The 51,368-nt window shown below is 71.0% G+C and carries 40 protein-coding genes and 1 pseudogene; 24 read left to right on the forward strand and 17 right to left on the reverse strand.

The window, feature by feature from the left end; all coding sequences use genetic code 11:
* Positions 1-31: 31 nt before the first annotated feature.
* A complete protein-coding gene (locus tag ACFWBT_RS13455; protein WP_385699157.1) occupies positions 32-3,115 on the reverse strand; it encodes an alpha-mannosidase in 3,084 nt (1,027 codons plus the stop codon).
* A 215-nt stretch (positions 3,116-3,330) separates the two neighbouring features.
* On the opposite strand from ACFWBT_RS13455, the gene ACFWBT_RS13460 reads away from it, so the two are divergent.
* Positions 3,331-3,783 carry an ATP-binding protein gene (locus ACFWBT_RS13460; protein WP_385699160.1) on the forward strand — a complete coding sequence of 151 codons (453 nt, stop codon included), beginning with the start codon at positions 3,331-3,333 and terminating at the stop codon, positions 3,781-3,783.
* A gap of 78 nt (positions 3,784-3,861) precedes the next feature.
* Here ACFWBT_RS13460 and ACFWBT_RS13465 read toward each other — a convergent pair whose 3' ends face one another.
* Both ACFWBT_RS13465 and ACFWBT_RS13470 read right to left on the reverse strand, forming a co-directional pair.
* Positions 3,862-4,902: a DUF2637 domain-containing protein gene (locus tag ACFWBT_RS13465; RefSeq protein WP_385699162.1), complete on the reverse strand. Its 1,041-nt coding sequence runs from the start codon at positions 4,900-4,902 to the stop codon at positions 3,862-3,864.
* Between the two features lie 313 nt (positions 4,903-5,215).
* Positions 5,216-6,109, reverse strand: a complete 894-nt coding sequence (locus ACFWBT_RS13470) for a (2Fe-2S)-binding protein (protein ID WP_385699165.1) — start codon at positions 6,107-6,109, stop codon at positions 5,216-5,218.
* 331 nt (positions 6,110-6,440) lie between these two features.
* Between ACFWBT_RS13470 and ACFWBT_RS13475 the strand changes: the two genes are divergently transcribed.
* The 3 genes and pseudogenes from ACFWBT_RS13475 to ACFWBT_RS13485 all read left to right on the forward strand — a co-directional run bounded on the left by ACFWBT_RS13475 (position 6,441) and on the right by ACFWBT_RS13485 (position 8,317).
* A complete protein-coding gene (locus tag ACFWBT_RS13475; RefSeq protein WP_385699257.1) occupies positions 6,441-7,367 on the forward strand; it encodes a GntR family transcriptional regulator in 927 nt (308 codons plus the stop codon).
* A 219-nt stretch (positions 7,368-7,586) separates the two neighbouring features.
* Positions 7,587-7,673: pseudogene (locus ACFWBT_RS13480) on the forward strand (alpha/beta hydrolase); the annotation flags it as partial.
* A complete protein-coding gene (locus ACFWBT_RS13485; protein ID WP_385699168.1) occupies positions 7,649-8,317 on the forward strand; it encodes an alpha/beta fold hydrolase in 669 nt (222 codons plus the stop codon). The pseudogene ACFWBT_RS13480 and the gene ACFWBT_RS13485, both read left to right, overlap by 25 nt.
* Before the next feature lie 176 nt (positions 8,318-8,493).
* Here ACFWBT_RS13485 and ACFWBT_RS13490 read toward each other — a convergent pair whose 3' ends face one another.
* Positions 8,494-9,267: a hypothetical protein gene (locus ACFWBT_RS13490; protein ID WP_385699171.1), complete on the reverse strand. Its 774-nt coding sequence runs from the start codon at positions 9,265-9,267 to the stop codon at positions 8,494-8,496.
* Positions 9,268-9,402: 135 nt separating this feature from the next.
* Complete coding sequence (locus tag ACFWBT_RS13495; protein ID WP_385699174.1) at positions 9,403-11,076, reverse strand: PucR family transcriptional regulator; 1,674 nt, start codon at positions 11,074-11,076, stop codon at positions 9,403-9,405.
* Between the two features lie 476 nt (positions 11,077-11,552).
* On the opposite strand from ACFWBT_RS13495, the gene ACFWBT_RS13500 reads away from it, so the two are divergent.
* The 6 genes from ACFWBT_RS13500 (at position 11,553) to ACFWBT_RS13525 (ending at position 19,696) form a co-directional block, all read left to right on the forward strand.
* Positions 11,553-12,443 carry an FAD binding domain-containing protein gene (locus ACFWBT_RS13500; RefSeq protein WP_385699176.1) on the forward strand — a complete coding sequence of 297 codons (891 nt, stop codon included), beginning with the start codon at positions 11,553-11,555 and terminating at the stop codon, positions 12,441-12,443.
* Complete coding sequence (locus ACFWBT_RS13505; protein ID WP_385699179.1) at positions 12,443-13,045, forward strand: (2Fe-2S)-binding protein; 603 nt, start codon at positions 12,443-12,445, stop codon at positions 13,043-13,045. The genes ACFWBT_RS13500 and ACFWBT_RS13505 overlap by 1 nt, the downstream gene beginning before the upstream one ends.
* 2 nt (positions 13,046-13,047) lie before the next feature.
* The gene (locus tag ACFWBT_RS13510) at positions 13,048-15,435 is read left to right on the forward strand and encodes a xanthine dehydrogenase family protein molybdopterin-binding subunit (RefSeq protein WP_385699182.1); all 2,388 of its coding nucleotides are present in this window, start codon (positions 13,048-13,050) and stop codon (positions 15,433-15,435) included.
* 277 nt (positions 15,436-15,712) lie between these two features.
* Positions 15,713-17,170: an NCS2 family permease gene (locus ACFWBT_RS13515; protein WP_385699185.1), complete on the forward strand. Its 1,458-nt coding sequence runs from the start codon at positions 15,713-15,715 to the stop codon at positions 17,168-17,170.
* 44 nt (positions 17,171-17,214) lie between these two features.
* Positions 17,215-18,369, forward strand: coding sequence for an XdhC family protein (locus ACFWBT_RS13520; RefSeq protein ID WP_385699188.1), 1,155 nt, complete (start codon positions 17,215-17,217; stop codon positions 18,367-18,369).
* Positions 18,370-18,520: 151 nt separating this feature from the next.
* Complete coding sequence (locus ACFWBT_RS13525; protein WP_385699189.1) at positions 18,521-19,696, forward strand: glycoside hydrolase family 6 protein; 1,176 nt, start codon at positions 18,521-18,523, stop codon at positions 19,694-19,696.
* Between the two features lie 131 nt (positions 19,697-19,827).
* Here ACFWBT_RS13525 and ACFWBT_RS13530 read toward each other — a convergent pair whose 3' ends face one another.
* From ACFWBT_RS13530 to ACFWBT_RS13555, 6 genes are all read right to left on the reverse strand, one after another.
* Positions 19,828-20,286 (reverse strand): SRPBCC family protein, encoded by a 459-nt coding sequence (locus tag ACFWBT_RS13530; protein ID WP_385699192.1) that lies wholly within the window; start codon positions 20,284-20,286, stop codon positions 19,828-19,830.
* Positions 20,287-20,418: 132 nt separating this feature from the next.
* Positions 20,419-21,864 carry a family 43 glycosylhydrolase gene (locus ACFWBT_RS13535; RefSeq protein WP_385699195.1) on the reverse strand — a complete coding sequence of 482 codons (1,446 nt, stop codon included), beginning with the start codon at positions 21,862-21,864 and terminating at the stop codon, positions 20,419-20,421.
* Between the two features lie 19 nt (positions 21,865-21,883).
* A complete protein-coding gene (locus ACFWBT_RS13540) occupies positions 21,884-23,365 on the reverse strand; it encodes a family 43 glycosylhydrolase (RefSeq protein ID WP_385699197.1) in 1,482 nt (493 codons plus the stop codon).
* Between the two features lie 328 nt (positions 23,366-23,693).
* Entirely contained in the window at positions 23,694-24,416 is a 723-nt protein-coding gene (locus ACFWBT_RS13545) for an FAD:protein FMN transferase (RefSeq protein WP_385699199.1), read from the reverse strand.
* Positions 24,417-24,857: an FMN-binding protein gene (locus ACFWBT_RS13550; RefSeq protein ID WP_385699202.1), complete on the reverse strand. Its 441-nt coding sequence runs from the start codon at positions 24,855-24,857 to the stop codon at positions 24,417-24,419. It lies immediately after the preceding gene.
* A 10-nt stretch (positions 24,858-24,867) separates the two neighbouring features.
* Positions 24,868-26,205, reverse strand: coding sequence for a ferric reductase-like transmembrane domain-containing protein (locus ACFWBT_RS13555; RefSeq protein ID WP_385699205.1), 1,338 nt, complete (start codon positions 26,203-26,205; stop codon positions 24,868-24,870).
* A gap of 151 nt (positions 26,206-26,356) precedes the next feature.
* Between ACFWBT_RS13555 and ACFWBT_RS13560 the strand changes: the two genes are divergently transcribed.
* Both ACFWBT_RS13560 and ACFWBT_RS13565 read left to right on the forward strand, forming a co-directional pair.
* Positions 26,357-27,055: a response regulator transcription factor gene (locus ACFWBT_RS13560; RefSeq protein WP_385699208.1), complete on the forward strand. Its 699-nt coding sequence runs from the start codon at positions 26,357-26,359 to the stop codon at positions 27,053-27,055.
* Positions 27,052-28,557, forward strand: a complete 1,506-nt coding sequence (locus ACFWBT_RS13565; RefSeq protein ID WP_385699211.1) for an ATP-binding protein — start codon at positions 27,052-27,054, stop codon at positions 28,555-28,557. Before ACFWBT_RS13560 ends, ACFWBT_RS13565 begins: the two co-directional genes overlap by 4 nt.
* A gap of 24 nt (positions 28,558-28,581) precedes the next feature.
* On the opposite strand, the gene ACFWBT_RS13570 is transcribed toward ACFWBT_RS13565, so the two are convergent.
* Positions 28,582-29,958, reverse strand: a complete 1,377-nt coding sequence (locus tag ACFWBT_RS13570) for a diacylglycerol/lipid kinase family protein (protein WP_385699214.1) — start codon at positions 29,956-29,958, stop codon at positions 28,582-28,584.
* Between the two features lie 212 nt (positions 29,959-30,170).
* On the reverse strand, positions 30,171-30,650 hold the full coding sequence (locus ACFWBT_RS13575) for a helix-turn-helix domain-containing protein (RefSeq protein WP_356466458.1): 480 nt from the start codon (positions 30,648-30,650) through the stop codon (positions 30,171-30,173).
* A gap of 105 nt (positions 30,651-30,755) precedes the next feature.
* Here ACFWBT_RS13575 and ACFWBT_RS13580 point away from each other — a divergent pair, with 105 nt between their 5' ends.
* From ACFWBT_RS13580 to ACFWBT_RS13605, 6 genes are all read left to right on the forward strand, one after another.
* Positions 30,756-31,241 (forward strand): PaaI family thioesterase, encoded by a 486-nt coding sequence (locus ACFWBT_RS13580; protein ID WP_385699216.1) that lies wholly within the window; start codon positions 30,756-30,758, stop codon positions 31,239-31,241.
* Positions 31,242-31,326: 85 nt separating this feature from the next.
* Positions 31,327-31,959: a DUF1345 domain-containing protein gene (locus tag ACFWBT_RS13585; protein WP_385699219.1), complete on the forward strand. Its 633-nt coding sequence runs from the start codon at positions 31,327-31,329 to the stop codon at positions 31,957-31,959.
* A 119-nt stretch (positions 31,960-32,078) separates the two neighbouring features.
* Positions 32,079-33,134, forward strand: coding sequence for a Dyp-type peroxidase (locus ACFWBT_RS13590; protein ID WP_385699222.1), 1,056 nt, complete (start codon positions 32,079-32,081; stop codon positions 33,132-33,134).
* On the forward strand, positions 33,131-33,973 hold the full coding sequence (locus tag ACFWBT_RS13595; protein ID WP_385699224.1) for a family 1 encapsulin nanocompartment shell protein: 843 nt from the start codon (positions 33,131-33,133) through the stop codon (positions 33,971-33,973). The genes ACFWBT_RS13590 and ACFWBT_RS13595 overlap by 4 nt, the downstream gene beginning before the upstream one ends.
* A 236-nt stretch (positions 33,974-34,209) precedes the next feature.
* Positions 34,210-36,816, forward strand: coding sequence for an ATP-dependent Clp protease ATP-binding subunit (locus ACFWBT_RS13600; RefSeq protein WP_385699227.1), 2,607 nt, complete (start codon positions 34,210-34,212; stop codon positions 36,814-36,816).
* 30 nt (positions 36,817-36,846) lie between these two features.
* Positions 36,847-37,125, forward strand: coding sequence for a hypothetical protein (locus tag ACFWBT_RS13605; protein WP_351536529.1), 279 nt, complete (start codon positions 36,847-36,849; stop codon positions 37,123-37,125).
* Positions 37,126-37,173: 48 nt separating this feature from the next.
* Here ACFWBT_RS13605 and ACFWBT_RS13610 read toward each other — a convergent pair whose 3' ends face one another.
* On the reverse strand, positions 37,174-37,656 hold the full coding sequence (locus ACFWBT_RS13610; protein ID WP_385699229.1) for a GreA/GreB family elongation factor: 483 nt from the start codon (positions 37,654-37,656) through the stop codon (positions 37,174-37,176).
* A gap of 260 nt (positions 37,657-37,916) precedes the next feature.
* On the opposite strand from ACFWBT_RS13610, the gene ACFWBT_RS13615 reads away from it, so the two are divergent.
* The 5 genes from ACFWBT_RS13615 (at position 37,917) to ACFWBT_RS13635 (ending at position 46,463) form a co-directional block, all read left to right on the forward strand.
* On the forward strand, positions 37,917-40,229 hold the full coding sequence (locus tag ACFWBT_RS13615; protein WP_385699232.1) for an FdhF/YdeP family oxidoreductase: 2,313 nt from the start codon (positions 37,917-37,919) through the stop codon (positions 40,227-40,229).
* Between the two features lie 122 nt (positions 40,230-40,351).
* Positions 40,352-40,708, forward strand: a complete 357-nt coding sequence (locus ACFWBT_RS13620) for a CATRA system-associated protein (protein WP_385699235.1) — start codon at positions 40,352-40,354, stop codon at positions 40,706-40,708.
* Positions 40,692-42,266: a CATRA conflict system CASPASE/TPR repeat-associated protein gene (locus ACFWBT_RS13625; RefSeq protein WP_385699237.1), complete on the forward strand. Its 1,575-nt coding sequence runs from the start codon at positions 40,692-40,694 to the stop codon at positions 42,264-42,266. Before ACFWBT_RS13620 ends, ACFWBT_RS13625 begins: the two co-directional genes overlap by 17 nt.
* Positions 42,267-42,352: 86 nt before the next feature.
* Positions 42,353-45,805, forward strand: coding sequence for a CHAT domain-containing protein (locus ACFWBT_RS13630; protein ID WP_385699240.1), 3,453 nt, complete (start codon positions 42,353-42,355; stop codon positions 45,803-45,805).
* Positions 45,786-46,463, forward strand: coding sequence for an FAD-dependent monooxygenase (locus ACFWBT_RS13635; protein ID WP_385699243.1), 678 nt, complete (start codon positions 45,786-45,788; stop codon positions 46,461-46,463). The genes ACFWBT_RS13630 and ACFWBT_RS13635 overlap by 20 nt, the downstream gene beginning before the upstream one ends.
* A gap of 64 nt (positions 46,464-46,527) precedes the next feature.
* Here the strand turns inward: ACFWBT_RS13635 and ACFWBT_RS13640 are convergent, their stop codons facing one another.
* The 3 genes from ACFWBT_RS13640 to ACFWBT_RS13650 all read right to left on the reverse strand — a co-directional run bounded on the left by ACFWBT_RS13640 (position 46,528) and on the right by ACFWBT_RS13650 (position 49,918).
* Entirely contained in the window at positions 46,528-47,187 is a 660-nt protein-coding gene (locus ACFWBT_RS13640) for an MSMEG_1061 family FMN-dependent PPOX-type flavoprotein (protein WP_385699247.1), read from the reverse strand.
* A 277-nt stretch (positions 47,188-47,464) separates the two neighbouring features.
* Positions 47,465-48,358 carry a S8 family serine peptidase gene (locus ACFWBT_RS13645; protein WP_385699251.1) on the reverse strand — a complete coding sequence of 298 codons (894 nt, stop codon included), beginning with the start codon at positions 48,356-48,358 and terminating at the stop codon, positions 47,465-47,467.
* Between the two features lie 441 nt (positions 48,359-48,799).
* Complete coding sequence (locus ACFWBT_RS13650) at positions 48,800-49,918, reverse strand: magnesium and cobalt transport protein CorA (protein WP_385699262.1); 1,119 nt, start codon at positions 49,916-49,918, stop codon at positions 48,800-48,802.
* 261 nt (positions 49,919-50,179) lie between these two features.
* On the opposite strand from ACFWBT_RS13650, the gene ACFWBT_RS13655 reads away from it, so the two are divergent.
* The gene (locus ACFWBT_RS13655) at positions 50,180-51,286 is read left to right on the forward strand and encodes a winged helix DNA-binding domain-containing protein (RefSeq protein WP_385699254.1); all 1,107 of its coding nucleotides are present in this window, start codon (positions 50,180-50,182) and stop codon (positions 51,284-51,286) included.
* Positions 51,287-51,368: the final 82 nt, after the last annotated feature.

Genomic DNA, 51,368 nt, shown 5'->3' on the forward strand with positions numbered 1-51,368 from the left:
CCGCGGGCCCGGCCCCGGAGGCCCTCCTGTCCTAGCGGACCGGCCGCAGCCGCAGGGTGAGGATCTGGAACGGCCGCAGCTCGATCTCCGAAGGGGCATCGCGCAGCGGCCGTTCCAGCAGATCGGTCACCTCGGCCCGGGCCACCGGGAAGCCCGCGGTGACCCGTGCGCGGGCCCGCCCGCCCCGGGACTCGTACAGCCGCACCACCACATCGCCGCTGCGGTCCTCCGCGAGCTTGACCGACTCGACGGTGACGGCCGGGTCGTCGACGCTCACCAGCGGTTCGAGCGCCGGCACCGCGGCCTGCCGCAGCGGCAGATTGAGCGCGAGCCCCTCCGCCACGGCGTCCCCCACACCCGCCCCCGGAAGCAGCGCGTACGTGAACCGGTGCGTGCCGAGATCGGTCTCCGGGTCCGGGCTGTGCGGGGCGCGCAGCAGGGTCAGCCGAACGGTGGTGCCGAGGCCGTCGGCATGCGGGGTCCGGGTCACGTCGTGGCCGTACGTCGAGTCGTTGAGCACCGCGACGCCGTACGACTCCTCCGCGACCCGCAGCCAGCGGTGGGCGCAGATCTCGAAACGGGCCGCGTCCCAGCCGGTGTTGGCGTGGGTGGGTCGGTGGACGTGTCCGAACTGGATCTCGGCGGACGACCGTTCGGCCTGGACGTCGAGCGGGAAGGCGGCCTTGAGGACCTTCTCCGACTCCTGCCAGTCGACGTCGGTCACGATGTCCAGCCGGCGGCCCGCGGCCGTCAGGCTGATCTCCTGGGTGATCCGGGAGGAGCCGAAGGCCCGGGTGACCCGCACGGTCGCCCGCAGCGGCCCGCCCTCCACCAGGTCCACCGACTCCGCGGCCGTCAGGTCCGTGTGGGTGCGCCGGTAGTGCCGGTCGATGTCCCAGGCGTCCCAGGCGTTGGGATGGTCGGGGTGGAGCTGGAGCAGGTTGCCGGGACCGCACAGCACCTCCCGGCCGTGCGCGAGATCCCGTACGGAGGTGAGCAGCCCGTCGCGGTCGATCCGCACCCGGAGCCGGTCGTTCTCCAACACGATGACGTCGTCGGCCTGTTCGGCCCGAACCCCTGCTCCGCCGTCGGCCCGAACCCCTGCTCCGCCGTCGGCCCGAACCCCTGCTCCGCCGTCGGCCCGAACCCCTGCTCCGCCGTCGGCCCGTACAGCGGCGCCGCCCAGCCCCGGTACCGTCACCAGCACGTCCCCGACCACTTCGGTCCGCTCGTAGGGCGAGGCGTTCAGCACCGCCGGTGAGCCGGACCCGAGAGCCCGTACCGCTTCCTCGGTGATCTCCTCCAGCTCCGCCAGCACCCGCGCGTACGTCTCCCGGGCCTCCCGGTGCACCCAGGCGATCGAGGAGCCGGGCAGGATGTCGTGGAACTGGTGCAGCAGCACCGTCTTCCAGAGCCGGTCGAGGGCGTCGTGGGGGTAGGCGTACGACGGATCGCGCACGGCGGCGGTGGCACACCACAACTCGGCCTCGCGCAGCGCGTGTTCCGAGCGCCGATTGCCCTGCTTGGTCTTGGCCTGCGTGGTGTAGGTGGCCCGGTGCAGCTCCAGATACAGCTCTCCCGACCACACCGGTGCGTGGACCCCGTACTCCTCCTCGGCGGCGGCGAAGAACGCCGACGGCTTCTCGACCTCGACGCGCGGTGAGCCCTCCAGGGACCGCAACCGCCGTGCCCTCTCCAGCATCTCGCGGGTCGGGCCGCCCCCGCCGTCGCCCCAGCCGAAAGGGACGAGTGAGCGGGTGGCCCGGCCCTTCTCCGCGAAGTTGCGCTCCGCGTGCGCGAGTTCGCGGCCGTGGAACTGGGAGTTGTAGGTGTCGACGGGCGGGAAGTGGGTGAAGACCCGGGTGCCGTCGATGCCCTCCCACCAGAAGGTGTGGTGGGGCATCTTGTTGGACTGGTTCCAGCTCAGCTTCTGGGTGAGGAACCAGCGGACGCCGGCCAGCTTCGCCAGTTGGGGGAACGCGGCCGTGTAGCCGAAGGAGTCCGGCAGCCAGATCTCCTCGGTCTCGACGCCCAGCTTCTCCCGGAAGAACCGCTTGCCGTGCACGATCTGCCGGGCCAGTGCCTCACCGCCCGGCATGTTGGCGTCGGACTCCACCCACATCGAACCCACCGGCGCCCAGTTGCCGTCCTCCACGGCCTTCTTGATGCGCTCCCAGATGTGCGGCTGGTGCTCCTCGACCCAGGCGTACTGCTGGGCCTGCGAGCAGGCGAAGACCAGTTCCGGGTAGTCGGCGGCCAGCGCCGTGACGTTGGCGAAGGTCCGGGACGCCTTGCGGACCGTCTCGCGCAGCGGCCACAGCCACGCCGAGTCGATGTGCGCGTGCCCGGTCCCCGAGACACGGTGCGCGCTCGCCGACGCGGGCCGCGCCAGGACCTCCGCCAGCTCGGCCCGTGCCGCCGCCGCCGTGCCGGAGACATCGTGCAGATCGAGGGCGTCGAGCATGTTCTCCAGCGCGCGCAGGATCTCGTGCCGCCGCGGCCGCTGCGGATCCAGCTCGTACATCAGCTCGGAGAGCACCTCGACGTCGAGGAGCAGATGCCACACGTCCTCGTCGAGTACGGCGAGGTCGGCAGCCGCGAATCGGTAGATCGGTCGATCGCCCGCGGTCAGGACGTCTCCCAGACGCGTGGGCTCGAAGCCGTGCAGGACGGCGGGGTTGGCCGCCGCCTCCAGCAGCAGATGCACCGCCTCGCCTCCCCTCGCCGGTGACCCGACGGTGAGGTGGCGGTTGCGCGGGTGGATGCCCTTGAGAGGGATGCCGGCGGCGTCGTACAGCAGCCCCTCCGCCTGGAAACCGGGTCCGTCCCCCGTGAACCCCGGGTCGATCACCACCTCGACCGGGCGGCCCGCCCACTCCTCGGGCACCCGGCCCTCGATGCGGAACCAACTCGTCGACCAGGGCTTTCCCCAGACCGTGCCGGCCGTGAACGGCTCGTAGGAGGCCTGGAGCGCCTGGTCGACGGGCACCGGTTCGCCGGGCACATGCCACACGGACAGCGCCAGCGGCACCCGTTCCGCGTACTGCGCCGGGCGCAGGCACTGGCCCAGCGCGCGCTCCAGGCGTGCCTCCACCAGCGAACGGTCGTCGTGCACGGCGGCTCCTCGGTGCTCGGACGGCTCTGTCCCACCCTTCACTTCCCCGCGTGGGTGTCGCGCACCCGTGGCCGTACGGGGGGCGGTTGACGATTCGACATGACTGTCACGTTCCCGATGGGGCATGGATCCCGTGAACGTGTTCGAGCAGGAGGGGACCCGACATCGGCACGCAGGCGGGGGTCATGAAGAGGCAGGTACCAGGAGGTGGTCCCATGACCAGGGGGGCCTTCTCCACGGATCCAGTGGAGGAAGCGTCCGACGGGGCGACGGAACAGCCGGACGGCAGGCAGCTCCGGCGCCGGCTGGGGAAGGCGGATCTACGGGCGGTGCCCGAGGCGCGCAGGGCGCTGAGGGAGCTCTTACGGCAGTGGGGGCGGCCGGAAGGGTCCGAGGTGGCCGAGCTGCTGACCAGCGAGCTCGTCACCAACGCTCTGATCCACACCGACGACGACGCCGTCCTGACGGCGACCGTCGGACCGCGCGGACTGCGCGTGGAGGTCCGGGACTTCGTGACACGCAGGCCCCGACTGTGCGTACCGAACGCCGACGACGGTACGCACGGCAGAGGTCTCGTCCTCGTCCAGTCCCTGGCGGACGCGTGGGGCGTACGGGCACACGGCGTGGGCAAGGCGGTGTGGTTCGAACTGAACGGCGGCGCGGTGTAGGGACACCGCGCCGCCGTTGTCGTGTCCGGGCCCGTCCGGGCCATCCGAGCCGGGCTGTCGCCCGGCTCGGATCCGCGCCTAGCCGAACTGCTGCTCGAGGTCCTTGAGCTTGCGCTCCAGGGAGTCGAGCCGCGGCAGGGCCATCGTGTCGTCCTCGGTGGTGAGGTCGACGGTGATCGGCTCAGTGCTCTTGCGAACGGGCGTGAGGGAGGGCCGCGAGCGTACGGGCAGCTGCTCCGCGGTGGATATGGCAGGCTCCGCGGAGGCCCCGGAGGGCGCGCGCTCCACGGTCGCCGTCTCCAGCTCCCGGGCGCCACCGCGCCCGGGGAACCCACGGTGACCACGGCTGAGCGCCTTGAGGTGCGCTCGCTCGACCCGCTCCTCGTTCCGGCGGCGCAGTCGGTTCTGCTCCTTCTGGCGCCGGTCCTCGCGCACCTCGTCCACGGCCTCGTCCAGGGAGCGGACGTTCTCCAGAAGCATCAGCGACCAGGCGCTGTACGTCTCACGGGGTGCGCGCAGCCAGCGCACCATACGGATCTGCGGCAGCGGACGCGGCACCAGACCCTGCTCACGCAGGGCGGCACGACGGGTCTGCTTCAGCGCCCGGTCGAACAGCACCGCGGCCGACAGGGACATGCCCGCGAAGAACTGCGGAGCACCGGCGTGGGCCATGCCCCGGGGCGCGTGCACCCAGTTGAACCAGGCCGCCGCACCGGCGAAGGTCCACACGAGTATGCGGGAGCCGAGCGCCGCGTCACCGTGGCTGGCCTCGCGCACGGCGAGGACGGAGCAGAACATGGCCGCGCCGTCCAGGCCGAACGGGACGAGGTACTCCCAGCCGCCGGAGAGGCCGAGGTTCTGCTCGCCGAAGCCGACCAGTCCGTGGAAGGAGAGTGCCGCCGCGACCGCGGCACAGCAGAACAACAGCACATAGGAGGCCGTGCCGTAGATGGCCTCCTTACGCCTGCGGCGCTCCTCGGTGCGCTCCCACGAGTCGTCGCTGCTCGTGCTGTCCCCGGACCGCTTGCCGCGCGCGAGCACCGCCACCGCCGCCAGCAGGCCCAGGAGCAGAACGGCGCCCGGAAGCAGCCAGTTCAGCGATATGTCGGTAAGTCTCATCTGGGGTCCCTTGCATTGGGATAGGGCGTAACGCCCGCCATAGTGGCCCAATCACGTCGGCCCTCAGGGGATTTCGGGGCAAGAGGCCGCCAAGGGAGTGCCAGGGGATGCGCAGGGCGACATTTTGCTCGAACTGCCGCGCGAGGGACGGGAGTTGAGTACGAATAAGACTACCCATACGGATGGTTCCACGGAAAGTTCCCGCGACAAGTGAGGAAATTGTGAATCGCCTGTCATCCGGGAGCGCGCTCCGAGGGCGGTCTCGACCGGTGTGATCCCGGGGCGCGCCGGACCGGCGCTCGCCCGGGGTGACTCAACTCGCTTCGGCGGCCGTCAACTTGGTGATCCGGTCGGCGTCGCAGGTGCGCGGGCAGGTGGCGCAGGTCTCGGCGGGGCGCAGTGTGTAGAAGAGGCAGCAGCTCACCCGGTCGCGGGTGGGTAGCGGCTCCCCGTCCGGACCGGTCAGCTCGCGGAAGGCCGGCGAGCCGACGTACGGCCGGGCCGAGCCGGGCAGCAGCAGCTCCAGCTCACGCATCGCGCGCGGCTCCTCGCCGAGCAGGCCGGCGACGTACCAGAGGCCCTCGACCATCTCGTCGGTCGCCATGCCCCACAGTGCCCGGCCGCGCCGCCGCATCCGCGGACCGAATCCGCCGAGGACCGGCTCCAGGTGCTCGGCCACCGCGGCCCGCACCTCGGCCCGCAGCGCCTCCTCGTCCGGTACGACCCTGGCGCCCGGCAGGCCGGCGGCCGGGTCGTCCGGCAGGCAGGCGAACGTGGTGACCCGGACGGCCATCCGGCCGAGCTCGCGCTGATATGTGACGTGCTCCACAGGCAGCCGGGGCACCCGGCGCAGCAGGAACCACGGCACGGTGATCAGCAGGCAGGCCGGCCAGGCGTACCGGTGCAGTCCGAAGCCGGCCACGACATCGGGCCGAGCGCGCTGTCCGTAGTCCCGGATCACCTGGGCCTCGTCCCAGGCGAGGAACGCGTCGAGCTCGGGCCCGCCCTGGGCGAGCCCGGCGGCGGCGGCCCAGCCCACGCCCCGCGGAGCCCCTTCCCCGGCCGCCAGCTCGCGGACGCTCAGGTCCGGGAGGACCTCACTCAGCCGCGCGTACGCCTCCGCCACGGGTGACACGGCGGCGGGCGGCGTGCCGGGGCCGGCCGGGGCGGCCGTGGCGGTGCCGGCGGTCGGGGCGGGAGCGGACATGCGGAACCATCGCTTCACGATCGTTAGCAGGTAAGCCTTACCTTACCCTCAGTTTCGGGTGTTTGAACTAGGGCCGTGTGCGCCTATCGTGCTTGACGGACGAGTAACAACCGACGCCATGAACCGAAGTACCACCGAGCCGGAGGAGGACCCCGTGGAGCAGGCCGGTCCGCGCGGCGCGCACCCCTCCGTCGGGGTGTGGGGCCCGGAGATCCGCACGGGCGCCCATCGGGTTCCGCCCCAGCCGGGGCCCGCTGACGCGGGCCGGGCGAGGGGCGTCCCCGCGGGCGACGGCGCCGGGCCGGACGCCGGGCCGGGCGCCGGCCCCGCCATGGACTCGGCTCGCGGTGAGCACACGCACAGCGAGGTGCCGTTCCCGCGCCCTCGCACCGAGGACGACCGCGCCGCCGTACGCACGGACGATGCCCGCTCCGCGGCCCGCACCGAGAACACCCGCCCGGCACACGCCGAGAGCGCCCGCCCCACGCACGCCGTCGACAGCCGCCCGGCGCACGGCGAGAACGCCCGCCCGGCACACGCCGACGACGCCCATCCCGTGCAGGCCGAGAATGTCCGGCCCGCCGTACGCCCCGAGGGCGCCCGGCCCGCCGTACGTGCCGAGGTGCCCCGGCCCGTCGTGCAGCGTGCCTCCGTGCGCGGGCAGGTCCTCGACGCGCTGCGCACCGCGCTCGTCGCGGGTGAACTCGCGCCCGGCGAGGTGTACTCGGCCCCCGCGCTCGGCGAGCGCTTCGGGGTGTCCGCGACGCCCGTCCGGGAGGCGATGCAGCAGCTCGCGCTCGAAGGCGCCGTCGAGGTCGTCCCCAACCGGGGCTTCCGCGTCATCGAGCGCGGCACCCGGGAGCTGGCCGAACTCGCCGAGATCCGGGGCCTGATCGAGGTCCCGGTGATGCTCCGTCTCGCCCGCACCGTGCCCGCCGCCCGCTGGGCCGAGCTGCGTCCGCTGGCCGAGGCCACCGTGCGGGCCGCGTCCTCGGGCTGCCGCGCGACCTACGCGGAGTCCGACCGGTCCTTCCACCGCGCGGTCCTCGCCCTCGCGGGCAACGCGCAGTTGGTGCGCATCGCCGACGACCTGCACCGCCGCGCCCAGTGGCCGCTGGTCGGCGGTCCCGTCTCCCGCGGCCGCGCCGACCTGATCGCCGACGCGGCCGAACACGCCGCGCTGTTGGACGCGTTGATCGCCGAGGACCTGGCGGTCGTCCAGGCCCTGGTACGCGAGCACTTCACCGGCGCTTCCTGAATCGGCCGGTCCGCCGCGCCCGCCCGCCGCCCGCTCGCCTCTCCCGCTCACCGGGCCCGGCGGATCGACGGGAACCGTGTGCGGCAGGCCTCCGCGGCGCTGCCGCGACGCTCACGCGGAACCTGCCGACGCGGGTTCAGAGGCTCTAGACTCCCCTTGATCACGAGGAGGATCCCGCCGACGGAGTCGGCTCGAGGACCGTGTCACCCGGGGGTACTGATGACGGCGGCGGACGTGGTGCCCATCGTCTTCGTTCACGGAACGCGCTTCAGCGCCGGGCAGTGGAGTATGCAACTCACCGCGCTCCGGGACGAGTTCCCGGTGGCCGCCGTCGACCTGCCCGGCCACGGCGAGGCTCGGCACAGCCCTGGAGCCTGAGCGCCGCGACGGAGATCATCGCTTCGGCGGTGGACTCGCTCGGCCGCGGGCCCGCTCTGGTCGTCGGGCACTCGCTCGGCGGATACGCCTCGCTGGAGTTCGCGCGGCACCGGCCCGAGCACGTGCGCGGGTTGGTTCTCGCGGGAGCGAGCGCCGCCACCCGTGGTCCGCGGGCGGTGCCCTACCGGTGGGTGGCCCGGCTGGTTCCCCGTGTTCCGGCGGATCGCCTGACCCGGTGGAACGACCGGCTGCTCCGGCGGCTCTACCCGCCGGAGGTGGTGGAGGCGACCATCCGTTCCGGCTACGCCTTCCATACCCTGCCCGCGGCCTGGGGCGACGTGCTCGGACGCTACGACGCGGGTGCGATGCGCCATGTGAGGGCTCCGGTCCTCATCCTGAACGGCGAGAAGGACACGCTCTTCCGCGCCGGGGAGGCGGACTTCGCCCGCGCGCATCCCCAGGCCCGCGTCGAACTGATCCCGCGGGCACGGCATCTCGCGAACTTCGACGACCCGGACGCCTTCAGCGATGCCGTCCGCCGCTTCGCCCGCGGGCTCCCCGCCGTCGGCTGAGCGCGCCGCGGCCCGGCCGCCCGGCACCCCCACGTGACCGGGCCCCGCGGGTGCCGTGGCCCCGCGGATACCGGGCCCCGCGGATACCGGGCCCCGCGGATACCGGGCCCCGCGGATACCGGGCCCTGCGGATACCGGGGGACTGCCGTACGGGCGGAGTGTCCGCCCGTACGTGATCAGGCCGTCGCCGCGGGCGGAGCCAACTGGCCGGCCAGCCAGGTGGGTACGCCGCCGAGCAGCCGGAACAGTCGTCCCGCCTCCGCCCGCAGCCGCGACGCCTCCGGCTCGACCTCGGCGTCGGCCAGGGACGCCAACGCCGGTGCCGTACCGACGAGGTAGCCCAGTTCCTCCCGGATCCGGAGAGATTCGGCGAATCCGTGCCTGGCCTCCGCCAACTCCCCTTCGCGCAGGGCGAGTCCGGCGAGGTGCCGCCAGGTGCAGGAGAGCAGCAGCGGATCGTCCTGGGCGGTCGCGCCGGCGTGCGCCCGCCGGTACGCGGCACGGGCGGACTGCGGTGAGTGGGCGAGATTCTCGGCGAGCAGACCCCGGCGGAAGTCCAGCAGGGCCCGCCCGGGCGCGCCCGGCGCGAGCAGCGCCGCGGCCCGGCCCAGCGCCGCGCGTGCCTCGTCGGCCCGGTCGCGCACGTTCAGCAGCGTGGCGGCGTAGGCGAGTTGACCCCGCTCGCAGGCCGCCGCGCCCCGTTCGTCATCGCTCTGCGCGAGCGCCTCCGCGGTGCGCAGCGCGTCCTCCGCCTCGGCCCAGCCCTGCTCGGTGTAGAGACAGCGCTCGACGAGCAGGGACGCTCTCTGCAGCGCCGGCGCCGCCGTGCGCGGCTGGAGCAGCGCCGCCGCGTCGGCCCAGCAGGCGCGCGAGCGCAGCCGCCATACCGCGGTCTGGAGTGGATCGTCCCCTGCAGTCGTTCCGGTACCAGACATGGCGGTATGCGCCACGTTGCCCTCCCCGAGCACACCATTGAGCTGTTGAGTGGTGGCATCTCAGCACGGATCACCGGGCCCGGCCAAGAGGGTGGGTGAAGGATTTCACAAAGTCATCGGTCGCGGGCGGTTCGCGTGGGGCCGCTGGGGTCAGCTCATCCGCAGTGCCAGGAAGAAGTCCAACTTGTCCTCCAGGCGCGAAAGATCACGACTCGTCAACTGCTCGATGCGGCCGACGCGGTAGCGCAGCGTGTTGACATGGAGGTGCAGACGGGCCGCGCAGCGCGTCCAGGAGCCGTCGCAGTCCAGGAAGGCCTCCAGGGTCGGAATCAGCTCCGCGCGGTGGCGGCGGTCGTACTCGCGCAGCGGGTCGAGGAGGCGGGCGGTGAAGGCGCGGCGCACGTCGTCCGGGACGAAGGGCAGCAGCAGGACGTGCGAGGCCAGCTCCTGGTGTCCGGCCGCGCAGACCCGCCCGGGGCGCGCCGCGGCGACCCGGCGGGCGTGCCGGGCCTCCTCCAGGGCGCCGCGCAGCCCCTCGGCCGAGTGCACGGCGGCACTGACGCCGAGCGTGAGCCGCCCGTCGTCGTTCAGACCGGCCGACAGCGGGTCCCGTACGGCCGCCAGGAGCGAGTCGGCGAGCAGGCCGGGCTCGACGGCGTCGTCCTCGGCCGGGACCGCCGGAAGGGGGACGAGGGCGACGGCTTCGTCACCCGTGTGCGCGACGGCGATCCGGTCGGAGTGCTCCGGCCCCGGCGACAGCGGGTCCACGAGGATCTCCTCGAGCAGCGCCTGGGCGACCGGGCCGCCCTCGATCTCGCCGCCGTCCCACTCGACGCGCGCGACCACCACCTGCCAGTGCGGTGCCGCGCCCAGGCCGGGCAGCAGCACCGGCGCCGCGACCCGCAGCCGGGCGGCTATCTCGGCGGGCGCCGCGCCCGCCTGGACCAGTTCCAGCACCTCCTGCGCGAGCCGTCGCCGCACCGTGCGCGCCGCGTCCCGCCGGTCCCGCTCCACCGCGATCAGCTGGGTGACGCCCTGGAGCAGGTCGAGCCGCTCCTCGGGCCAGTCCCCGGCGTCCGCCTCCACGGCGAGCAGCCACTCGGAGAGCACCGTCTCGCGCACGTCCCGGGAGGCGCCCGCGGGGCGCCCCGACGAGCGGACCGGGAAGAGCGAGTACGTCGCCGGGCCCACCGTCACCCGGTGCGGTCCCCGGCGCCCGGTGCGGACCGCCGCCAGGTGCTCGGCGGCCAGCTTGGCGCAGGTGTCGGCGGGCAGCGCGGCGCCCGCGACCTTGGAGCCCGCGATGGGCCGTCCGGCGGGGGAGAGGACCCAGGCGCGCAGGTCGAGGTCGGTGCCGAGCAGATCGAGGACCACCTCGGGGCCGCCGCCCGCCGGACCCGAGGTCATCATCCGCCGGTGCCGGTCGACGACGGCGGCCAGATCCCCGGCGCGCTCGCCCGACACCTGGCGTACGACATGCTCGGTGATCGTGGCGAAGGCCACCGACTCGTTCACGGCGAACAGGGGCAGCCGGTGCCGGGCACAGGCCAGGATCAGGTCGTCGGGGATGTCGCCGAGCTCCGCCTCACCGGCGGCCAGGGCCGCGACCCCGGTTCCCACGAGGATGCGGACGAAGGGCTCCGAGTCGTCGGCGTCGTGCCGCCAGGCGAGGCCGGTGAGCACCAGCTCGCCGCCCGAGAGGTAGCGGCTGGGGTCCTTGAGGTCGGTGGTCATCACACCGCGTACGGTGCGGTCGAGCTCGTCCTCGCCGCCGAGCAGCCGCAGGCCCAGCGCGTCGGTGTCCAGCAGTGCGCGCAGCCGCATTCTCGTCGCCGCCGTTCTTTGTCTCGAAATCTACGATGGATCTGTGGTGGGCCCGCGAGCGGGTACCCGGGCTCCGAGGAGCCGGTCCGCGGGTTCCGAGAATCGGTGGTCCCGGCCCCCTCGGGCCTGTGTCCTGGGCATTCGAGAGCTGTGCTCACTGTTCCGGCGAGCCGTACTCACCGTTCCCAGGGAGCTGTGCTCTCTGTTTCCAGGGATCTGCTCTCTGTTTCCAGAGGGCTGTGCTCTCTGTTTCCAGAGGAAAACGAAGAGGTTGCTGATGACCTCGGTTCATACGAATCTACAAGATGCGCGCGCTGGCCAGCCAACTCCTTCATGGTTTCGGTGACTGACCCTGGTGCGGGACACCGCTGTGTACTGACCCCACTCCGCGTAAACACCTGATGAACGAGCCGGGCCGCCCGCACACGATCTGGCTTGATCAGAACGAACCACGATACGAATGAAGAGAGCCACTCATGGACTTCCTTCGCCCCGCCAGCTGGGAGGAGGCGCTCGCCGCCAAGGCTGAGCACCCCACCGCTGTGCCGATTGCGGGTGGCACCGATGTGATGGTCGAGATCAACTTCGACCACCGCCGGCCCGAGTACCTTCTCGATCTGAACCGCATCGGCGAGCTGAGCGAGTGGGAGGTCGGCGAGGAGAGCGTGCGGCTGGGCGCCTCCGTCCCGTACACCCGGATCATGGAGAACCTGCGCGCTGAGCTCCCCGGGCTGGCCCTCGCCTCCCACACGGTGGCCTCCCCGCAGATCCGCAACCGGGGCGGCGTCGGCGGCAACCTCGGCACCGCTTCCCCGGCGGGCGACGCCCACCCCGCCCTCCTCGCGGCCGGCGCCGAGGTCGAGGCCGAGTCCGTCCGCGGTACCCGGCTGATCCCGATCGACGCCTTCTACACCGGCGTGAAGCGCAACGCGCTCGCGCCCGACGAACTGATCCGCGCCGTCCACATCAAGAAGGCGGACGGACCGCAGCAGTACTCGAAGGTCGGCACCCGCAACGCGATGGTCATCGCGGTGTGCGCCTTCGGTCTTGCCCTGCACCCCGCGACCCGTACGGTCCGCACCGGCATCGGCTCGGCCGCGCCGACCCCGGTCCGCGCCAAGGCCGCCGAGGAGTTCCTGAACGCGGCCCTCGACGAGGGCGGCTTCTGGGACAACGGGAAGATCATCACCCCGTCGGTCGCCAAGCAGTTCGCGGACCTGTGCTCCGGCGCCTGCAACCCGATCGACGACGTCCGGGGCACGGCGAGCTACCGCCGCCACGCGGTCGGCATCATGGCCCGCCGCACGCTGACCTGGACCTGGGAGTCCTACCGCGGCACCGCCGCCCGCACGGAGGGAGTCGCGTAATGCGTGTCAATTTCACGGTCAACGGCCGCGAGCAGGAGGCCGACGACGTCTGGGAGGGCGAGAGCCTCCTGTACGTCCTGCGCGAGCGCCTCGGCCTGCCCGGCTCCAAGAACGCCTGCGAGCAGGGCGAGTGCGGCTCCTGCACCGTCCGCCTGGACGGCGTGCCCGTGTGTTCGTGTCTGGTCGCCGCGGGGCAGGTCGAGGGTCGCGAGGTCGTCACCGTCGAGGGGCTCGCCGACTTCGCCAAGCAGCGCGCGGAGCACGGAGGTTGCTCCAATGGCGCCTGCGGAACCCCGGAGAAGCAGGGTACTTCGCTCGACGAGGCCAAGCACTGGGCGGCCAAGGGCCATGACTCGCAGACCGGCGAGGGCGCCGAACTCTCGCCGATCCAACAGGCGTTCATCGACGCCGGTGCCGTCCAGTGCGGCTTCTGCACCCCCGGCCTGCTGGTCGCGGCGGACGAGATGCTGGAGCGCACCCCGAACCCGACCGACGCGGACATCCGCGAGGCGCTCTCGGGCAACCTGTGCCGCTGCACCGGTTACGAGACGATCATGGACGCGGTCCGTCTGGCGGCCGCCCGGCAGTCTGAGGCGGTCTGACCATGGGTACGACTGGTACGCCCACGAACATCACCCAGGGCTCCAAGACCAAGGGCGGCATCGGCGAGTCCACGCTCCGCCCGGACGGCACCCTCAAGGTCACCGGCGAGTTCGCCTACTCGTCCGACATGTGGCACGAGGACATGCTGTGGGGCCAGATCCTGCGCTCGCCGGTCGCCCACGCCGAGATCGTGTCCATCGACACCTCCGAGGCCCTGGCGCAGCCCGGCGTCTACGCCGTCATGACGTACGACGACCTGCCCACCGACGTGAGGAACTACGGCCTGGAGATCCAGGACACCCCGGTCCTCGCGCACGGCAAGGTGCGCCACCACGGCGAGCCCGTCGCCATCGTCGCCGCCGATCACCCGGAGACCGCGCGCCGCGCCGCCGCCAAGATCAAGGTGGAGTACAGGGAACTGCCGGTCATCACGGACGAGGCGTCCGCGACCGCGCCCGACGCGATCCTCGTCCACGAGGGCCGCGACGACCACCACATCGGGCACGTCCCGCACCCGAACATCGTGCACCGCCAGCCGATCGTCCGCGGCGACGTCGAAGAGGCCGCGAAGAAGGCCGACTTCGTCGTCAAGGGCGATTACACCTTCGGCATGCAGGACCAGGCCTTCCTCGGCCCCGAGTCCGGCCTCGCCGTGCCCTGTGAGGACGGCGGCGTCGAGCTGTACATCGCCACCCAGTGGCTGCACTCCGACCTGCGCCAGATCGCCCCGGTGCTCGGCCTGCCCGAGGACAAGGTCCGGATGACGCTCTCCGGCGTCGGCGGTGCCTTCGGCGGCCGCGAGGACCTGTCGATGCAGATCCACGCCTGCCTGCTGGCGCTGCGCACGGGCAAGCCCGTCAAGATCGTCTACAACCGCTTCGAGTCCTTCTTCGGACACGTCCACCGCCACCCCGCCAAGCTCCACTACGAGCACGGGGCGACCAAGGACGGCAAGCTCACGCACATGAAGGCGCGGATCGTGCTGGACGGCGGCGCCTACGCGTCGGCCTCCCCGGCGGTCGTCGGCAACGCCTCCTCGCTCGGCGTCGGCCCGTACGTCGTCGAGGACGTCGACATCGAGGCGATCGCGCTCTACACCAACAACCCGCCGTGCGGCGCCATGCGCGGCTTCGGCGCGGTCCAGGCCTGCTTCGCCTACGAGGCCCAGATGGACAAGCTCGCCGACCAGGTGGGCATGGACCGGGTCGCGTTCCGTCAGCTCAACGCGATGGAGCAGGGCTCGCTGCTGCCGACCGGGCAGCGCGTCGACTCACCGGCCCCCGTCGCCGAACTCCTGCGCCGGGTCAAGGCGATGCCGCTGCCGCCCGAGCAGCAGTGGCTCGCCGCCGGCGAGGAGGCCGACGTACGGCAGCTGCCCGGCGGCCTCTCCAACACCACGCACGGCGAAGGCGTCGTCCGTGGCATCGGCTACGCCGTCGGCATCAAGAACGTCGGCTTCTCCGAGGGCTTCGATGACTACTCGACCGCCAAGGTCCGCATGGAGGTCGTCGGCGGCGAGCCGGTGGCCACCGTGCACACCGCGATGGCGGAGGTCGGCCAGGGCGGCGTCACCGTCCACGCGCAGATCGCCCGCACCGAACTGGGCGTCGCCCAGGTGACCATCCAGCCGGCCGACACCCGGGTGGGCAGCGCCGGTTCGACGTCCGCCTCGCGCCAGACGTACGTCACCGGCGGCGCCGTCAAGAACTCCTGCGAGCTGGTCCGCGAGAAGGTCCTCGAACTCGGCCGGCGCAAGTTCGGTACGTACCACCCCGCGTGGGCCACCGCCGAACTCCTCCTGGAGGGCGGCAAGGTCGTCACCGACGGCGGCGAGGTCCTCGCCGATCTCGCCGACGTGCTCGAAGACGAGGCCGTCGAGATCGAGGCCGAGTGGCGGCACCGTCCGACCGAGGCCTTCGACCTGCGCACCGGCCAGGGCGACGGCCACGTCCAGTACTCCTTCGCCGCGCACCGCGCCGTCGTCGAGGTGGACACCGAACTCGGCCTGGTCAAGGTCATCGAACTGGCCTGCGCCCAGGACGTCGGCAAGGCGCTCAACCCGCTGTCCGTCATCGGCCAGATCCAGGGTGGCACCACCCAGGGCCTGGGCGTCGCGGTCATGGAGGAGATCATCGTCGACCCGAAGACCGCGAAGGTGCGCAACCCCTCCTTCACGGACTACCTGATCCCCACCATCCTCGACACACCGACCATCCCCGTCGATGTGCTCGAACTCGCCGACGACCACGCCCCGTACGGGCTCCGTGGCATCGGCGAGGCCCCGACCCTTTCGTCCACCCCGGCCGTCCTCGCGGCGATCCGGAACGCGACGGGTCTGGAGCTCGACCGGACGCCGGTACGCCCCGAACACCTCACGGGAACCGCGTAGGCACCGGACACATCTCTCCGGGCGGCACCGGGAACGTCTCACGTCGCCGCGCCGCCCGGAGCACCCGGCCACCGCACCGCTCGCGGGTGCCGGGGACCCAGCAGGAAGCAGTAGGCAACAGGCACGTACCGCACCAGAGCTCTTCTCGTTCGTCTCGGGCCGTCCCCCGGGTCGTGCGGCCGAAGCACCTTCCCAAATCCCGCAACCGCGTCAGCGGTTCACCAGCCGTCAGGACGGCTGTCGCGGGTGCCCCTTTGAACCTTGGGAGCAGGCCCACATGACCCAGCAGTCACTGGAGCCGAAGACCGCCGCGACGGACGCGGGCGCGGGCAGCCGCGTTCCGGCCGGACGGTCTTGGCTCGACCGGTACTTTCACATATCCCAGCGGGGAAGCTCGATCGCGCGTGAGGTGCGCGGCGGCGTCACCACCTTCATGGCGATGGCGTACATCCTGCTGCTCAACCCCCTCATCCTGTCCGGCAAGGACGCGGCGGGGGACATGCTCGGCCAGCAGGCCCTGATCACCGCGACCGCGTTCGCGGCGGCCTTCACCACGCTTCTCATGGGCTTCGTCGGCAAGGTGCCGCTCGCCCTCGCCGCCGGACTCTCCGTGTCCGGTGTGCTCTCCTCGCAGGTCGCCCCGCAGATGACCTGGCCGCAGGCCATGGGCATGTGCGTGATGTACGGCGCGGTCATCATGCTCCTGGTCGTCACCGGCCTGCGCGAGATGATCATGAACGCGATCCCGTTGGCGCTCAAGCACGCCATCACCATGGGCATCGGCCTGTTCATCGCGCTGATCGGCCTGGTCAAGGCCGGTTTCGTGCACCAGGGCAAGGCGACCCCGGTCACCCTCGGTCCCGCCGGTGAACTCGCCGGCTGGCCGGTCCTGCTCTTCGCCGCCACCCTGCTGCTGATCTTCATGCTCCAGGCGCGTGGCATCCCCGGCGCGATCCTCATCGGCATCGTCTCCGGAACGGTCGTCTCCGTCGTCCTCAACGCCGCCGGGGCCATCGACCCGAAGCAATGGGCCGGCGGCGCTCCCGAACTGCACGGCAGCGCCGTCTCGATGCCGGACTTCTCGCTCTTCGGCGAGGTCGAGTTCGGCGGCTGGGGCCAGGTCGGCGCCATGACGGTCGGCATGATCGTCTTCACGCTCGTGCTCGCCGGGTTCTTCGACGCGATGGCCACCATCATCGGCGTCGGCACCGAGGCCGGGCTGGCCGACGCCCAGGGCCGGATGCCGGGCCTGTCGAAGGCGCTGTTCATCGACGGCGCGGGCGGAGCGGTCGGCGGTGTCGCCGGCGCCTCCGGCCAGACGGTCTTCGTCGAGTCGGCGACCGGCGTCGGCGAGGGTGCCCGCACCGGACTCTCATCCGTCGTCACCGGCCTGTTCTTCGCGGCCTGCCTCTTCTTCACCCCGCTCACGGCCATCGTCCCCGGCGAGGTCGCGGCGGCGGCGCTGGTGGTCATCGGCGCCATGATGATGATGAACGCCCGCCATGTCGACTGGGCCGACCGCGCCACCGCCATCCCGGTCTTCCTCACCGTCGTGATCATGCCGTTCACCTACTCGATCACCGCGGGCGTGGCGGCCGGCGTGATCAGCTATGTCGCCATCAGGATCGCCCAGGGCAAGGCCCGGGAGATCGGGGCCTTCATGTGGGGCCTGACGGCGATCTTCTTCGTCTACTTCGCGCTCAACCCGATCGAGAGCTGGATGGGCGTCCACTGACGCCCGCCGTTCCTCCACGCAACCGCAGTCAAGGAGACCGAGAGATGCTGGACATCGCCGAAGAGCTCCACCGGTGGGTCGGGCAGGGCCGCGACTTCGCCGTCGCCACCGTGGTGGCGGTCGGCGGCAGCGCGCCCCGCCAGCCCGGCGCCGCGCTCGCCGTCGACTCCGACGGCACGGCGATCGGCTCGGTCTCCGGCGGTTGCGTGGAAGGAGCGGTCTACGAACTGTGCGTGCAGGCGCTGGAGGACGGCGGGACCGTCCTCGAACGCTTCGGCTACAGCGACGACGACGCCTTCGCGGTCGGCCTGACCTGCGGCGGCGTCATCGACATCCTCGTCACCCCGGTCCGCGCGCTGGACACCGCCCGGCGGACCGTGCTCGCGACCGCCCTGGCCGCCTCCGCGGGCGGGGAGGCGGCGGCGCTCGCCCGCGTCGTGAGCGGTCCCGCCGAACTCATGGGCCGCGCCCTCCTCGTGCGTGCCGACGGTTCGTACGAGGGCGGCTTCGGCGCCCACCCCGAACTCGACCGTACGGTGGTGGGCGAGGCGGCGGCCCAACTGGACGCCGGCCGCACCGGCACACTGGAGATCGGAGAGCAGGGCTCTCGTTGCGGAGCGCCGCTCACGATCCTGGTGGAGTCGTCGGTCCCGCCCCCGCGGATGATCGTGTTCGGCGCCATCGACTTCGCCTCGGCCCTGGTCCGCATGGGCAAGTTCCTCGGCTACCGGGTCACGGTGTGCGACGCCCGCCCGGTCTTCGCGACGGCGGCCCGCTTCCCCGACGCGGACGAGATCGTCGTGGACTGGCCCCACCGCTACCTGGAGCGCACGGAGGTCGACTCCCGCACGGTGCTGTGCGTCCTCACCCACGACGCCAAGTTCGACGTACCGCTCCTCCGGCTCGCGCTGCGGCTCCCCGTGGCCTACGTCGGCGCCATGGGCTCACGGCGTACCCACCTGGACCGCAATGAACGGTTGCGCGAAGTCGGCGTGACCGAGATCGAGCTGGCCCGCCTCAGGTCCCCGATCGGCCTGGACCTCGGAGCGCGCACACCCGAGGAGACGGCCCTGTCGATCGCTTCGGAGATCGTGGCCAACCGGCGTGGGGGAAGCGGGGTTTCCCTCACGGGAGCCCACACGCCGATCCACCACGACGCGTCCTCGGTTCCGGCGCGACGGATCGGGTCGGTGGCCTGAGAGCCCGGGACCACCGAGAAAGGCCACCACGGACCGTGGTGGCCTTTCTCTTCTGCGCCCTGTATTGACGCAGCCACGCCCCTCGGCGAATCTCCTGTGGGAGCGCTCCCGCAAGTCCCTCGTGACCGTGGCGAACCAGGAGTGAACCCGTATGAGACGACGTACCTCGACGTGGCTGGCCGCTCTGTCCGTCGGGCTGGCCGCCCTCTTCGCCGCACCCCTGGCGCACGCCGCCGAGTCCACGGACCGCGGACCGTCGCTGTACGTCCCGGAGCCCAACCCGGCGGCGTACCGGCAGGCCGTCGACCTCGCCCGGACCGGCCGGTACCGCGACGCGGCCGGCCTTCTCACGATGGTGAACACCCCGCAGGCCGTGTGGTTCGGCGACCAGACACCGGCCCAGGTGGAGCGGCTGGTCCGCGGCGTGGTGCGCGACGCCGGCCACGACGACGCGATCGCCGTGCTGGCGCTCTACAACATCCCCGGCCGGGACTGCTCCAACTATTCGGCGGGCGGGGCCGCCGACACCGCGGAGTACAAGGCGTGGATCGACGCGGTGGCGCGGGGGATCGGGCGCGGCGACACGATCGTCACCCTCGAACCCGACGCCCTCGCCCTGCTGCCCTCCGACTGCGGCCAGGACGACGCGCAGGGCACGAAGACCGCCGCGCGGTACGCCGAGGTCAACTACGCGGTCGACAGGCTGGAGCCGCTCTCCGGGACGCGGGTCTATCTCGACACCGGGCACCCCGGCTGGCACACCGTCAGTTCCATCGTGCCGCGCCTGATCAAGGGCGGGGTGGCGCGGGCCTCCGGCTTCTACACCAACGCCTCGAACTACAACACCGACGACGCCAACTCCTGGTACGGCAAGCTGATCTCGTCCTGCCTGGCCTACGCCGACGGCGGTGGTGACGTCGCCGAGTGCCCGAACCAATGGTGGCCGCGGGCGGACGCGCAGTCCTGGCTGGACGCGCGGGTGCACACGCCGCCGTCCCGCATGAAGCACTTCGTCACCGACTCCAGTCGCAACGGTCAGGGCCCCTGGACCCCGCCCGCGGGCACCTACACCGACCCGCAGGACTGGTGCAACCCGCCGAACCGCGGTCTCGGCGCCCGCCCCACTCTGCGCACCGGCGACCCGCTCCAGGACGCCCGGCTGTGGATCAAGACGCCCGGCGAGTCGGACGGACTCTGCCTGCGCGGAACGCCGGGCCCCGAGGACCCGGAGCGCGGCACGCTCGACCCCGACGCGGGTGACTGGTTCCCGGAACAGGCCCTGGAACTGGTCCGGCTCGCCAATCCGCCGATTCTGCGGGGGGATTGACGGATACGGGTGGGGGTGTGAGCGCCGACGTCCCGGCAGCGGGGGGTGTGAGGCTCCGCGCTCCGGTGGCGGGGGTGTGAGGGTCCGAGCCCCAGCAGCGCGCCCGGCGCCCCGGCCTTCGCCCGGCGCTCTCATCCCAGCCCGGAGTCCTCGCCCCGTCCGAGCAACCCGTCCATCGCCTTCCCGAACATCCACCGGGCCGACCACCCCAGCGGCCGGTCGGCGAACCCGGGCAGTCCGCGCACGCTCAGGTCCTCCCGCCAGACCGCCCGTGAACCGCCGCCCTCCGTCGGGTGCACCTCGAACTCGGCCCAGCCCGTGACGAACGTGCCGAGCTTGACCAGCCGGCACGTTCCCGGGCTCCCGTCGCCCGGCGGCCGCCACGCGACGACCTCCATCGGGTCGTCGAACGCGAGGGGCCCGAGCCCCGACCGAGCCACGAAGACCGTGCCCTCCCGCGTCGGCGGAGGCGTGCGCACGCTGACCCGGGTCAGCGGGACGACGTCCGCGTGCCGGGGCCAGTCGGTCAGGCGCCGCCAGCACTCGGCGACGGAGTGCCGGGACGCGCGTTCCAGGACGAAGAGGACCACGGCAGGATCGTAGGCGCTCGAAGGCCGTCGAACGGAAGGGGCGCCGCGCGTGACCCCCGATGTCGGGCGGCCGACGGCGAGGCGTTCCCGCCCCGCTCCGGACACCCGGCCCGGCCTTGCCCCTGGGCGGCCCTACTCGGTGTAGAATGTCGCGTCCGCCTTGGCCGCCGTCGTGTCGGCGGGCTGTGCGTAGAGCAGGTAGTCGTAGTGACGGATGTACCGGCCCGGGTAGTTGTACGACTCGAACGAGGTGCCGGAGGCGGTGTCGGCGAGGCCGGACCGCCGGTAGAAGGTGGCGTCGCTCTTGAAGGCGGCGGTGCCGTCGTCCTTCTCGACCCACACCTCGAAGTTCTTGTGACGGAGGTAGTAGCCGGGGTAGTTCGCCGACTCGAGCGAGACGGTGCCGGTGCCCGCGAGGCCGGTCACGACACGGAACTGCGAGTCGGCGAGACTCGTGACGTTCGCCTCGATCTTCGCGCGGAACTCCCAGTGACGGACGTACCGGTCGGGGAAGTTGTACGAGGAGAGGCGGACCGGGGAGACACCGTCCGCGACCGGGATGCCGAAGGCGGGGGTGCCGTCGGCGTTCCAGTAGATCTTCTGCAGCCGGGTGCGGCGGTTGGGGTCGTTGAGCGGGTCGCCGCTGATGTCCTTGTAGTTGCGGTCGTGGTAGACGAGGACGTCCGACCTGCCGTCCTCGGAGACGGTGAACGAGTTGTGGCCGGGCCCGTACTGCGAGGTCGCGGCACTGCTCCGGAACACCGGCTGCGAACCCTTCGTCCAGGAACCGGCGTTGAGCAGATCGGCGGAGGCGGACGCGGTCAGCATGCCCAGGCAGTAGTTGGCGTCGGTGGCGCTGGCCGAGTAGGTCAGGAACACCTTGCCGCCGTGCTGGATGACCGCGGGACCCTCGTTGACCTTGTACCCGACGGTCTCCCAGGACAGGGTGGGCTGCGAGATCTCCACCGGAGTCCCGCTGATGGTCCAGGGGTTGGCCAGTTTGGCGATGAACAGACTGGTGTTGTTGACCTCGGCCGGATTGCGCTGCGCCCAGGCGAGATAGCGGACCCCGCCCACGACGAAGGTGGTCGCGTCCAGGGAGAAGGAGGAGACCGGGGTGGCGATCTGCCCCTTCTCCGTCCAACCGCCGGTCAACGGGTTCGCGGCGGAGCTCTCCAGGACGTACATCCGGATCGCCCACACGTCGCTGGTCGACCCGGCCGCGAAGTAGACGTACCACTTGCCGTCGATGAAGTGGATCTCCGGTGCCCAGATGTGTGCGCCCATCACGCCGCTCGCGTGCTTGGTCCAGATGGTCGTCTCCGGAGCGGTGGCGAGCCCTTGGAGCGTGGTGGCCCGGCGCAGCACGATCTTGTCGTACGTCGGGACCGTCGCGGTGAAGTAGTAGTAACCGTCGGTGTGTCTGAAGATGTGCGGGTCGGCCCGCTGTTCGGCCACCGGGTTGGTGAAGGTCACCGCGGGGGAGGCCGGGGCCGCCGCGTCGGCGGGTGTGCCGGTGAACAGCAGGGCCGGCGTGGCGAGGACCGCGGTCAGCAGGCGGGCGATGAGACGTCGCATGGTCGTTGCTCTCCCGGTGTCAGACGGTGGGCTTGAGCTGCCACTGCTGGCAGGTGTTGTTCAGCCAGGTCCACTGGCGTACGTCGATGCCGTCGGCGGTACCGCAGCCGGCCACGTCGGCGACCTTGCCGCTGTTCGCGTTGGCGATCCGTACGAAGTCGCTACCGGTGTAAATGAGCCTGAACCGCTGGCAGTTGTTGTTCAGCCAGCTCCACTGGCGCAGGTCGGTGCCGTCGGCGGCGGAGCAGTCGGCGGTGTCCAGGACCTTGCCGGTGGCGGCGTTCACCAGGCGGCTCGTGTCGTCGCCCTGGTCCTCGACGCGCCACTTCTGGTTGGCGCCGCCGGTGCAGGTCCACTGGAAGACGTTGGTGCCGTCCGCGGTGTTCGAGCCCTCCACGTCGAGGCACTTGCCGCTGTTGCGGTTCACCACGGTGTACGCCGTCGGGGTCGTGGCCGTCTCCCCGGAGGGGCCCGCCAGCGTGGTGCCGGTCGCGACCGGGGTGCCGAACTCGGGCGTGCCGTCGGCGTTCCAGGTGAACTTCTGCGCCCGGGTCGTACGCCCGTTGCCGCAGCCGCCGCTCGCGGAGCTGTTGGCGTGGTAGACGATCCAGTTCTCGGTGCCGTCGGGCGACGTGAAGAACCCGTTGTGGCCGGGGCCGTAGACCCCGGCGGCGTCGTTGCGCTGGAAGACCGGGGTCTGCTTCTTGGTCCAGGAGGCGGGGTTGAGCGGATCGGTGCCGGTCAGTTCGAGCCGGCCCAGCTTGTAGTCGGCGGTCTGGCAGTAGCTGGCGGAGTACGTGAGGAAGGTCCGGCCGCCGTGGTAGAGGGGCTCGGGTCCCTCGTTGACGGGAGCGCCGGAGGTCTCCCAGCTCAGTGTGGGGCTGGAGATGACGGTGAAGGCCGAACTGCTCAGCGTGTACGGATTGCTCATCGGCGCGATGACCAGGCTCTGCTTGCTGCCGCCGACCGAGCCGCTGCCCACCAGGTACAGCTTGCCGCCGTACCGGAGAACACTGGCGTCGATCAACCAGCCGCCTGGGTCGAGATTGGACCCGGTGAGGGTGTTCCTGTAGGTGTACGGGCCCATCGGGTCGGAGCCCGCGCTCTCCAGGACGTGGGTGCGCTGGGTGTCGCAGCAGGCGGCCCCGCTCTGCGCTCCCGAGTAGTACAGGTACCACTTGCCGTCGATGAGGTGGATCTCCGGTGCCCAGAAGTTGGCGTTGCGGCCGGAGGTGGTGTCCGACCAGATCCGCACGCTGGGCGCGGTGGCGAGCCCGGCCAGCGTCGGCGACTTGCGCATCGTCAGCTCGTTGGTGAACGACGTCGTCACCAGGTAGTAGCTGCCGTTGTGGTACTCCAGCCAGGGATCCGCGCCCTTCTGGGACTTGACCGGGTTCGTGTACGGCCGACCGTCGGCCGCGGCGGCGGGCTGGGTGAGGAAGGAGGCGAGCAGCGCCGTCAGCGCTGCTCCCAGGGCGAACCAGTGGCGGGTGCGGAACACGGTGAGTCCCCTTTGACGGCTCAAGATGTTCGAAATCTCGTACGCTGTGCGGAGGTTCGACCAGAAGATAGGTTTCCGGCAGGGGCACGTCAACGCTTCCGGCGTGTTTCGGTGCGAGGCACTCACGCCGGGCGGCGTGCCGCCCCGCCCGCGGCGCCCGGTTCGCGACGGCGGGTTCGCGGCGCCCGGTTCGCGACGGCGGGTTCGCGACGCCCGGTTCGCGACGGCGGGTTGAGCACGGCGCACCGCCCGCCAGGCTCAACCCGCCACGGGCATCAGCGCCCGCCACCCACCCCGTCGTCGCCCTGGGCGCCGTCGCCCGCCACGCTCAACTCGCCACGGGAAGACCCGCCGTGCGGAAGACGCGGTGGGCGGTGTCGACCGCGAACACCTCGCAGCCCTCGCGTGAGGCGGCCCACTCGGCGCCCTCCGCGCCCAGCGCGAAGGCCGCCGTGGCCGTCGCGTCCGCCTCGGTCAGCGACGGCGCCACGACCGTGACGCTGAGCAGGCCGGTCGCCGGCCGGCCGGTGCGTCCGTCGAGGATGTGGTCGCCCCGCTCGTACCGCGCGGATGTCGCCACCGCCCCGTCGCCGATCTCCAGCACCGTGCACAAGGCGTCGGCCCGTTCCGGGTGGCGTACACCCACCCGCCAAGGACCGCCGGCGGTCACCACGTCACCACCCGCGTTGAGACAGAACGCGCGCAACCCGGCCGCCGTCAGCAACTCCGCGGCCCGCTGCACCGACCAGCCCTTCACGACCGCGCACGGGTCGAGGCCGCGACCGGGCAGCCGCACGTCGAACGCGCCGCCGCTCGCGACGCGGAACTCCTCGCACACGCCGAGGACTTCGGCCAGATCCGAACTGATCCGGGCCCGCTCCAGCTCGCCCCGGCCCAGCCGGGACACCTCGCTGCCGGGCTTGAACGGGCTGAACCGCGCGTCGACTTCACGCAGCCAGGAGAACACCGGGTCCGCGGTCTCCTCGACGGCGTCCTCGTCGCCGATCAGCAGCGAGACCGGGAAGCCCATGACGTGTTCGACGCGGCGCACTCACGAACCCTTCGCGTCGAGGGCGGCCTGGAGCGATGTCACGTATGCCTCGCTGGTGATCGTGGCGCCCGACACCGTGTCGATGTCGGCACTCTGCGCCTGGAGCGTCTCCTGGATCAGCTTCGGCACGGCCGCGGTGGTCTGCGGGTGGTCCGGCTGCCGGAGCATCCGCACCGAACCGATCGCGTCGCCCTCGAAGGTCACCTCGACCTGAACGGCACCCTTCGAGGTGGTGACCGTGCTGCCCCGGACGACCCGCGAGGCCGCCCCCGATGAGGACGACGAAGGAGAGGAAGGGGAGGAAGAGGAGGGGGACGACGGTGCGTTCGGGGCGGGCTCGGCGGCCTCCGTGGTGGTGGGGGTGTCCTGCGACGGTGCGTAGCGCCACAGCGGGATCAGGCCCGCGATCGACAGGGCCACGACAGGCAGTGCTCGTTTCACGGTGTCCCTCTCATCCCGCCAGGCTGAAACGCTCGAAGTGGATCTGCGCCTTGGGCACACCCAGATCGCCCAGGGTGCGCAGCACCGCGCTGGTCATGCCGGGCGGCCCGCACACGAAGACATCCCGGTCGGCGACGTCAGGCACCAGCCGGGCGAGCTCGCGCGGCGCCAGCCTGTCCGGCGTCGCCGGGCCGGTCACCACATGCAGCTCGGCTCCCTTGGCGTCGGCGAGTTCGCGCAGCTCGTCCAGGAGCACGGCGTCCCGGTCGGCGGCCACCCGGTAGATGAGCACCACATGGTCGTGCAGGTCCTCCAGAAGTGCCCGGATCGGGGTGACGCCGACGCCGCCCGCGATGAGCAGCGTCTCCGGACGGGTGCGGTGCAGGGCGGTGAAGGCGCCGTAGGGCCCCTCGGCGAAGACCCGGGTGCCCACCTTCAGATGCCGCAGGGCGGCCGTGCCGTCGCCCGCCGTCTTCGCGGTCAGACGCAGCCGGGTGCCGTCCGGCGCGGCCGACAGGGAGAACGGATTGGCCTGCCACCAGCGGTCCCTGGTGAGGAACCGCCACAGGAAGAACTGGCCCGCCCGGGCGGGCAGCCGGTCGAGATCGCGTCCCGTGACGTAGATCGACACGACGGTGTCGGACTCCGGTACGACGGCCGAGATCCGCAGCCGGTGGCGCAGGTTCCGCGACAGCGGCAGCACCACCCGGCCGACGAGCACCGCGCCGAGCGCCCCGCCCCACAGGGTCCACCAGTACGCCGTGGCCACGGGAGACGCGGTGAAGGTCGTGCCGGCCGCGACCTGGTGCGTGAACGCCAGCACCACCGCGACATAGGTGTAGAGGTGGATGAAGTGCCAGGTCTCGTACGCCAGGCGGCGCCGGGCCCAGCGGGCCGACACCGCGCCCACCGTCATGATCAGCACCAGGGCGACGAGCGCGCGCAGCACCCCCTCGACCGTCGTGGCCAGCTCCACCAGTTCGTCCACCGGGCCCGTCGGGGTCCCCTCGGCGTAGCCGAAGACGATGAACACCACGTGCGACAGCAGAGTCCACAGCAGGCCGAAGCCGACCCGGCGGTGCCAGGACGTCAGCCGGTCCATGCCGATCCGGCGGTCGAGCCAGGGGAGCCGGGCGACGAGCACCAGCTGGAAGGCCATCAGCAGCGCGGCGTACAGGCCGGTGAACCGGCCCAGCACGATCAGCGTGTTCGAGGCGAACCCGGCCCGGACGAAGAACACCGCCACCACGACGGCGTTCGCCGCCAGCAGGGCGTACAGGCCGGTGCGGGCCACCACCCTCGGGCGTATCGCCGTAGGGGGCGGCTGGACACGTTCGACAGTGGTCACGGAGGGCAGCTCCTCGTTCGGTCGTGGGGATACCGAGCCTGCCGGGTGGGAGCTGTCGTTTTCCTGTCGGTCGACTTTCAAGTACTTATCGATGTGGATCACCGGCCGCCGCGGCTATGGCGCCGCCCGACGGGTGAAGCACTATGGGCGGGTGGAAAAAGTGCGCCTCCTGGTCGTGGACGACGACCCTCCGATAGCCGATCTCGTCGCGACGGTCGCCCGCTACGAGGGCTGGGAGGCCGTCACGGCCAACTCGGGGGAGGAGGCGCTGCGCCGGGCCGCCGCGTTCCACCCCGACATCGTGGTGCTCGATCTGATGCTGCCCGGCCTGGACGGATTCGCCGTCCTCGACCGGTTGCGGCAGTCCGGCACGATGGTGCCCGTCGTCTTCCTCACCGCCCGCGACGGAGTCGCCGACCGGGTCGCCGGACTCACCCGGGGCGGCGACGACTACCTGGTCAAGCCGTTCGCCGTGGAGGAGCTCATGGCCCGGCTGCGCACCGTGCTGCGCCGCAGCGCGGGACCCGGCTTCCAGCGCTCCGTGCTCACGGTCGCCGACCTGACCATGGACGAGGACACCCGCGAGGTACGGCGCTCCGGCCGGCTGCTCACGCTCACCCCCACCGAGTACGAGGTGCTGCGCTACCTGATGCGCAAGTCGCCCACCGTCCTCACCAAGGCCCAGATCCTCGACCACGTCTGGGAGTACGGCTTCGGCGGCCGCTCGAACGTCGTCGAACTCGTCGTCAGCCGGCTGCGCCGCAAACTCGACGGCACCGACGACGCAGGGGCAGCGCTCATCCACACCGTGCGCGGCGTCGGCTACGTGGTGCGGCAGGTCGCCGCGTGAGGAGCCGGGAGCCGTGCGCTCCGGCCGGCCGTTCGCGCGGCCTCCGGGAGGCGTATCGCCGGACCCGCCTGGGCACCCGGCTCGCCCTCGGGATGGGCGCGCTGTCGCTCGTCGTGTTCGCCGTCGTGGGCACGGCGCTGACGACGTACATGCGGGACTATCTCGACCGCCAGCTCGGCCAGCAGATGAAGCTCGTCCAGATCGCCCAGTCCAAGGACGCGGCGTCCCACGGCACCGTGCAGCAGCAGCCCTACTACGGCTGGTTCACCGCCGTGTACGACGTCAGGGGCGGCCGGGCCGTGCTCCGTGAACCCGCCGACGTGCCCGCCGACACCGTCGCCCTCACGGCCGCCGCCGAGGCCCTGCCGCCCGAGGGCTCCGCGCACAGCCTGCGCGACGCGCGGATCGACGGAGAGGGCGCCTACAAGCTGCGCGCCTGCGAAGTCGAACCCGGAGTGGTCCTGGTCACCGCCGCGCCCATGGCCGACCTCCAGGGCACCGTGCGGCAGCTCATCACCGTCCAGGTCGTGGCGTTCGCCCTCGCCCTGCTGGCACTCGTCGTGGCCGGCCGGGCGGTGCTGCGGCGCGGCCTGCGGCCCATCAGCGACATGGCGCACACCGCCCGGGGCATCACCTCGCACAACCTCACCGGCTCCGCCCGGCTCCCGGTGCGCGCCGGCGGCGGGAAGGGCGGCCCGGAGGTCCAGGAACTGCGCACCGCGTTCAACACCATGCTGGAGCACATCGACGACTCGCTCGCCGTGCGCACCGAGGCCGAACAGCGGCTGCGCCGGTTCGTCGCCGACGCCTCGCACGAACTGCGCACCCCGCTGATGTCCGTACGCGGCTACGCGGACCTCTTCCAGTACGCCGCCGCCAACGAGCCCGCGGAACGCGAGAAGCACCTGGCCCGGCTGCGCGCCGAGGCGGCCCGGATGGGTGTCCTCCTCGACGATCTGCTGCTGCTCGCCCGTCTGGACGCCGCCGAGGTCGAGACCCCGCTCCGCCTGGAGGACGCCGACCTCGCCGCGCTGACCCGCGACGCCGTGGACGCCTTCCGCGCGGGCCACCCCGGCCACGCCCTGTCGGCGACGGTCGGCCCCGGACCCGTACGGCTGCGCCTGGACCCGCTGCGCATCCGTCAGGTCCTGGACAACCTGCTCACCAACGCCGCGGTGCACACCCCGCCCGGCACCGAGGTGGGCGTCGAACTGTCCGTCTCCACCGAGGCGGCGGTCGTCCGCGTGCTCGACTCCGGCGCCGGTATCCCGGACGCCGAGCAGGAACGCGTCTTCGACCGCTTCTACCGCGTCGACAAGGCGCGCAGCCGCGACCGGGGCGGCAGCGGGCTGGGGCTCGCGGTCGCCCGCTCCCTGGTCCGCGCCCACGGCGGCACCGTCGACCTGTCCAGCGGTCCCGGCCGCACGGTCTTCGCCATCAGTCTTCCGCGCGGTCTCCCGCGCGCCGAGCGCGGTCCCCTCCCTCCCGCGGGGGACGGCTGACAGCCCTGCCGGTCGAAGCGGTGCTCAGGGCTTGTCGGTTCGTGGCTCCGGCTTCGGCTTGTGGCCGGGGCGTCGTCGTACGCCGGCCGTGCGGCCCACGAGCATCGCCAGCGCGAGCAGCCGGCGCCAGTCCAGGGTGGGCTGGGCCGCGGGGACGCCCGGCCGCTTCCTCGGGACGCGGACTCGGAGCACGCCCGGCTCGACACGGCAGCGCACCGGGGTGGGCAGGATCATGGCCTCGCCGTCGATGCCGACCTCGAGTTCCTCGCTGTCACCGCCGACGACCACTTCGCGCGCGGTGAGGACCGAGAGCCCCTGGGGGTCCGGGGAGAGCAGGAGGGCGGCGGCCTCGACGGCGCTGTCCACCTTGACGCCGAGGATGCCGAGCAGTCCCGAGTCGAGCCGCTCGCGGCGGCCCAGACCGGCCGGGTCGTTCGTGCGGTAGGGGTTGTTGCTCACCAGCAGCGCCTGCGGGGCCTCGAGCGTCGTGCCGGCGGCCCGGGCGGTCAGCTGCGGTCCGCGCTGGCGGGTCAGCAGGTCCGGAAGGAGCTGCAGGGTGGTGCCGATCTTGTCGTCGCGGTAGGCGGGATCCTGGACGACGGCCGCGTACGCGCCGAACGAGGCGTTGTTGACGAAGGGGTGCTCCCCGGCGAAGCCGAGGTCCACCCGGAGTTCGACCCCGTTCGACAGGGCGTCGAGGCAGGTGGAGGGGTCGTCGCGGTCCAGGCCGAGGTCCATGGCGAAGTGGTTGCGGGTGCCGGCCGAGACGACGAGGAACGGCAGACCGTGTTCGGCGGCGACGGCCGCGACGAGCGCCTGCGTCCCGTCGCCGCCCGCGACGCCCAGCAGATCCGCTCCGTCCGCGACCGCCTGCCGGGCCAGCGCGGTGACGTCCTGATGGTGCTCCGGGTCGAGGAGGACGACGCGCGCGCCGAGCCGCTCGGCCTTCTCCACGAGTCCGAACCGCGCCACCTTGCCGCCGCCCGACCGGGGATTCATCAGCACGAAGGGACGCCGTGGCGGTGGGGTGCGGTGCTCCTTCATGGGCCGGACACGGCCGCGGGCACTCCGCAGCGCGTAGCGGCCGCTCCACACCGCGAGGATCCACAGCACGGGGGACAGCAGCAGGGTCCACAGCAGAGTGACCGCGAGGACCACGATGACGGCGATGGGGACGGCGACCGCCAGCAGCCCCGCGATCCAGCGCACCGGACCTCGCCGGGTCAGCGTCCACCACAGGGCCGCCGCCGCGACGGCCATGCCCGCGAGCGCGGCGAGGAGGAGCAGGAATCCGCGTACGCCTCCGAAGACGAGCGGCACCGCCACGGCGAGCGCCGCCGCGGCCAGCGAGGCCCTCGCCGCCCACCGTTCGCGGGCCGGCGGCCCCGTCTCCGTGCTCATCGTTCCTCCACTGGTCGGTCCCTCCCGCGCCGCGGTCGCCGTACGCGAGGCACCGCTGTGCCGGTCACGCGAACCAGATGCCCGTGCGCCGGACGTCCATGTCCGACGTGCTGGGACGGCCCGTACGAGGCCACGCTGCCACGAGCCGGGCTCCGGCACCACGAGGCGGCCCGGTGACCGGTCCCGTTTCCTGGCCCCTTCCCGGCCGGGCGTCAGCCGGGCGGGGAGTCGGCGCGCCTCGCCGACGGGCCGGGGCGGGTGCGCGCCTCCGGCGGAATCAGGGCGCCGTGCCCGGCGCCGCAGACGACCGTCGTGCGCACCTCCTCGCCGCAGTCGGCGTGCACGACCTCGAGGGGCGGACCCTCGGGGTCCGCCGTGTAGCGGTCACCCCACTGCTTGAGGGCGATCATGGCGGGCCACAGTTCCCAGCCCTTGCGGGTGAGCCGGTACTCGTTCCGGGTGCGGCTGCCCGGCTCGCTGTACGGAACGGTCTCCAGGATCCCGGCCGCGACCAGCTTCCGCAGCCGGTCCGCCAGCACGCTCTCGGAGAGTCCGACATGCCGCCGGAAGTCCTCGAAGCGCCGTACGCCGTTCATGGCGTCGCGCAGGACCAGCATCGACCATTTCTCGCCGATCAGGTCGAGCGTCCGCTGGACCGTGCAGTTCTCGGTGCTTGTGTCGAGCCACGTCATGGACCCCATCGTAGGCTGGCTGTGACATTGACATCCAGACGTCGGACTAGCTAGCTTCGGAAAGCAAAGTCAGATCGAGGGAACGTCGAGGGAACGGGGAGCGTCATGGGCAGGTCTCGCACGTACGACTGGGAGGACCCGACCGTCTCCGCCGCCGCGGTCGGCCGGTACAGCGGCCTCGACTTCCTCCGCGAGATGCAGGCCGGACGGCTGCCCGCACCGCCGATCTCGGCCACCCTCGGCATGACCCTCGAAGAGGTCGAGCACGGACGGGTGGTCTTCGCCCTGGTCCCGGGGGAGGAGCACTACAACCCCATCGGAAGCGTTCACGGCGGCGTCTACGCCACCCTGCTCGACTCCGCGGCGGGGTGCGCCGTGCAGTCCGTGCTGCCCCCGGGCACCGGATACACCTCACTCGACCTGACCGTGAAGTTCCTGCGGCCGATCACCGTGGACACCGGCCCGGTCCGCGCGGTCGGCACCGTCGTCAACAGCGGCCGCCGTACGGCCCTCGCCCAGGCCGAGCTCTTCGACGCGGCCGACCGGCTGCTCGCCCACACCACCAGCAGTTGCCTGCTGTTTCCCGTCTGAGAAGCGGCCCCGGAGCGAGCCGGTCCGTCGCCGACCCAGGGGTGAGCCGGGCCGACCGGCTGCCACGGGGATACCGTGGCCGTGTATGAGGATGATCCTGCCCCTGGATGCCGTACCGCGCCTGACGGGCGCGGTGGTCATCGGCGCCCTGGTGGGCGTGGCCGTCGCACTGCCGACCGACGTCATCCTGGGCGTGCTGGCCGGGATCGCCGCCACCGAACTGTTCTTCGTCCTGGCGGGCTGGCTGGTGCTGTGGCCGATGAACGCCGCGGCGACCCGCGGCAACGCGCGCCGCGAGGACTTCCGGCCCCTGACCGACGAACTCGTGGTGGTCGCGGTCGCCCTGTGCGGGCTGTTCGCCATCGTGCTGCTGCTCGTGCGCGGCCAGGCCGACAACGGCCACGCCGCGGCCGTGACCGCCCTGTGCGGGGTGTTCCTGGCCTGGTCCGCCCTGCACATGATGTACGCCACCCGCTACGCCTACGTGTACTACGAGGCCAACGGCGGCATCGACTTCAACGCGGACGACCCGCCCGCGTACCGTGACTTCTTCTATTTCAGCTACAACCTCGGAATGACCTATCAGGTCTCCGACACCGACGTCTCGAGTTCGGCGATCCGCTCGATCGTGCTGAGGCATTCCCTCCTGTCGTACGTCTTCGGCACCAGCATTCTCGCCACGGCCATCAACGTCGTCGTGGGCATCGTGAGCGGCTGAGGGCACCGTCGGCGCGCCCGTTTCCCGCGCGGTTTCCCCCGGGACGAAGCAGGATGGGAGGAAGAACCGATCGGTCCGCGCACGACGGACACCTCCACGTCTCATGAGGAGGCCGACCCTTGGCCGAGCCACAGGCTGTGATCTCTCGACCGGCCAGGGCCACCGTGTTCCTCGTGGTCACCGTCAGGCCGGGGCACGAGGACACGGTCCGCGGCCTGCTGGAGGATGTCTCGGGGCTGCGCCGTTCCGTCGCCTTCCGGGCGCCCGGCGACGAGCTCGGCTGCATCGTCGGCATCGGATCGGCGGTCTGGGACCGGCTGTTCGGCGGCCCTCGCCCCCAAGGGCTGCACCCGTTCGTGGAGTTGACGGGAAGGCGCCACCGGGCCCCGTCCACGCCGGGAGATCTCCTGTTCCATCTCCGGGCCCAACGGATGGACCTGTGTTTCGAACTGGCCCGGCTGATCGTGGAACGACTGGACGGCGCGGTCACGGTGGTCGACGAGGTCCATGGGTTCAAGTACTTCGACGAGCGCGACCTGCTCGGTTTCGTCGACGGCAGCGAGAACCCCGAGGGACGGCCCGCCGCCGAAGCCGTGCTCGTCGGTGCCGAGGACCCCGCGTTCGAGGGCGGCAGTTACGTGATCATCCAGAAGTACCTGCACGACCTGCGGACGTGGAACGCGCTGCCGTCGGACGAGCAGGAGAAGGTCATCGGGCGCACGAAGCTCGCCAACGTCGAACTCCCCGACGACGTCAAGCCGGCCGACTCCCATGTCGCGCTGAACACCATCACCGACGAGGACGGTAGCGAACGCAAGATCGTGCGGGAGAACATGCCGTTCGGCACCCTGGGAGAAGGCGAGTTCGGCACGTTCTTCATCGGATACGCCCGCACCCCCGAGGTGACCGAGCAGATGCTGCGGAACATGTTCCTCGGAGACGGCCGGGCCCCGCACGACCGCATCCTCGACTTCTCGACCGCGATCACCGGATGCCTCTTCCACGTGCCGACCGTCGACTTCCTCGACGACCTGCCCGCCGCTCCGGGCGAGCGGGCGGCGGACCTCCCCGCCGGCTCCGGCGAGCCGGCAGTCGACCTCCCCGCCGGTTCCTGCGAGCCGGCGGCGGCGGACGGCTCACTGGGGATCGGCAGCCTCAAAGGAGTCCGACCATGACCACGCTCGACGGCACCGGCAACCTGCACCGCGAACTCGCCCCCATCACACCCGCGGCCTGGGCCGAGATCGAGGACGAGGCGCGCCGCACCTTCCGGCGCAACCTCGCCGGCCGACGCGCCGTGGACGTCTCGGGCCCCGACGGCGCCGAACGCGCGGCCGTGGGGACGGGCCACCTGTCCGGCATCGACGGGCCGTCACCCGGTGTCGCCGCACGGCTGCGCCAGGTACAGCCCCTGGTCGAGCTGACCGTGCCGTTCAGGGTGAGCCGTGCCGCCGTCGACGACGTCGACCGGGGCGCCAAGGACTCCGACTGGCAACCGGTCAAGGACGCCGCCCGCACCATGGCCTTCGCCGAGGACCAGACCGTCTTCAACGGGTACACGGCGGCCGGTATCGACGGTCTTCGCGCACGCACCTCCAACCCCGTGCTCCGTCTTCCCGCGGAGCCGCGCGACTTCCCGGACGCGGTCAGCCACGCGCTGAGCACCCTCCGGCTGGCAGGCGTGCAGGGCCCGTACGCGCTGCTGCTGGGGGCGGAGGCGTACACGGCGGTCAGCGAGACCTCCGACCACGGCTACCCCATCGCCGCCCACCTCGGCCGGATGCTCGACGGCCGGCTGATCTGGGCCCCCGCCATGGAAGGGGCCTTCCTGCTCACCACCCGGGGCGGCGACTACGAGCTGCGGCTCGGTGAGGATCTCGCCATCGGCTACACGGCCCACGACTCCATCGGCATCGACCTGTACTTCCGCCAGACCCTGACGTTCCTGGTCCACACGGACGAGGCCGTGGTGGCTCTCGACCCGTGGAGCGACGCGAGCACGGACACGGCCTGACCCTGCCGGGAGCGGGGTCCGACCCCCGTTCCGCCCTGCCGGGGAAACGGGGCCGGGCCCGGATTCCGTGCCCGTTCTCCGGAGTCCGCCAACGCACCTTTCCCTGCGGCGCTTTGCCCGTTCTCCAGGGCATCTCCGCAGGCCTTGGGCCTGGTGTCGTGGATGGCCGCTCCGGTTGCGGAGCAATAGGCGCCGCGAAATGGTGGTAAGGACTCACACCGCACCGGGAGCTGCCCATGTCGATGTCGTCGTACGGTTTCGGCGCGTCCGATCCCTTCGGTGAGATGCTGAACCGCTTCTTCGGGATGTCGCCCGCGTCATCACCCCCGGCAGTGCAGCGAGTGCCCATCGGACGACTGCTGACGGAGTCCTCGCAGGAACTCCTCAACCTGGCCGCGCGGCGTGCCCTGCAGGACGGCTCGTCCGATCTCGACACGGAGCATCTGCTCTGGGCCGCCACGCGCGTAGAACCGTCGCGCTCGCTGCTGGCCCGGGCGGACGTGGACCCCGACACCCTCGCCTCCCAGCTGGCCGAGGTGCTTCCCCGGGAGACCAGCGAACCGTCCTCGGAACCGGGCCTCACCCCGGCGGCCAAACGCACCCTCGCCACCGCGTTCGCCCGCTCGCAGGCGGCCGGTGTGTCCTACATCGGGCCCGAGCACATTCTCGGCGCCCTGCTGGGCGACGCCGACACCGGTGCCGCCCAGCTGCTGCGTGCCGAGGGGCAGGACGCGCAGAAGCTGGCGGGCCTCACGGAACGGGCCGCCCGGCCGGACAGCCGTCCCGCCGAGCCCGAGAAGCCCGCCACGACCCTGGACGAGTTCGGACGGGACCTGACGGAAGAGGCGAAGGGCGGGCGGCTCGACCCGGTGGTCGGACGGGCCGAGCAGATCGAGCAGACCATCGAGATCCTCTCGCGACGGTCCAAGAACAACCCCGTGCTCATCGGAGAGCCGGGCGTAGGAAAGACCGCGATCGTCGAGGGACTCGCGCAGCGCATCGTGTCCGGCGATGTGCCCGACACCCTGAAGGGCAAGCGCGTCGTCTCGCTCGACCTGTCCGGCATGGTGGCGGGTGCCCAGTACCGCGGGCAGTTCGAGGAGCGGCTGAAGAAGGTCATCGAGGACGTCCAGGCGTCGGAGGGAGAGATCATCCTCTTCATCGACGAACTGCACACGGTCGTCGGGGCGGGCGCGACGGGCGAGGGCTCGATGGACGCGGGCAACATGCTCAAACCTGCGCTCGCCCGCGGAGAGCTGCACGTGGTGGGTGCGACGACCATCGACGAGTACCGCAAGTACGTCGAGAAGGACGCCGCGCTCGAACGGCGCTTCCAGCCGGTGCTGGTTCCGGAGCCGACGGTCGAGGAGACCGTGCAGATCCTGGAGGGACTGCGCGACGCGTACGAGGCGCACCACCAGGTCCGCTTCGCCGACGGCGCCCTGGCCGCCGCGGCGGAACTCTCCGACCGGTACATCAGCGACCGGTTCCTGCCCGACAAGGCGATCGACGTGATGGACCAGGCGGGCGCGCGGGTGCGGCTGCGCGGCGCCGGCCGCTCGACCGAGGTCGCCGAACGCGAGGACCGCATCGCGAAACTACGCCGAGAGCGCGATCAGGCCGTCGCCGCCGAGGACTTCGAGCGGGCGGGAGACCTGAAGGGGCGGATCGCGGAGGCGGAGGGCGAGCTCGCGGGGATCGAGGAGCGGCGCGCCGGTGTCGTGTCCGTGACCGCACGCGACATCGCGGACGTCGTCTCCCGGCGCACCGGCATCCCGGTGTCCCAACTCACCGCCAGCGAGAAGGAGAAGCTCCTCAAGCTGGAGGAGGAGATGCACGCCCGTATCGTCGGCCAGGACGAGGCGGTCACCGCCGTCTCGCAGGCGGTACGCCGCAACAGGGCGGGCATGGGCGATCCGAACCGCCCCGTGGGTTCCTTCCTCTTCCTCGGCCCCACCGGCGTGGGCAAGACGGAGCTGGCCAAGACCCTCGCGGAGCTGCTGTTCGGCGACGAGAGCCGCATGATCCGCTTCGACATGAGCGAGTTCCAGGAGAAGCACACGGTCGCGCGTCTCGTCGGAGCGCCCCCGGGATACGTCGGTTACGACGAAGCGGGCCAGCTCACCGAGAAGGTCCGCAGGCAGCCGTACAGCGTGGTCCTGTTCGACGAGGTGGAGAAGGCGCACCCCGATGTCTTCAACACGCTGCTCCAGATCCTCGACGACGGGCGGCTCACGGACGGCCAGGGCCGCACCGTCGACTTCCGGCACTGCGTCGTGATCATGACGTCCAACATCGGCGCCCACCGCATCCTCGACCACAAGGGGGATGTGTCCGAGCTCAAGGACGCGTTGATGGGCGAGCTGCGGACCCGGTTCCTGCCCGAGTTCCTCAACCGCATCGACGACATCATCATCTTCCACAGTCTCACCGAGGACGACCTGGCGGAGATCGTCGGTCATCTGCTCGGGCAGAGCGAACGCCGGGTGCGCGCGCAGGGCATGAAGCTGGAGGTGACGGAGGCGGCCAAGAAACTGCTGATCGCCCATGGTCACCAACCGGAGTTCGGCGCGCGGCCGTTGCGGCGCACGATCCAGACGGAACTCGACAACAGCATCGCGGAGCTGCTGCTCGGTGGCGAGGCCGAACCCGGCGACACGATCGTCGCGGACGGACGGGACGGCTCCGTCCACTGCACCGTGCGCAAGGGCGCCCCGGGCGACGGCCCGGAGCCGGAGCGGGGCAGCGGGCAGGCCGCCGGCGAATCGGCGAACGAGTATGGAACGTACGACGAAGGACGGGACGGAGGACTCCTGACATCGAAGGCGTACCCGGGCGCGTGAACGCCGGGTAGTCAGTTGAGGAGGCGGCGCATGACGCACCACAAGTCCAACCGGGATGTCGAAGGCGATCCGGAGCACGCCCACAACAGGGGAATGCCCCTGCGGGTGAACGACGACGAGCTGTACGCGCGGACGGAGCGCGAGCGGCGGGAAGCCGGTCTGGTGGCCGGTCCGACGGAAGACCCCGAATCCGCGTACAGGAGAGAGCGCGAGGAGATCGATCTCGAGGTGGGCGCCGGCCGGATTCCGACGGGCAACGTCACCCGGCGGTCCCGGGACCCCTTCCCGCCCTCCCGCTACGAGAACTAGCGGAGCCGGCCCGCTACGGGAATCGGCGGGGCCGGTCGGTCGCCGCGGTCAGCCGTTGTGGTCGGGTGACTCGCCCAGCGAGACCACCGCCGCGCTCGCGGGGCCGTCGGGTGCCTCGAAGCTCACGGTGTCGCCCGCCCGGTGGCCGAGCAGCGCGCTGCCGAGCGGGCTGTCGGCCGTGACGAGCGTCCGGTCCAACACCGCGGCGGTCGCGCCGATTTGAACGGTCTCCACCGTGCCGTCCGAGAACCGCACGGTGACCGTGCTGCCCACGCCGACCAGGTCGGTGGGCGGCGGGCCGGCCAACTCCGCCTGACCGAGGCGTGTGGTGATGTCGGAGATACGGTCGTCCAGCCGCCGGAGAACGTCGGCGCGCTGCAATTCGTCCGCTTCGTCGGCGCTGTCGCCCACCTCCGCGTCGGAGTCCCGCAGGGTCGCCGCGACCGTTCCCCGCTCGGTGCGGAGGTCGGCGAGTTCCTGCTCGAGGGCGTGCCGGGCAGCCTCGCTGATGGGGGCGGGTTCGCTGGGCATGCCTGCTCCTAGGGGTACCGAAGAATGAGCTGAATGGGACGATTTACAGCATATCCACGTATTTCGATGCGCCGCCGGGTCGAATCGCGACGGTTTGTGATGTATGGAATCGTGGAACCCCGGAGTTCAGGACGCTTCCCGATGTCCTGCCAGTGAGGGAGGTTCCCGTGTCCTCGAAGCGACGCCGGAAGAAGAAGAGCCGCCGCAAGCACGCCGCGAACCACGGACGACGACCCCAGTCCTAGGCTCAGTGAAGACTCTTGAACGCATCCCAGGACGGCCAGGAGGGCCTGGAGCCCCATGTGGGGCCCGACCCCCAGGGCGAACCGGAATTCCACCCGTACCATCACCCCGCCGCCGGCTGGGGTGCGGCCAAGAGCGTGAGCCGCTTCCTGGTGCGCGAACGCGCCCTCGTGGACGGCCCGCGGGCGATCATGCGCATGAACCACGAGAACACGGGCTTCGACTGCCCCGGATGCGCGTGGCCCGACGACACCAAGGGCCTGCACCTGGACATCTGCGAGAACGGCATCAAGCACGTCACCTGGGAGATGACGGGGAAGCGGGTCGGCCGCGAGTTCTTCGCCGCCCACTCGGTGACCGAACTCTTCGGCTGGAGCGACTACGCCCTGGAGGACCAGGGCCGGCTGACCGAGCCGATGGTCTACGACCCGGAGTCGGACCACTATGTGCCGATCAGCTGGCGCGACGCGTTCGCACTGGTCGGCCGTGCCCTGCGGGAACTCGACGACCCGAACCAGGCGTCGTACTACACCTCCGGCCGCCTCGGCAACGAGGCCACGTTCCTCTATCAGTTGATGGCCCGCGAACTGGGCACGAACAACCTGCCCGACTGCTCGAACATGTGCCACGAGGCCAGTGGCCGGGCCCTCCAGGCGTCCCTGGGCACCGGCAAGGGGACCGCCGACCTCAAGGACTGGGAGACCACCGACGCCCTGTTCATCATGGGCGTCAACGCCGCCTCCAACGCGCCCAGGATGCTCACCGCCCTGGCCGAGGCCTACCACCGCGGCGCCCAGATCGTGCACGTCAACCCGCTGGTCGAGGCGGCCGCCACCCGCACCATCGTTCCGCACGACTTCACGGACATGGCCCTCTTCAAGTCCACCCGGACCAGCACCCTGAACCTCCAGCCCCGCATCGGCGGCGACATGGCGCTCCTGCGCGGCATGGCCAAGGCGGTCCTGGAGCAGTCCGGGACCGATCCCAAGGCCGTCGACCAGGAGTTCATCGACCGTCACACGGCGTACTTCGACGAGTACCGCGCGGTGTGCGAGGCCACGTCCTGGGACGAGATCGAGCTCCAGTCCGGGATCGACCGGGACGGCATCCTCAAGGCGGCCCGTGTCTACCGCGACGCCGACCGCTCCATCATCAGCTGGTGTCTCGGTGTCAGCCAGCACGAACACGGCGTCGACACCGTGCGCGAGATCGTCAACCTCCTTCTGCTGCGCGGCAATCTGGGCAGGGAAGGTGCCGGGCCCTCGCCGGTGCGCGGCCACAGCAATGTCCAGGGCAACCGGACGTGCGGCATCGACCACCGCCCCCGTGAGGAGTTCCTGGACCGGCTGGCCGAGGTCTGCAGGATCGACCCGCCCCGCGAGCACGGCCTGGACACGGTGGCCACCATCCACGCCATGCACCGAGGCGACGTGAAGGTGTTCGTCGGCATGGGCGGCAACTTCGCCCTGGCCGCGCCCGACACCCCGTACACCTACGCGGCGCTGCGCAACTGCGACCTCACGGTCCAGGTGAGCACCAAGCTCAACCGCAGCCACCTCGTCCACGGCCGCCGGGCGCTCATCCTGCCGTGCCTGGGCCGGACCGAGAAGGACCACCAGCGAGGCGGCGTCCAGAGCACCTCGGTCGAGGACTCGATGAGCATGGTCCACCTGTCCATCGGCATGAAGCGCCCCGCCTCCAAGCACCTGCTGTCCGAGCCCGCGATCATCGCCGGAATGGCCCGCGCCGCCCTTCCGGACAGCGAGACTCCGTGGGAGTGGTACATCGAGGACTACGACCGCATCCGCGACACGATGGCGCGGGCCCTCGACGGGTTCGAGGACTGCAACCGCCGCGTGCGGCTGCCGCTCGGCTTCCGCATCAAGCAGCCCGCCCGCGAACTGGTCTTCCTCACTCCGACGGGACGCGCCGAGTTCTCCACGGCCCCCCTGCCCGACGTGGTCCCCGCTCCCGGCACGCTGGCGCTCGGCACCATGCGCTCCCACGACCAGTGGAACACGACGATCTACTCAGACAACGACCGCTACCGGGGCGTCAAGAACCTGCGCACACTCGTCTTCATGAACGAGGACGACATGCGGGAACGCGGCATCTCCGAGTTCACCCCGGTCGACATCGTCAGCACCGCCAAGGACGGCAGCCACCGCAATCTCCACGGCTACCTGGCCATTCCCTACGACATCCCGCGCGGCTGCGCGGCCGGGTACATGCCGGAGATGAACGTGCTGTGCGCGATCGGCGACTACAGCCTCCAGAGCGACCAGCCCCTGATGAAACACGTCAAGGTCACTATTGCGCCTGCGGGTTGAGCCTCCACGCCCCCGGGACAGGCGTCCAGGGCTGCCCGGGAAGGCATGGCGGCTGGAGCGGCCGATTGCCGGTGAGGGGGAAACGGACAGTAGCCGTGTTCCGCTCAATTACCCTGTCCGGCATGGAGTTGTCGGAGCAGGGCGTTGCCGGGGCGGACGGTGCCGAGGAGCGCAACGATGCCGCGGAGGCAGTGGCCGGCATCGTCGGTCTGGTGCTGACGCCGATGGGGTGGGCCCGTGTGGGGCGCGCGCTGGACGGGTTGGAGAGCGGGCTGAGGTCGGGGGATCCGGACGTCCTGAACGCAGCGGCGGGACAGCTGGAGCTTGTGACGCCCACGCGGATCCGGACGCGGCTCGGCGAGGAGGGCGAACCTGCACCGCCCGAACTGCTGGAACGAGCCAACCGGCTGGTACACGCGCTGCGGAGCGAAGCCAGGGATCCCGGGGAGGACGAACCAGACGGTGACGACCCTCACTGACCAGTCCCTCGTCGTCCATCTGTTCATAGCCACGACCGGAACGCGCGCGGGCGTGTCCTATCGGCGGCTCCGCGAGGTATGGGCGATGTGTGGGCCGGGTCTCGGTATGACACGTCCCGTAGCGGCGACCGGGCTGCCCGACGCGCTTCCCGAAGAGCTTCAGGACTTGCCCGGGACCGGGGGGCTGGCGGCGCGGCGCAGCCATGACGGCTTGTCACAGGCGATCGTGCAAAGGCACCACGAACTGCTGTGTCTGTCGGTGGCACTCTCGCCCGACGCGGCTGCCGAGGGGTCCTGGGGGGAGTGGGACCGGAGGTGGACGCACGTCGCAGGTGCCAGCCAGGAGTGGACCGTCGGCGAGGCCCGGCTGTTCGTCGCGTACCACGGTGCGGACGACACGTCGCCGGTGAGTGCCCGGGCGGTGGAGGAGGAGATCCGGGCCGGGCTGTCCTCCGCCGCATCGCCGACGCGTCTGGGGCACGGCGTCGAGGTGGCACACCCGCCGGTCACCGTGTGGGAGGTGGCCGACAGCTCCGGGGCCCGTCGGCAACGCCGTTTCGCCGCCGTTGCCGCCGACCGCGGGAACGAGCCGCAGGAGGTCGAGCGCTGGTTGTGGAGCCAGGGCGGCGGCGCACCGCCTCCGTTCGCTCGCTACCTGGCGAACGCGGCCAAACTCCGCTACGAGATCAGGGTGCACGCGGCCCACGACAGCGATCAGGGCTCCGCCGTGGGGACGGTCGTGGACGCTGCGCTCGCCGTCCTGGACAGGGTCCCGACGGGCGACGACACACAGCCGGAGGTCCGTAGCGACGAACTGGCCCTGTGGCGCAACCGGCTGCTGGCGCTGACCGCCGGTTCCGCGGGCCTCACCCAGTGGATCACTCGGTTGCGGGAGATGCGCACCACCGCGCAGATCGCCGAGGCGAACATGCGTGCGTTCAGGGACGGCGCCGGGGTGACCGCCGCCGTGCCCGGCGTGTTCGCCGACGATCTTGCCCTGGCCGGCTGGTTCGTCCAGCGCATGGCTGATGAACTGATCTATCTGGAAGCGGACCGGGAACGCGCACGTGATGCGCTGGCGGCGGTGGCGGCCGAGGCGGAGAACGCTCTGCAGCGGCGCCGAGAGCTGACCCAGCGACAGGCGGACGCTCTCCAACAGCGGCAGAGCGAGACGAATCTGCTGCACGCCGCGTTTCTCGGTGCCGTACTGATGGTCCTGGCCGCTGCTCAGACCTTCGGGTACCGGATTCCTCTGCTTCCCCGTCCCGCGATTCCCGCGCTCATCGCGCTGCTCGGAGCGCTGGCGCTCCTGCTGGGCAGCATGGTTCTGTGGCTCGTGGCCCCGGCGCAGACGCCCGGACGCGGGCGGGGCCGAGTCGGTGCTGTGTTTGCCGGACTGGTCGGTGCCGCCGCGGGCTGGCTGTCCGTCACCGTGCTCACGCACGCCGCCACCGGCAGGGCCTCGCCCGTCGCGCTGACGTTGGCTGTGGCGGTGCCCGGATTCGGCTGTGGATGGTTGGTCATGCGCCGCCGTCTGCGCGCACACGACCAGATTTGATCGACGATGGCCATGTACGGCTCGACTCCCCCCGTCCGCCCGCTGAGCCACTACCTTTTCCCTGCTGAGCGGGTGAAGGGAGCGGCATGCCGGAGGACCCCGCCGCGGCAGTCGCTGCACGCGTGCGCCGATTCGAGACAGCGGGAGATCTGTCAGCGGTACTGGAGCCGGGGGCGCTGGCCGATGCCCGTCGTCTCACCGGGGCCCTGCGTGACAGTGATGTCGGTGAAGCCAGGACCATGCTCGGCTCCCTGTACTGGTACCGGTCGTGGGCACTGCAGCACGAGGGACGCTCGAACGACGAGGAGACCGAGGCCGCGGTACAGGTTTTCGCACCCTGCTTCGTGGCCGGCGGCATCCCCCTGCCGCAGCTCTTGATGCCCCTGCTCGCCCAAGCCAGCGTCCCCGTCGCGCTGGCCATGCTCCAGCAGATGCGGGAAGAAGCGGGCCCCGAACTGTGTGCCGCCGTTCCCGGCCTGTGGGGCCGCATCGTGGAAGCCACGCCGCCCGTAGTGGGCGAATCCCGCGCCTTCTATTTGGCCAAACTCAGTGAAGCCGTGCTGCTGCGGTTCAAGAGGAACGGGGCGCAGTCCGATCTAGAGGCAGCGGTCACCGTCGCCCGGGAAGCCGTGCAGCGTATCTCCGACCACCCGAAGAGGGCAGGATTTCTGCACACTCTGGGAGAGGCGCTGCAGGCACGGCACAACGACACGGGCGACTGGAAACCACTCGCTGAGGCGATCGCTGTCCTGCGGCGGGCCGTACAGACAGCGCACCCCGAAGACCCGGCCCGGGCGATGTACCGAGCCCACCTGGCCGATGCCCTGCTGACACAGTTCCGCAGCACCGAGACGACCGAGCACCTCAACGACGCGATCGAGGCACATGGACTGGCAGTGCACCCTGCGCATGCCGACGACGATGACAAGGCGCAGGGCAGGCTGCTGTGCAATCTCAGCATTCTCCTTCGGGAACGCTTCGAACGCACCGGGGAGACGGGGTATCTCCACGAGGCCATCGCGATAGGCCGTCGTGCTCTGGAGGCTTTCCCCGAAGGCGACCCTGCCCGTGCCAATGTCCTGTCGAATCTGGGAGCGGCCTTGCGGAACCGGTTCGGGGCCACAGGGGAGCAGGACTCTCTCAACGAAGCGGTTTCCCTGCTGCGCGAATCAGAGCGACTCACTCCCTGTGAGGACCCCGGCCGGGCTGCCAACCTCTCCAATCTCGGAGCAGCGCTCGGAGACCGGTTCGTACGCACCGGAGCACAGGACGACCTCCACGAAGCGATCGAGCACCTGCGTCAGGCCGTCCGGACCGCCCGCCCGCAGCCCAGCGACACATCCGAATCGGCTGTCTTCTGGGCCAATCTGAGCGGATTCCTGCGGAGGCGCTTCGAGCGCTTCGGCGAACCGGCAGACCTTGAGGAAGCGATCGCCGCCGCCCGTGAGGGGGTCGACAACACCCCCGTCGGCCACAAGAACCGGGCTCTGCATCTGTCCACCCTGGCGGCCGCCCTGGGCTATCCGGCGACACCCACCGGACGGCCGTCCCACGTGGACGAGACGGTCGACATCTGCCGCATGGCCCTCCTGGCCGCCCCGCCCGGCCATCCGCTCCACACACTGTGTCTTTCCAACCTCAGCGATTCCCTCCGCCAACAACACCAAAGCACCGGCGGGGAATCCGGGAACCTGGACGAGGCGCTCGAAACAGCCCGGGCGGCAGTCCAGGCCGCCTCCGAAACCGATCCGCACCGCGTCGTCTACCAGTACAACCTGGGCCGGGCCCTTGATGCCCGCGCCCAGGAAACCACGGACGGGGAAGACGTGGACGCCGCGGCAAAAGCCTACGCCGACGCCTCTCGGAACGCCGTCGGCACCCCGGCATGGAGGATCAGCGCGGCAGCTCGCGCGGCGGAACTAGCCCTGAGCCGGGGCAACACCCGTTACGCCGCCGAGATCCTGGAAAACGCGGTACATCTTCTTCCGGACACCGTCCCCCGGCAGCTCGCTCGCGCCGACCAGCAGCACGCACTGGGAAATCTCACGGGTCTGGCCTGCGACGCCGCCGCCTTGGCCCTGGCCGCCAACGGCCGAGCCGGAGCGGCGCGGGCACTGGGCCTGCTGGAGCAAGGCAGAGCCGTACTGCTCAGCCAGGCGCTCGACACCCGCAGTGACCTGACGGACCTGCACCAGCGGCACCCTGAACTCGCGGCACGCTACATCCGGCTGCGCGACCGACTGCACGCCTCCAGCGCCGACTCACCCTCCGACAACACTGGGCCCACGGCGGCCACGCCTGAACACGAAATCCACGACCGGCATCAGATCGCCGCTCAATTCGCTGCGGCCATCGCTGAAATCCGTAGGCTCGACGAATTCCGCGCCTTCCATCTCCCGCCGGTGGCGGAACAGCTCAGAGAGCAGGCGCACCGCGGCCCGATCGTGGTGTACAACGTCAGCCGTCACCGCAGCGACGCCATCCTGGTGCAGACAGATGGAATCACCACCATCGAGCTGCCCGGGCTCACCGTCGAATCCGCCGGCGAAAAGCTCTTCCAGTTCCATGCCTCCCTTGCCGCTGTCCGGGATCCCGGTGTCGGAGATGGCGAACTGGACCGTGCGCAAAGCCTGTTGCACGATGTCCTGGAATGGTTGTGGGAAGCGGCTGCCGAGCCCGTTCTCGAAAAGCTGAACTTCCGTGGCGCGCCATCGGAGGGTGCGCCTCTGCCGCGGATCTGGTGGGTCCTCGGCGGCCCGTTCGGACTGCTGCCCATCCACGCGGCCGGCCGGCACCGGCAGAAGACCGGCCACACGGTCATGGACCGCGTCGTCTCTTCCTACACTCCCACGATCCGTTCCCTGAGCCACGCACGACAGGGAGCCATGGCTCCGGCTCCCCCGGGGAAGGCGCTGATCGTGGCAATGCCGACGACGCCCGGCGCCCCGCCGCTGCCCTATGTGCGCAGCGAAGTCGAGAACCTCAGAAGGCGGCTGCCGCGGCACATCGTGCTCACCGAAAGTCCGGGGACCGGCGGAGACCAGGCACCCGACGGGATCCCCACAGCGGCCAATGTCCTTTCCCGACTGGCCGACTGCTCCATCGCGCATTTCGCCTGTCACGCTGTCAGCGACGCGGTGGATCCGTCCCACAGCGGACTGCTTCTGCACGACCACCAGACCTCGCCGATGACCATCGCCCGCCTCGCTTCGGTCGACTTGGACCAAGCCCGGCTGGCCTACCTGTCGGCATGCCGAACAGCGCTCACCGCAGACCTCCGCCTGGTGGATGAGGCGATCCACCTCACGTCAGCATTCCAACTCGCGGGATTCCGCCATGTGATCGGCACTCTCTGGGAAGTCAATGACCGCCTGGCCGCCCGGGTCGCCGACCGTTTCTACTCCAGCCTGCTCAGCTCCACGGGCAGGATCGAAGATGACAGGGTTGCCGCCGCGTTGCACAACACGATGCGCGAACAACGCAACAAATACATCGAGTTGCCGTCCTTGTGGGCGGCACATGTCCACGTCGGTCCGTGATCGGGGCGACGGTCGGCTCCACCGGAGCAGCCGAGCCACCGGTAAACTGACGCCTGATGCCGAAAGACCGCCAAGCTTCGCCGACGTACCCCGAACCAGAGGGAGCGCCGCTCCAAGGGGCTGCCTGGCTACCGCACGGCTACCCAGCCGCATCTACCTTCAGTGCTCGATCGACGACACCCCCGAGCAGTGGCCGGACGAGCGCGTCTGGAGCGAACTGGAAGCCCGGTTCGGAACTCTCGTGTCGACCGGCGAGATCATCGACAAGCGGATCGTGTCGCTGCGCAGCGTGGTGTTCGACCCGATGAGCCACGGCAAGCTCTACCTCCTCGGAGACGCGGCCCACATCGTCCCGCCGATGAGCGCCAAGGGCATCCACCTGGCCCTCCACGACACCGAGGTCTTCGCCCGTGCCGTCATCCACGAGGTCAAGGAAGGCGATCCCGGCCTCCTCGACAGCTACTCGGAGACCTGCCCGCCCCACATCTGGAACTACCAGGCGTTCGCCACCTGGATCACCGACACCATGCACAACGCCGGCTGCACCGGCCACGAGGGGGAGTTCCGCAAGCAGGTCGCCCGAGCCGAACTGCAGCGCCAGTTCACCTCGGACACCCCGAACAAACTCTTCAGCGAACTCACCGCCGGCACCAACTAGAGCCTGTGCGATGCCGTGATCAGGCGGTTGCCTTCAGCAGGTCATTGATCCGCGGATCGGTCCGTTACTCGTATCGGTACTTCAGCGAGTCCGCCTCCGCCTGCTCGATGTCGGAGATCGTCAGCTCCGGTATCCGCAGTTGGGCCAGCGTCACCTCGGCCGAGGTCGGCTGGGCGTCCGCCGGCAGCCACTGCTCCGGCTTCCAGGCCCCGCTGCGCAGCAGCGACTTGGGGCAGTGCGGGTAGACCTCCTCGATCCCCAGCACCAGCGCACTGGCCGGCGGCTTTCCCACGGCGGTCAGCTGCGACAACAGCTCTGGGCGGGTGGAGACGCAGGCCCGGCCGTTCACCCTGAGCGTCGTGGTGCGCCCCGGGATGACGAACAGCAGCCCGGCCCGTCCGGTGGCGATGACGTTCTGCAGGGTGTCCAGCCGCTTGTTGCCGGTCGCGTCCGGTATCGCCACCGTCCGTGCGTCCAGGACGGCGACGAACCCGGCGGGGCCGCCGCGCGGGGAGACGTCGCAGTTGCCCTCGGCGTCCGCGCTGGCGATCAGGACCAGCGATGAGCAGCCGATCAACCGCCGCGTCTGCTCGGTGAGTTCGGTCATCTGCTTGCGTACGGCCGCGTCACTGGGGAGTTCGTACGCCCGACGCAGCGCCTCCTGGTCGCGCACGGCGTCGAGACGGAGCGAGTCGAAGGCACTGCCGGCAAGGGGTGTCGTCATGCCTCCGACCCTAACGAGCGGACCTGCGATTGATCTTGGCCGGTGGGGGCTGGTGCATGGAGACGACCGCGCAAGTTGTCCGGTGAGACACGGCTTCCTGCACGGCGGCCCTGGACCGGATGCGCAGCGTGTATCCCGCCGGGGACGTCCGCGGGGTGTCGAGGTCGGCAGCGCGCAGGACCCTTCTGACTACGGGACGGAGCCCCGGGTGGCGGTGTGTTCCGCCATCCGGGGCTCCGTGTTTCGGGTGTGCTCTGTCAGGTGATCGCGTCGGGGATCAGGTGGTTCTGGTCCGGTCCCAGGTCCAGGAACCGGTGCCCGAGTCCCAGAGTTTGACGGGCTTGTTGAAGCCGGTGCCGTTCGAGGTCTGCAGCCACAGGGCGGAGTGGCTGGTGCCGTCGGAGTTGGCTCCGTAGTCGTACAGGTAGGCGGCGTCGGACTTGCCGTCGCCGTTGAAGTCACCGGGCTTGTCCGACGTGTGGCTGAGTGCCTGGCCGATGTCGATGCGGGGGGTGCTGGCGCCGGTATAGGTGATGGGCTTTCCCGTGGCCTTCAAGAGCGCTTCGAGGGACGCGATGCTTCTGGTGGGGAACGCCTGCCGAAGGACCGCGAGGGCACCGGCCACGTGCGGGGCGGCCATGGAGGTGCCGCTCTTGGAGACGTATCCGCCGCCGGGGACGGAGGAGACGATGCTGGTGCCGGGGGCGAACAGGTCGAGCTGCGGGCCGCGGTTGGTGAAGGTGGACAGTTCATCGTCGTCGGTCGTGGCACCGACCGCGAGCGCGGAGGAGATGCAGGCGGGCGCGCTGACCGCGTCGGTGTATCCGTCGTTCCCGGCCGCGACGACGGTGGCGACATCTGTGTCCAGCAGCTGATCGATCACCGCCTGGCGCGGGTCGTCCTCGCAGGCACTGGCGTACCGGCCGCTGCCGAGGCTGAGGTTGGCCGCGACGAGCGGGGTTCCGGACTGCTTGAGTTCCCACACCTTCTCGAGCGCCGAGAGCTGGGCGCTGGTGAAGCTCAGGACACACGGTGCGTCGCCGGCTCCGCAGTAGTCCTCCGAGGTGAACTTGCTGAAGATCTGGATGGCGACGATGTCGGCACCGGGAGCGACACCGCGAGCCGGGGCTCCGGCGATGTCCTTGCCATTGCCTGCGGCGATGCCGGCCACGTGGGTTCCGTGGTCGCATGTGGTGATGGTCGCGCACGGCCCGGTCTCTGAGTCGGCCGAGTCGGTGCCCTCTTGCTCCTCGGTGCCGTTCGGGCACAGACTGGTGGCGGAGTAGTCGGCGTCGATCGGTGAGAAGCACGCCTCGGCGACGACCCGCCCCTTGAGGAACGGTGATGGGTGGCAACCCCCGTGTCCAGGAGGGCGATCGCACTGCCCGCACCGGTCATGCCCGCGGCAGCGGGCGCCGTTCCGCCGATGAGGGGGACGCTCTCGTCCAGGGACGGCGGCACCGGAGTGTCCTCGGTGACCTGCCGGTCAGTGGCTTCGAGGAAGAAGCCGATCCGTTCCGCCCCGTCGTCCTGGCGCTGGTGCACGACATGCACGCCGTAGCCGTACGGGCCACCGCGCCGGCCCCGTGGCGACGCCCCTCAGGGCGATTGCTCAGAGCCAGTCCTTCCGTTTGAAGATGACGTACAGACTGGTACAGACAAGCGACATCAGGACGATCGCGAAGGGGTACCCGAGTACCCAGTGCAACTCCGGCATATGGTCGAAGTTCATGCCGTAGATCGTGCCGACGAGGGTCGGGGCGAAGAGGATGGCGGCCCAGGAGGAGATCTTCTTGATCTCCTCGTTCTGTTCGAAGCCCGCCTCCGCCAACGCGCGCATCTCGGCGTTCTGTTGCTGGGTGACCAGCGTCGCGTTGACGGTGAGGATGTCGGTGAGGGCCTGGCGGAAGCCGTCGACGCGTTCGCTGGTGTGGGTGACGTGGTCGGCGACGTCGCGGAGGTAGCGCTGGAGCTCCTCGTCCGTGCCGTACTTGGCGAAGCCGGCCATCAGGCTGTGCAGCATGCCGACCAGCGGGCGGGTGGCGCGCTGGAACTCGACCATCTCGCGGGAGAGTTCGTAGATACGGCGGGAGACCGCGGGGTCACCGCGGAAGACCTCGGTCTCGATCTCGTCGATGTCGTTCTGGACGCCGAAGACCACCGGGACGTAACCGTCGACGACGGAGTCGAGGATCGCGTAGAGCACAGCCTCCGGGCCGAGTCTCAGCAGTTCCGGGCTGTCCTCCATGCGGCGGCGCACCGCCGAGAGGTCCGGCGCCGCGCCGTGCCGGACCGTGATCACGAAGTCGGGCCCCACGAACACGTGCAGCTCGCCGAAGTCGACCTCCTCGACCGCGTCCAGATAGCGGGCGGCGCTCAGGACGACGAAGAGCGTCTCGCCGTAGCGCTCCAGCTTCGGACGCTGATGCGCTTCCATCGCGTCCTCGACGGAGAGCGGATGCAGGTCGAACTCGGCTGCCAGCGAGAGGAGTTCGGCCTCCGTCGGACGGGCCAGACCGATCCACGCCATCCCTGACGGCTGCTCGCGCAGCTCACGGAACGTCTCGGCCAGGGACGCGGGCGTCGACACCCGCACCCCGTCGCGGTACAGCGCGGCCTGGACGACGCTGGCGACCTCGGCGGGTTCGGGCGCCGGGGGAGTCTCCTTCGGTGCCGGCGGCTGCGGGGGCGGCGCCGACGGCGGGGTCAGGGCGCGCCGCCAGACGGACATCCGGCCGGCCTTCGCACCCCGCGGCCCCCTGGAGTCCTTCGCCTCCGCGGAGCTGTCCGTGTCCCCTGTGCCCTTCCGGCTGTTCGAGGCTGAGTGGGCGCGTCGCTCGGACATCGCGGCTGCCTCCAGGGTCGAACGTACGTCTGCGTGATCACGGAGCAGGATATACGGGGCAAACGATCCCCGGGTGTCCGGCGGCATCGGGATCGCGCTGAGAGTTGCGGACAGAAGGTGTCCGCGAGCGGCGCTAGCGTGCCGGGTATGACGAAGACGACCGCGACGGCCCCCGTGCTCGGCAACCGCGCCCTCAACCGTGCGACCCTCGACCGTCAGCTCCTGCTGCGCCGCTCCCCGCTGTCCGCGACGGCCGCGGTCGGGCACCTCCTCGGCCTCCAGGCACAGAACGTGAAGCCGCCGTACTACGCCCTCGCCGCCCGGGTGGAGGGGTTCCGGCCCGAGCACCTGTCGGCCGCCATGGACGCGCGCCAGGTCGTCCGGATCGTCACCATGCGCTCGACCATCCACACGCACACCGCCGAGGACGCCCTCACCCTGCGTCCGCTGGTGCAGGCCGCCCGCGACCGTGAGCTGGGCCAGTTCCGCACGGGGCTCGCCGGCGTCGACCTGGACCGGCTCGCCGCGATCAGCCGTGAACTGGTGGAGACCGAGCCGCGCACCATGAAGCAGCTGCGCGAGGCGCTGCTCGCCGAGTGGCCGGACGCCGACCCGTTCGCCCTCTCCATCGCGGCCCGCTGCACCCTGCCGCTCGTTCAAGTCACCCCGCGCGGTCTGTGGGGCCGGAGCGGCCAGGTCGCCCTCACGACCGCCGAGCACTGGCTGGGCCGCCCCGCCGAGCCGGCCCCGGCGCCGGACGCGACCGTGCTGCGCTACCTGGCCGCCTTCGGCCCCGCCTCGGTCAAGGACATGCAGACCTGGGCCGGTCTGACCCGGCTCCGCGAGGTGTTCGAGCGGCTCCGGCCCCGGCTCGTCACATTCCGCGACGAGAACGGCGCGGAACTCTTCGACCTCCCCGACGCGTCCCGCCCGGACGCGGACACCCCGGCCCCGCCCCGCTTCCTGCCCGAGTTCGACAATCTGCTGCTGTCCCACGCCGACCGCTCCCGGGTCGTCCCGGCCGACCTCAAGGGGCGTACCTGGCAGGGCAATCAGGCCTACTGCACCCTGCTGGTCGACGGATTCCTGGCCGGCCTGTGGAAGCTGGAGGAGGACGCGCTCGTCGTCGAACCCTTCGGACGGCTCACGAAGGCACAGCGGGACGAGGTCACGGCCGAGGGGGAGCGGCTGCTCACGGCGATGCACGAGGGGGAGGGGTACGACGTCAGGTTCGGCACGGTCGCCCGGCCCTGAGGCCACCTGCGCGAGGGTGCGCGACCTGAGGTGCCGGCGGACGGACAGGGCACTGCGGGGAAGCCGTCCGCCGGCAAGTGTG

The sequence above is a fragment of the Streptomyces sp. NPDC060027 genome, from assembly GCF_042737005.1.
Taxonomy (GTDB): Bacteria; Actinomycetota; Actinomycetes; order Streptomycetales; family Streptomycetaceae; genus Streptomyces.

Bases quoted from the DNA above. Each gene is read 5' to 3' on its own strand.
- ACFWBT_RS13460 (WP_385699160.1), top strand. From the start codon at position 3,331: ATGACCAGGGGGGCCTTCTCCACGGATCCAGTGGAGGAAGCGTCCGAC.
- ACFWBT_RS13465 (WP_385699162.1), bottom strand. From the start codon at position 4,902: ATGAGACTTACCGACATATCGCTGAACTGGCTGCTTCCGGGCGCCGTT.
- ACFWBT_RS13470 (WP_385699165.1), bottom strand. From the start codon at position 6,109: ATGTCCGCTCCCGCCCCGACCGCCGGCACCGCCACGGCCGCCCCGGCC.
- ACFWBT_RS13475 (WP_385699257.1), top strand. From the start codon at position 6,441: ATGGACTCGGCTCGCGGTGAGCACACGCACAGCGAGGTGCCGTTCCCG.
- ACFWBT_RS13495 (WP_385699174.1), bottom strand. From the start codon at position 11,076: ATGCGGCTGCGCGCACTGCTGGACACCGACGCGCTGGGCCTGCGGCTG.
- ACFWBT_RS13500 (WP_385699176.1), top strand. From the start codon at position 11,553: ATGGACTTCCTTCGCCCCGCCAGCTGGGAGGAGGCGCTCGCCGCCAAG.
- ACFWBT_RS13505 (WP_385699179.1), top strand. From the start codon at position 12,443: ATGCGTGTCAATTTCACGGTCAACGGCCGCGAGCAGGAGGCCGACGAC.
- ACFWBT_RS13510 (WP_385699182.1), top strand. From the start codon at position 13,048: ATGGGTACGACTGGTACGCCCACGAACATCACCCAGGGCTCCAAGACC.
- ACFWBT_RS13515 (WP_385699185.1), top strand. From the start codon at position 15,713: ATGACCCAGCAGTCACTGGAGCCGAAGACCGCCGCGACGGACGCGGGC.
- ACFWBT_RS13520 (WP_385699188.1), top strand. From the start codon at position 17,215: ATGCTGGACATCGCCGAAGAGCTCCACCGGTGGGTCGGGCAGGGCCGC.
- ACFWBT_RS13525 (WP_385699189.1), top strand. From the start codon at position 18,521: ATGAGACGACGTACCTCGACGTGGCTGGCCGCTCTGTCCGTCGGGCTG.
- ACFWBT_RS13535 (WP_385699195.1), bottom strand. From the start codon at position 21,864: ATGCGACGTCTCATCGCCCGCCTGCTGACCGCGGTCCTCGCCACGCCG.
- ACFWBT_RS13570 (WP_385699214.1), bottom strand. From the start codon at position 29,958: ATGAGCACGGAGACGGGGCCGCCGGCCCGCGAACGGTGGGCGGCGAGG.
- ACFWBT_RS13575 (WP_356466458.1), bottom strand. From the start codon at position 30,650: ATGACGTGGCTCGACACAAGCACCGAGAACTGCACGGTCCAGCGGACG.
- ACFWBT_RS13580 (WP_385699216.1), top strand. From the start codon at position 30,756: ATGGGCAGGTCTCGCACGTACGACTGGGAGGACCCGACCGTCTCCGCC.
- ACFWBT_RS13585 (WP_385699219.1), top strand. From the start codon at position 31,327: ATGAGGATGATCCTGCCCCTGGATGCCGTACCGCGCCTGACGGGCGCG.
- ACFWBT_RS13595 (WP_385699224.1), top strand. From the start codon at position 33,131: ATGACCACGCTCGACGGCACCGGCAACCTGCACCGCGAACTCGCCCCC.
- ACFWBT_RS13600 (WP_385699227.1), top strand. From the start codon at position 34,210: ATGTCGATGTCGTCGTACGGTTTCGGCGCGTCCGATCCCTTCGGTGAG.
- ACFWBT_RS13605 (WP_351536529.1), top strand. From the start codon at position 36,847: ATGACGCACCACAAGTCCAACCGGGATGTCGAAGGCGATCCGGAGCAC.
- ACFWBT_RS13610 (WP_385699229.1), bottom strand. From the start codon at position 37,656: ATGCCCAGCGAACCCGCCCCCATCAGCGAGGCTGCCCGGCACGCCCTC.
- ACFWBT_RS13620 (WP_385699235.1), top strand. From the start codon at position 40,352: ATGGAGTTGTCGGAGCAGGGCGTTGCCGGGGCGGACGGTGCCGAGGAG.
- ACFWBT_RS13630 (WP_385699240.1), top strand. From the start codon at position 42,353: ATGCCGGAGGACCCCGCCGCGGCAGTCGCTGCACGCGTGCGCCGATTC.
- ACFWBT_RS13635 (WP_385699243.1), top strand. From the start codon at position 45,786: ATGTCCACGTCGGTCCGTGATCGGGGCGACGGTCGGCTCCACCGGAGC.
- ACFWBT_RS13640 (WP_385699247.1), bottom strand. From the start codon at position 47,187: ATGACGACACCCCTTGCCGGCAGTGCCTTCGACTCGCTCCGTCTCGAC.
- ACFWBT_RS13650 (WP_385699262.1), bottom strand. From the start codon at position 49,918: ATGTCCGTCTGGCGGCGCGCCCTGACCCCGCCGTCGGCGCCGCCCCCG.
- ACFWBT_RS13655 (WP_385699254.1), top strand. From the start codon at position 50,180: ATGACGAAGACGACCGCGACGGCCCCCGTGCTCGGCAACCGCGCCCTC.